Raw genomic sequence first — 54,908 nt, 5'->3', positions numbered from 1 at the left:
TTCTGCTGCGTTTGAAGAAAGCGGTTAAATGTTGAGCAGTTTCCGCTATACTCCGCGCCCCTCTTTTCCTGCCACGTCGGCGCCGCGCTGTTTCCATGAAGCTGATCGTCAAGGTTTTCCCCGAAATCACCATCAAGAGCCCGCCGGTGCGCAAGGGCTTCATTCGTCAATTGGCGAAGAACATCCGCACCGTGCTGCGCGAGCTCGATCCCGACCTGCGGGTCGAGGGCGTGTGGGACAACATCGAGGTGGAAACCGTGCGCAGCGAGCCGAAGCTGCTGCGCGAGATGATCGAGCGCCTGCGCTGCACGCCCGGCATCGCCCATTGCCTGGAAGTGCACGAGTACCCGCTGGGCGATCTCGACGACATCGTCGCCAGATGCAAGGTGCACTACGCCGAGCGCCTGCCGGGCAAGATCTTCGCCGTGCGCTGCAAGCGTGCCGGCAAGCATCCGTTCAGCTCCATGGACGTCGAGCGCCACGTTGGCAGCCAGCTGCGCCAGCAGTGCGGCGCCGCCGGCATTTCGCTGAAAACACCGGAAGTCGAAGTGCGCATGGAGATCCGCGACCAGCGCCTGTTCGTCGTGCACGAGCAGCATGACGGCATCGGCGGCTACCCGCTGGGTGCGCTGGAGCAGACCCTGGTATTGATGTCTGGTGGTTTCGATTCCACCGTCGCCGCCTATCAGATGATGCGCCGCGGGCTGATGACGCATTTCTGCTTCTTCAATCTCGGCGGCCGTGCCCACGAGCTGGGCGTAATGGAAGTTGCCCACTACTTGTGGAAGAAATACGGCAGCTCGCACCGCGTGCTGTTCATCAGCGTGCCGTTCGAGGAGGTGGTCGGCGAGATCCTGCAGAAGGTCGACAACAGCCAGATGGGCGTCGTCCTCAAGCGCATGATGCTGCGCGTCTCGACGCAGATCGCCGAGCGCCTGCACATCGACGCGCTGGTCACCGGCGAGGCGATCTCGCAGGTCTCCAGCCAGACCCTGCCGAACCTCTCGGTAATCGACTCGGCCACCGACATGCTGGTGCTGCGCCCGCTGATCGCCAGCCACAAGCAGGACATCATCGACACCGCCTTCGAGATCGGCACCGCCGAGTTTGCCAAGAACATGCCCGAGTACTGCGGCGTGATCTCGGTGAACCCGACCACCAAGGCCAAGCGCTATCGTATAGAGCACGAAGAAAAGCAGTTCGACATGGCTATCTTGGAGCGTGCGCTGGCGAATGCCCGCCAGGTCGCCATCGATCGCGTGATCGACGAGCTGGGTCAGGATTTGCAGGTGGAAGAAGTCGTCGAGCCGAGCGCTGGCCAGGTCATCCTCGACATTCGTCACCCCGACAGCGCCGAGGACGAACCGCTCGAGCTGCCGGGCATCGAAGTTCAGACGCTGCCGTTCTACGCACTGAACAACCGATTCAAGGAGCTGGATGAAAACCGCCAGTACCTGCTGTATTGCGACAAAGGTGTCATGAGCCGCCTGCATGCTCACCATCTGCTGAGCGAGGGGCATGTCAATGTACGCGTCTATCGTCCGGCCTGACTCATCGGTGAAACAGCCGGGGCTGCTTGGCGGCAGCATCCGCCACCGCCCTCCCGACCGGCACTGATCGCAAGGCCAGGCCGTACAACCCTCGGACAGACTGTCTTCGTCCGGACTACTTCCAGCTTCCAGCCTCAGCTCGAAGCTATCTACAGAGAAAAGAATCAGTGATCGAGAATCTACGCAACATCGCCATCATCGCCCACGTTGACCATGGCAAGACCACCCTCGTCGACAAGCTGCTGCGTCTGTCCGGCACCCTGGATCGCAAGGAGCTGGAAAACGAGCGCGTGATGGACTCCAACGACCAGGAAAAGGAACGCGGCATCACCATCCTGGCCAAGAACACTGCGCTGAAGTGGAAGGACTACAGCATCAATATCGTCGACACCCCCGGCCACGCCGACTTCGGCGGTGAAGTCGAGCGCGTGATGTCGATGGTCGACTCCGTGCTGCTGGTGGTCGACGCTCAGGACGGCCCCATGCCGCAGACCCGCTTCGTGACCCAGAAGGCGTTCAAGGCCGGCCTGCGTCCGATCGTCGTGGTCAACAAGATCGACCGTCCGGGCGCGCGTCCGGACTGGGTAATCGACCAGATCTTCGACCTGTTCGACAACCTCGGCGCCACCGACGAGCAGCTGGACTTCCCGATCGTCTACGCCAGTGCTCTGAACGGCATTGCCGGTATGGACCACGAGAAGATGGATGACGACATGGATGCCCTGTTCCAGGCCATCGTCGACCACGTGCCGGCGCCAGTCGTCGACGCAAGCGGCCCGTTCCAGATGCAGATTTCCCAGCTGGACTACAACAGCTTCCTCGGCGTGATCGGCATCGGCCGCATCGCCCGCGGCACCATCAAGGCCAACACGCCGGTCACCGCCATCGGCGCCGACGGCAAGAAGCGCAACGGTCGTATCCTCAAGATCATGGGCCACTCCGGCCTGCAGCGCGTTGAAGTGCAGGAAGCCGAAGCGGGCGACATCGTCTGCGTATCCGGTATGGACGAGCTCTACATCTCCGACACCCTGTGCGACCAGAACAATGTCGAAGCGCTGCCGCCGCTGACCGTCGACCAGCCGACCGTGAGCATGACCTTCCAGGTCAACGACTCGCCGTTCGCCGGCAAGGAAGGCAAGTTCGTCACCAGCCGCAACATCAAGGACCGTCTGGAGAAGGAGCTGCTGCACAACGTCGCCCTGCGCGTCGAGCCGGGCGACAGCCCTGAGAAGTTCAAGGTTTCCGGTCGTGGCGAGCTGCACCTTTCGGTACTGATCGAAACCATGCGTCGTGAAGGTTTCGAGCTGGCCGTAGGCCGCCCGGAAGTGGTGATCATCGAGAACGAGGCCGGCGACAAGCAGGAGCCGTACGAGAACGTCACCATCGACATCGAGGAGCAGCACCAGGGTCCGGTGATGGAGCAGATGGGTCTGCGCAAGGGCGACCTGAGCAACATGGTTCCGGATGGCAAGGGCCGTGTACGCCTGGAATACACCATCCCGGCGCGCGGCCTGATCGGCTTCCGTAACAACTTCCTGACCATGACCTCGGGTAGCGGCATCCTGACCTCGACCTTCAGTCACTACGGCCCGATCAAGGCCGGCGAAGTGACCAACCGCCAGAACGGCGTGCTGGTCTCGATGGCTACCGGTACCGCACTGACCTACTCGCTGGAAACCCTGCAGGCGCGCGGCAAGCTGTTCCTGGCGCCGGGCGACGAGATCTACGAAGGCCAGCTGTGCGGCATCAACAGCCGTGACAACGACCTGGTGCTCAACCCCACCAAGGGCAAGAAGCTCGACAACATGCGCGCTTCCGGCAAGGACGAAGTCATCGCCCTGGTTCCGCCGATCAAGTTCACCCTCGAGCAGGCGCTGGAATTCATCGCCGACGACGAGCTGGTGGAAGTGACGCCGAAGTCGATCCGCCTGCGTAAGAAGTACCTCAACGAGAACGACCGCAAGCGCTTCGAGCGCAGCAAGGTCTGACACCGTTGCGAGACCACAGAAAGGCGCCTTCGGGCGCCTTTTTGCTGTCTGGCGATTGCCGGGCCCGGTGCTCCGGCGTGGTGATCGGGACAGTTGTCACAGTGGCCGGTGGGCGATTTCAGAAAAATTGTACAAGACCTCTGCAAGCTGCGTACTAGGGCCTGCGATATTTCACTGCGAGCACTGGAGCGCTCTTATTCCGCCGCTTTCGGGCGGCAGTTCGTCGATAAAACTTGTACAAGTAATGTCACGGTGACATTATGTTGTACAAGTTTTGCCCCGCTCCGAGTATCGCTCGGGGCATCAACGACTGACTGAATGGCTGCCTCGCAGTCTGGCTAGAGGAGTGTTCGATGAACAAGCAGATGTCGGTATCCATGCGCCTGGGCCTGGGATTTCTGGTAATCCTGGCGCTGATGGTGACGGTCGCCGTGGTCAGTGCGCTCAAAGTCGACGTCATCGACCGGAGCATGAGCCAGATCAGCTCGCAGGCCGGCCTCAAGCAACGCTATGCGATCAACTTCCGCGGCAGCGTGCATGATCGTGCGATTGCCGTGCGGGACGCCGTCAGTGCGGCCGATCCGGCGTTTGCCCGTGAGCAGGTGGCGGAGATCGAGCGGCTGGCGCAGCTGTACACCGATTCGGCGCAGCCGATGAAGACGATGCTTGCGCAACCCTCCGCCGATGCCGTGGAAAAGCAGCTGATGCTGCAGATCGAGGCCATCGAGGCGAAGACCAACGCGCTGACCCAGCAGGTGGTCGAACTGCGCTTCAGCGAGGGCTCGGAGCGCGCCTACGAATTCCTCCTGGAAAACGTCGCCGGGGCCTATACCGAGTGGCTGCGGCTGATCAACGCGTTCATTGATCACCAGGAATCGAGCATCAATCAGGACGTGACCGTGGTCCGCGAAACCGCCAGCGGCTTCCTCGCGCTGATCGTCGCGGTGACCGGCGTAGCGGTTCTGCTGGGTGTGGCCATCGCCGTGGTGATCATCCGCAAGCTGCGTTCGACCCTCGGTGCCGAACCCGACGAGGTGGCGCGCGTGATCGGCAACCTGGCCAATGGCGATCTGGGTCAGCTGATCGTCACGCCATACCCGGACAGCGTCATGGGTGCGACGGCGAAGATGGCCAGCCGCCTCACCGCGATCATCGCCGAGGTGCGCGCGGCCGCCGATGGCGTCGGCGTCGCCTCGGGTGAATTGCGTACCTCATCGGCGAACAGCAATCAGCAGATCCAGCACCAGTCGGCCGAGGCTGAGCAGGTCGCCACGGCGATCAACCAGATGGCCACGACGGTGAACGAGGTGGCGAGCTTCGCCGCCCGTGCCGCGGCTGCGGCGAAGAGCGCCGACGAGCAGGTCGAGACCGGTACGCGGATCGTCGGCGAGACGGCCATCTCCATCCATAACCTGGCCAAGGTGCTGGAGAGCGCGACCGAAACCGTCAGCCAGGTCTCGGCGCAAAGCGGCGACATCGAGAAGATCCTGCAGGTCATCACCGCTATCGCCGAGCAGACCAACCTGCTCGCGCTCAACGCCGCCATCGAGGCGGCGCGTGCCGGCGAGCATGGCCGTGGTTTCGCAGTGGTAGCCGACGAGGTGCGCTCGCTGGCTAACCGCACGCAGCTGTCGTCCAGCGAGATCAGCGAGATGATCGCCTCGCTGCAGGCCGGCGCTGGCAGGGCGGTGGAGGTAATGCAGTCGAGCAAGCTGCTGGCGCAGCAGACCGTCGAGCAGACGCTGCAGGCGGAAAATGCGCTGACCAAGATTCGTCAGGAAGTGGGCTCGATCAACGAGATGAACGCGCAGATCGCGACGGCTTCCGAGGAGCAGAGCGCGGTGGCGGAAGAGGTCAACCAGAGCGTCACGCGCATCCACGACTCGACTGTCGCCAGTTCCGCTGCATCGAATCAGGTGGCGTCCTCCAGCCAGGACCTGACCATGCTGGCCGAGGAGCTGAATCGGCGGGTCAACTACTTCCGCGGTTGACGCAGCCCGTTCGCCGAACAAAAAAAGCCCCGACCGCAAGGCCGGGGCTTTTTCATTCCAGGGTCACCGTCGCTCAGGTAAAGAACAGCGGTACCACCACGCTGGAGATCAGCAGGATCAGCGCGCCGCCCAGGCGCGAGGAGATCTGTGCGAAGGGCATCAGCGACATGCGGCGCGCGGCGGACAATACCGCGACATCGCCGGTGCCGCCCATGTTGGCCATGCACAGCCCGGCGGTGATCGCCGATTCGATCGGGTAGAAGCCCACCAGCTTGCCCACCAGGCCCGCGCCGAAGGCGGCACCGGCGACCACGGCGAAAACGATCAGCACATAGGTCAGCGAGATGGCGTCGATCACCTGGCCGAGGTCGGTGAAGGCCACGCCGATGCCGAACAGCAGGGCGAAGGTCCAGTTGCGCGCGACGAAGCGGAACCACTGGGAGGCGGCGTCGTTGATCGACTCGGGCACCAGGTTGCTCACCTTGAGCAGCGCGACCAGCACGATCATCAGGGCGTAGGGATGCAGCGGCACGAACTCGCCGAGAATCTGCCCGGCGACGAAGAAGCTCAGCGCCGCGACCAGACCGACGCCCAGCGCCGGCAGGGTGATAGGCCCTTCCTTCTCGTTGACGTCCACGCCGGGCATCATCTGGCCGTTGCCGGTCAGCGATGGATAGCGGTTGCCGAGGCCATTGAGCAGCCCGGCGATGATGATCGCGAAGACGTTGCCCAGCGCCAGGGCCGGTACCAGGATCGAGATGTAGTAGCTGGCCGGCTGGCCGAGCAGCTGCTCGTAGATCTGGCTCATCGGTACCGCGCCGGCGCCCATGCCGCCACCCATGATTGGCATGGCGATGACCACCACCGCATCCTGCGGCGAGAAACCCAGCAGCGCGCCCACTGCCATGGCGAACAGCGCGGCGAACAGCACCGAGCAGAGCAGCGGCAACGCGTAGCGCGAGCCGACCTTGACCAGCACCTTGGCGTCCATGCCGAGGATGCTGCCGGTGATCAGCGCGGCGATATAGAAGTCGAGAAAACCGCCGCCCTTCATGAAGCTGGCGACGTCATCGGCCACGGCTGCCGGCAGCCAGCCGAAATAGACCATCGCCGCGGCGCCGAACAGCGCCAGGATCGCGCCGCCGCCGAGGTAGGTCTTGATGATCGGTAGCCGGTCACCGGCGAAGCCAAGCAGCTCGCCGAGCAGCATCATCACCAGCAGCGCGCCGATCATGCCGCTGGGCAGCGTGTCGGTAGCGATGGCGGCGGCCATGACGAGCAAGGCGATGGCGAACAGAGGCAACGGCAGGTTGAAGATGCGTTGGGACAGCAGGGGAATGTTCGGGCTGCCTTCAGGCACGGCAGCGCTCAGCGTGGTCCGATTCATTGTTGTACTCCTTCGAACGTGGCGGCCAGGCGGCGCACGTACGGGTGATGTTTGCGAATGCGCGGTCGGACAACCACGCCGGGGCTACCTTAAGCAGAGAAGCTTCGCGGCCAATGTTTGGCGAAGTTAAAAAACCATTACGAAACTAAAAAAAGTGGAGCCGAGCTTGACCCTGGAGCCCCGGGCTGGCTCGATCCGGCCCTCTAGCGCGGCGCGTCGAGCGTCCGCTCATGCACTGGAGTGATGGCTGTGCGCTTGCGCCTGAATACGCTGATCTCGCTGCTGGTCGCCGTCATGGTGGTGCTGGCGCTGGCGCTCGCCCTCTGGCTGTTCAACGTGCAGCTGCAGGACACCCTCGAAGAGGGGCAGGCTTCGCGGGTGACCAACCTGGCGCAGAGCGTGGCCGCACGCGCCGACGTGCAGCGAGCGCTGGCCAACCCCGATGCCGAATTCAGTCCCGATAATCCGCTGCAACGGGACATCGATGGCCTGCGCCAGCGCCTGGGCGTGGACTTCATCGTGGTGATGAACTCGCGCGCCCTGCGCCTGACGCACCCGGAGCCGGCCCGCATCGGCCAGGCCTTTCGCGGTGACGACGAAGGTCCGGCGCTGGCCGGTGAGACCTATGCCTCGCGTGCCGATGGCAGCCTGGGCCGCAGTATTCGCGGTTTCGCTCCGGTGCTGAACGACGAGGGAGCGGTGCTCGGTGCCGTCTCGGTGGGGGTCACCCTGGCTTCGCTCGGCGAACTGCTCAAGGCTCATCAGCGCGGCGTGGTGCTTGGTGTACTGGCATTGATGCTGGTCACCGCCCTCGGTGCGCACATGCTGGCACGCTATATCAAGCGCGTGCTGCTGGGGCTGGAACCCTACGAGATCACCTGGCTGGTGGAGGAGCGTCAGGCGATGCTGGCCTCGGTGCGCGAAGGCGTTCTGGCGGTCGACGACCAGGCGCGCATCACCCTGGTCAACCCCGCCGCCGAGCGCCTGCTGGCCAGCACCGGCCTCGGCAAACCACCGCTGGGCCGGCCGATCGCCGAATACCTGCCCAACAGTGGCCTGCCCGAGGTGCTGGCCAGCGCAACCGAGCAGCGGGATCGTGAGTTCAGCCTCAACGGTCGGGCGATCCTCGCCAATCGTGCGCCGATCCGTCATCAGGGCCGGGTGATCGGCGCCATCGCGACCTTCCGCGACAAGAGCGAGGTCAACGCCCTGGCCGAACAGCTGACCGGTGTCAGCCGCTATGCCGAAGCACTGCGGGCGGCGACCCATGAGTTCAAGAACAAGCTGCACGTGCTGCTCGGGCTGGCACAGATGGGTGATCTGGATGCCCTGCGCGCCTATCTGCGCGACCTTGCCGATCACCAGCTGGCGCCGGCGACATCACTGGTCGAGGGGATCGGTGAACCGGTGCTGGCGGGCTTTCTGCTCGGCAAGCAGAGCGAGGCCCGCGAGCGCGGCATCCTCTTTCAGGTGGATGTCGAACATCCGGTGCCGGCCGCCGTGCCCGAGCAGATCCATGGCCTGGTGACCATCCTTGGCAACCTGCTGGAGAACGCCTTCGAAGCGGTGGCCGAAGAGGACGAGCGACGGGTCAACCTGACGCTGGACTACGACGAAGCGCTGCTCTCGCTGCACGTGCAGGACAGCGGTGGCGGAATCGAAGCCGCAGTGCGCGAGCAGATCTTCCAGCGCGGCGTATCCACCAAGGGCGAGCGGCGTGGCATCGGCCTGGCCGCGGTGCAGGAACAGGTCGAGGCCTGGGGCGGCAGCCTGGCGGTGTATTCCGAGGCCGGTCGTGGCAGCCTGTTCGAGGTTGAATTGCCCTATGGGAGCGCCGCGGGAGACGTCGAATCATGAAAGCAGCCATGCGCGTGCTGATCGTCGAGGACGACCCGATGGTCATGCGCCTGAACGTCGATTACCTGGCCCGGCTCGAGGGCGTCGAGCTGGTCGGCCAGTGCGAGAGCGTGCCGGCCGCGCTCGAGGTGCTGGAGCGCGAGGCGGTGGACCTGCTGCTGCTCGACGTCTACCTGCGCAATCGCTCCGGGCTGGAGGTGCTGCGCCATCTGCGCGCGCAGGACCGCAACACCGATGCCGTGCTGATCACCGCCGCTTCGGAGATCGAGACCGTGCGCGCGGCGCAACGCCTCGGCGCGCGGGATTACCTGGTCAAGCCATTCAGCTTCGAGCGCTTCCGCGATGCGGTAGAGGCCTGCCGCCGTGCCCGCGAGGCGCTGTCCCGCCTGCCGGATCAGCTCGGTCAGGGCGATATCGACCGGCTGTTCAGCCAAGCGCCCGCCACCGACCTGCGCCGCCCCGGCGACCTGCCCAAGGGGCTGACACCGGCATCGCTGGCGCAGGTGGCGCAGGCGATCCTGGCGCTGGACGAGGACGGCTTTACCAGCGAAACCCTGCTGCCGGCCACCGGCATGTCGCGCGTGTCGGTGCGCAAGTACCTCAAGCATCTGAGCGATGCACAGCTGCTGGAAGAATCCTTTCACTACGGGCAGATCGGCCGGCCCTCGTTTCGCTATCGCTGTCTGGACCGCGCCGCGTTGCTGCGGCTGGTGCAAGGTTAGGGCCGCGCGCCTGCTGCATGCAGCGCGCCGATGATCTCGCCGAGCAGCCGGTGCAGCGCATCGCGATGCCCCATGGCACCACTGGAGGGTTGTCGGGCGTTGGAGGTCATCACCACCGTCATCTCGAGGCCCGGCACCACGTAGACCATCTGCCCGCCATAGCCCCAGCCATAGCGCACCGCTTCTCCGCCCAGCTCGGTGATGAACCAGCCATAGCCGTAGCCGTGCCCGGTGTAGCGCGAGCGGGTGCGGGGAGTCCAGGACGCGTCAATCCAGTCCTGCGACAGCAATCGGTCGCCGGATGCGCTGAGCCCACCGCGGCGGTAGAGCTCGCCGAAGGCCAGCAGTGAGCGTGGCGGCATCGCCATCTCGTTGCCGCCCAGGTAGATGCCCTGCGGGTCCCGCGTCCAGGCGCTGATCGCGAAGCTGTCGAGTGGCGCCAGCCACTGTCGGGCCAGCTGCAACGTGGATTTGCCAGTGCGGCGGGTAAGGATTGCCGAGAGCAGATGGCTGGAGCCCGTCGAATAGATCATCGCCGTGCCGGGGTCGGCCTCGAACGGGCGTGCCAGCGCGGCGCGAACCCAGTTGCGCCTCGCCACCCAGGCGCCGTAGTTGCGCCCGGAGGTGGAGCCTAGTCCGGCCTGCATGCTCAGCAGGTTGCCAACCGTCACCTGCTGCAGACGTGGATCGGGCTTGCCGGGCAGGTCGGCTGGCAGCAGCTCCGCAATGGGCTGCTCGACGCTCTCGATGACGCCCTTGTCGATGGCGATGCCGACCAGTGCGGAAATCACCGATTTGGACGCGGATTTGATGTTGCTCGGCGTGGTCGTGCGATGGCCGTGGTAACCGCGCTCGGCAAGGATCTCGCCACGCTGGGCGATGATCAGGGTTTGCAGCTGCTCCAGGCGCTCGGCCTGCGCGAGTACGGCAGTCAGCCGGGTATCGGCGACTGCCAGCGGGCAGAGAAGGAACAGCATCGCCAGGCAGAGTGCGCGGCGAGGGCGGGGACTCGATGGGTGCAGGAGGCGCAGGGCAAGTGAGTGCATGCAGGGTTCGACCCTGGCCTGGCGCCACCGTGCAGTCCGGGAGCCGGCCGGCGGTCCGGCTCTCGGATGCCGAGCGAGGTTACTGGCGAATCCAGGTCTGCGTACGGCCCAGCGCCTCGATGCCGATGTAGCCGCGGACCTCCAGCTTGTCGCCGCCTTCGACCAGCCTGGCCTTGGCGCGGTAGGTCTTGCCCTTGGCCGGGTCGAGGATGGTGCCGTCGCTCCAGGCCTGTTCGCCGTCCGGCTTGAGGTCCCAGAGAATGGTCATGCCGGTGATGGGCTGATCCTTGCGCTCGCCGTCGCATTCGCTGCAGACCGGGTTCGGCCCGTGATCCGATTTCAGGATTTCGGCGACCTTGCCGCTCAGCGTGCCGTCAGCGGCCTGCTGGATTTCGACGATGGACTTGGGCTTGCCGGTTTCGTCGTCGATGGTCTGCCAGCGGCCGGCAGGCGATTCGGCGGCAAGGGCCAGTGACGAGAGCGAGAGTGGCAGGGCCAGCAGCAGGGCATTGAAAAGAGGACGCATGGTGTCTCCAGTGTTGGAAAAGGCAGCGCCGACTCTAGCACCGGGCATTTGCCTGCACTTGCCCTGGCCGGCTGACCGGTCGGTTCTCGTCGCTTTCGTCATCCTCAGTCGTCCTGATCGCGGGATGGCTGGCGCCCGATCGCTGCCGCCAACGCCAGTGCCACGACCGAGCTGTGTGCGGCGTTGGTGCCGTGGTTGGCTCCTGGGAACAGCTGAAATTCGCTGTGCAGGCCGCGCCCGGACAGCCGCTGCAGCCGGTCGACCAGATCCCGGGCATTGCCGACCATGCGCCGCTCGGCCATATGGCGCTGGCGCGGGTCGTCCATGGCGGCACCCGCCGCGGGCTGTTCGGCACCGCCGGCGGTGACCAGCAGGCGCGCGTCGACAGGCTGGTCCGCGAGCTGCCGTTCGAACGCTTCGAGCGTGCGTTCGACATAGCCCTGGTACCACCAGATCGACGGGCTGGCGGCCACATAGCCCTGAAATGCCTGCGGCTTGGTGAACAGTGTGTAGAGGGTGAACAAGCCGCCGTAGGAATGACCGAACAGGGTCTGCCGTCGGGCGTCGACCGGGTAGCGCTGGGCGATCTGCGGTTTGAGTTCGTCCTCGATAAAGGCCAGAAAGTCATCGGCACCGCCCGATGGCGGCGGTTCGCGGCCCGGCAGGCGCTGGCGATCGTCAGCTTTGGGCGTGTAATCCTCGGCGCGCGCTTTGAAGTCGTACAGGGCCTCGCCGGGGTAGCCGATGCCAACCACCAGTACCGAATCGCGAAGATTAGGGTCGGGCCGATCCTCCAGGGCCTGTGCCTGGATCGCCAGCCCCGGAAACAGGGCGTTGCCATCCAGCACATAGAGCACCGGATAGCCACCCGGCGGTGGCGCGTGTCGCGGCTCCGAGACGAAGATGCGGTAGTCCTTGCCAGTGCGTTGCGAATGCAGGTCACGCTGGCTGCTGTGCGGCAGCTGAACTGGCTGCCAGCCGGCTTCTTCCCCGGCGTGTGCCTGTACGGCGGCAAGCCCCAGGCCGGCCAGCAGGGCGAGCAGGGCGCCTTTCATGGCTCGACCTGCCTGTGGCCTGGCGGTAGCGGCCCGTCCAACCAGTTCACCTTCAGTGCTTCCTCGCCCGAGAAGCGATGGAGGTGGTCGTCGATGACGAAGCGCAGGCGCTTTTCCGCCTCGCCGGCCGCGGCCTGGCAGTCGATCAGCAGTCGCTCGTCATCGGCGAGCATCCGGCACTGGCCGAAGGCGAATTCGACCTGCGCCTGACGTTCGTCCAGCTGGACTTCGGCCTTGTGCGCGAAGTGCTTGCACAGGCGCGTCATGTTGCGGGACGCGCGGGGTGTCGCCACCTGGGCGTGAAACTGGGGCATGGTGATCTCCGGAAGTCAGCCGCCGACGCCTACGGGCGCAGGCGGCCAGGTGGATCAGAATTCGTAACGGGCGCCCACCGTGAAGCTGCGCGACGGGCCGTAGAAGTTGAAGGTGCCGACGCTGCCAACCCGCGAAACGTATTTGCGGTCGAGCAGGTTGTTCACGTCGAAGGTGCCGGTCAGCTTGTCGGTGATCGGGTAGGACAGCTTGGCATCCACCACTGCATAACCCGGTGCGCTGAGGCGCGGGCTGCCGGCGCGTTCGATGTAGTAGTCGCTCATCGCGGTCACGCCACCACCGATCCCCAGGCCGCGCAGGGCACCGCCGGGCAGGGTGTACTTGGTCCACAGCGAGGCCTGGTGCTGGGGCATCAGCGCGAAGAGCGCGTAGTCGTCACCGGCCAGGTTCTCGGTTTTCATATAGGTGTAGCCGGCCAGCACCTCCCAGTCGGGGGTCAGGTAGCCGCTGACTTCCAATTCGCCACCGCGGATGCGGGTCTTGCCGGTGGCCTCGTAGACGCCGCTGATCGGCGCGCCGCTGTCATCAATGGCGCCGGCCGCGCGGTTCTCGTCGGTGAGCTGGAAGGCGGTGATGCGCGCGTTCAGGTCGCCGCCGAAATAGCTGCCCTTGATACCCGCCTCGTACTGCTCGCCTTCGCGCGGGTCGATGATGCGACCGTCGGCACCAGCCTCGCTCTGCGGCTTGAATACCTGCGAGTAGCTGGCGTAGAGGGAGTGCTGGTCATCCAGATCGAACACCAGGCCGCCGTAGGGCGTGACATAGCCGGATTCGCGCACATCCTGCGTGGCGCTGCTGTTCTCGCCTTCGAAGCTGCTGACCCGCGCGCCGCCGATCAGCGCCAGGCGCTGGATCGGGCGGAAGGTCAGCTTGGCGTAGAGGCCGGCTTCGCGCTCATCGGTTTCGGTCGGTGTGCCGAAGGTGACGTTCGGCTTGCTGGTGTCGCCCGGCTGGTAGCTGGCGACGTCGATGGCGCCGAGATTGCCGCGGGCGTCCGCATACTCGGTCTCGTAGCGTTTGAAATCGCTGCCGATGACGAACTCGCTGACCTGCCCGAGCAGCTCGAACGGCTGGCTGTAGTTGGCATCGACGGCGAGGGTGTCCTGCTCCAGATCGCGGGCGGTGTAGGCCAGGCTGGTCGCGCCGCTGTTGACGTTGCGCGCGGTGAAGGCATAGAGGTAATCGGTCGCGCGCCTGGAGCCGCGCACCGCCACGCGACCGTAGCCGCCATTGTCGAAGCGATGGGTCAGCTCGGCGACGACGTCGGTGCCGCGGCTGTCGAAATCTCCCCAGTCGGCGCCCAGGTAGGTCGAGCGGCTGAAGTCTTCCAGGCTGCCGTCGATGGCGGCCGGATAGCCGTTGTGCGGAAGGATGTCCTTGGTCTGGTGAATCAGCCCGAAAGACATGACGGTGGCGTCGGACAGGTCGATGTCCAGTGCGCCATAGAAGCTCTCGCTGGTGTTGGCGTTGTAGTCGACCTCGCCGTTGGTGTCGGCGCGGGAGATCACCGTACGGCCGCGCACGCGCCCCTGCTCGTCGAGCGGGCCGGACAGGTCGGCTTCCAGGTAATGGGTGTCCCAGCTGCCGTAGCGCCCGGTCAGGCTGCCCTGGAATTCGCGGGTCGGGCGCTTGCGCACCATGTTGACGATGCCGCCCATCTCGCTGGTGCTGTTGAACAGCCCGGACGGCCCGCGCATGACCTCGACCCGATCGAACGGCGACAGCGACGGCAGCGTGCCGTTGATGCTGGCCATCGGCGCGGGCAGGCCATCGATGTTGAATTCGTCGTACTCGTAGCCGCGCGCATAGATCGACGAGCGCCCGCTGTCGTTGCTCAGGGTGCGCAGGCCGGTGGAGTACTTGGCCAGGTCATCCAGGTTCACGAACTGGCGGTCGCGGATGTAATCGCTGGTGTACACGCTGATCGACTGCGGGATGTCGCGCAGTTCGGCCGGCGTCTTGGTGCCGACGGTGGCGGCCGGCACGGTGTAGCCGCCGCTTTGCTCCGAAGACGGCATGTCGTACAGGCGGTTGCCTTCTACGGTGATGCTCTCCAGCTGCACCGGTTCGGCCTGGGCGGCGACACTCTGCGCCAGGGCGCTCAACGGAAACGGGGCGAGCAGGCCGGCGAGCAGCAATGGCCTGAGGCTTGAGGTGCGGAGAATTCTGTCCATGGGCGGCTCCTGTCGCAGCGGCGGCGACGTGTTGGCAAACGTTCGCGCTACTTAATGATAATGATTTGCATCAAAAGATGTCGGCGCGTAGTCTGCCACCCAGCCGCTTCGCGAACCTTTGCGGGGCCGAACATTTGCTTTGCAATCCCGTCAGTTCGAGGCGCAGCGCCGCATGAATCAAGCTGATCACATCATTCGTGGCGATGAGTTGCCGGCCATGAGCAGGCCGGGGCTGCGCCTGCCCAACGAGGATGACGACCGCCTGCTCTACGGCCGGGTGAAGTGGGCGCAGCTGCGGGATGGCCTGTCGCTGCACTGGTCCGATTGCGAAGAGCTGCAGGATTTCGTCACCGAAAACGTGGTTGGTCCGCGGGTATCGTTCGTGCTCTTTCTGCAGGGCCAGAGCCGGGTCAGCTATGGCGATCTGTCGCTGACGCTCGGTCAGTCGGCGTCGCAGCGGGCCCCCGAGGGCGTGGCGGTTTCGATGAACGAGCCCGTGCTGTTCCGCCGCCAGGCGCGCCGCGGCAGTCATATCCGCAAGCTGGTGGTGAGCCTGACGCCGGACTGGTTCGAAGGGCGCGGGGAGGGCGTCGACTCGAGTGATGGCGCGATCCGCCGCTTCATGGACAGTCATCTGACGCCGCGCATCTGGAAGCCCTCGGCCCGGCTGCTGACCCTGGCCGAGCAGATGCTCAACCCGCCCGGCTATGACCCGCTGCTTCAGGGCCTGTACCTGGAAAGCCGCGCACTGGACATCGCCTGCGAAGCATTGATCAGCCTGGGTGATGGCTCGGCGTCGGCGGAACAGGGCCTGCGCCCGCAGGAGTACCGCCGTCTGCAACGCCTCCTCGCGCTCCTCGACAGCGGTGAGGCCGACGACTGGACGCTGGAGCGCATCGCCCGGGAGGTGGGCGTCAATGCCACCACGCTGCAGCGGCAGTTTCGCCTGTTCAAGGGCATGACCGTGTTCGAGTACCAGCGTGCCCGCCGGCTGCAACTGGCGCGGGATGCGTTGGAGCGTGAAGGTGCCAGCGTCAATGAGGCCGCCTGGCGCGCCGGCTACAACAGTCCGGCCAACTTCGCCACGGCGTTCAAACGCCAGTTCGGCATCAGCCCGCGGCAGGTGCGGGCGAGGGTTTGAACTGGCTGGGGCTGAGTCGGGCAGGATTCGTTGCCGCGTCCCTTGCCTGATCGGCTCCGGCCATTCGTCGGTTTGCCGCACCGTTAGCCTGTCGCTGCGGATCAGTGGTTGAAGTTTCCCGGCCGAGCGCCGAAAAAGAAGCATCGCTCGACGAGCAACTGCTGCTCTTCGACGTCACGCTTCGATTCGTTGCCCGGTGCCATGCGCCGTGGGGGACTGCCTCATGAAAACGTCGCTGGCTCGCCTTTGCAGGCTGTTGCCCGCCCTGGTGCTTTGCTGGGCGCCCGGTGCGATGGCGGGGCACGTCATAACCGCGGTCACCGAAGAGCTGCCGCCCTACAACATGACCGTCGATGGCGAGCTGACCGGCATGGGCACCGAGGTGGTGAAGGCGGTACTGGAGGAGGCCGGCGAGGACGTGCGCATCCGTTCGATGCCCTGGGCCCGTGCCTATGACATCGCGTTGAACAACGAGAATGTGCTGATCTATTCCATCGCCCGCACACCGCAGCGCGAACCGTTGTTCAAGTGGGTCGGGGTGATCGCGCCGACCCGCTGGTTCCTGTTCTCGCTGCCCGGCACCGAGTTCGACCTGAAAACCCTGGACGATGCCCGGCAATACCAGATCGCCACGGTCAAGGCGGATGTCGGCGAGCAGTATCTGATCGACAAGGGCTTCGCCGTCGGCCGCAACCTGCAGTCGAGCAACAAGTACGAGCACAACTACCAGAAGCTCAAGGCGGGGCGGGTGGATCTGTGGATATCCAACGAACTCAATGCCCATTACCTGGTGCGTCAGGCCAGTGGTGATCCGAACGAGGCGGCGGTGCCGCAGCTGAGCCTGGACGACCTTGGCGGTGCGGATGGCCTGTGCATGGCGTTCAGTCGCGACACGCCGGATGAAGTCGTCGAGCGCTTCCGCCAGGCGCTGGCTCGCGTGCGGGCCGATGGGCGCTACGACGCGATTGTCGCGAAATGGCTGAAATGAACGACGACTCAACCACCACGATCAGCGAGCCGGTGCCGCGGCCGGTGGGTTCGCTCGGCCGCCGGCTGGTGCTGGCCACACTCGGTTTCTGCCTGCTGTTCACCCTCGCCACCGTCGGGCTGCGGACCTGGACCGCCTGGCAGAACAACCTGGCGGAGATGAACGCCGAGTTGGCGCTGATCGATCAGGTGTTCCGCAGCACCCTGTCCAAGGCGATCTGGGAAATGGACAGTGATTCCCTGCATTCGCAGCTCGACAGCGTGGTGCAGGCCGCACCCATCGGCCGCGTCGAGCTGCGGATCATCCGCGCCGGCCGCGAGCCGGAGCTGGTTCAGCGGCAACGGGGTGAGCAGCCGGCCGAGCACCGCGCGCCGCGCCTGCAGCATCAGTTGAGCTACGAGCCCTACGCCGGTGCCAGCGAGACGGTGGGCGAGCTGGTGCTCGAAGGCAATGAAGAACTGCTCTGGGAGCGCATGCTTGCCGAGGTCTACGACATCGTCATCACCCAGGTCATCCAGTCGCTGTTGCTGGCCGGGCTGATCATGTGGATGTTCAACCGCACGGTCACCCTGCATGTGCGGCGCATTGCCCGTCACCTGACGCGGCTGACGCCGGATAACCTCGATCACAGCCTGCGCCTCGATCGTTCGCCGAAGCGGCACGACGAGCTGAGCCTGCTGGAAGGCGGCGTCAACAGCCTGCAGGCGAAGCTCTCGGCCTATCTCGAGCGCCAGCACCAGGATGAGCTGGCCCTGGCCGCGCACCGGGACCGCCTTGCCGAGCTGGTCGAGGAGCGCACGGCCGAACTGCGCGCCGCCAATGTGCAACTGGAAGAGCTGTCGCGCAGCGATCCGCTTACCGGACTGGCCAACCGGCGCCAGTTCGACGAGATCAAGGAGGTCGAATTCCGCCGTGCCCTGCGTCAGGACCAGCCGCTGGCGGTGCTGATGTGCGACGTGGATTTCTTCAAGCGCTACAACGACCACTACGGCCACGCCCAGGGCGACCAGTGCCTGCGAATGGTCGCCGACACGCTGCAGTCCGTGTTCGCCCGCGCTGGCGAGGTGGTCGCGCGGCTTGGCGGCGAGGAATTCGTCGTGCTGCTGCCCGGCGTCGATGCCGAGGCCGCGCGGCGGGCGGCGGTGCGCCTGCAGCAACGCCTGGCCGAGCGCGAGTTGCCCCACGAGGCTTCCGCCGTTTCACCCTACGTGACCTTCAGCATCGGTCTGGCCGTGCTCGATCCGGACACCATGGACCAATTCGACCAACTGCTGCACCGCGCGGACGAGGCCCTCTATCGGGCCAAGACCCACGGGCGCAACTGCATTTCCGCCTGATCGCATGAGGACTGCATGATGCATCCGTTTGCCTGGACCGCTTTCTTCCTCGCGTTGCTCGGCACCACCACGGCCAACGCCGGTCCGCTGCGCGTGGTGACCGAAGACACCGCCTACAGCTACCTGGAGAACGGCAAGGTAGCCGGCACGGCGAGCCGGGTCGTCGAGGCCACGCTGCAGCGCGCCGGCCTCAACGACTACCAGGTCAGCCTCTACCCGTGGGCGCGGGCGTATGACATGGCCCTGCGCGAGCCCGGCGTACTGATCTACCTGATCGCACGCACCTCCGAACGCGAAGCGCTGTTCCGCTGGGTCGGCGAGATCATGCGCATCGACTACCACTTCTACAAACTCAGCGAGCGGGACGATATCCGGGTGCCGGACCTGGAGGCGGCCAAGGCCTACCGGATCGGCGTCATGCGCGACGACGTCCGGCACCAGTACCTGCAGGCCAACGGCTTCAGCAAGATCGTGGTGAGTGCGCACAACAGCGACAACTTCAAACGCCTGGTCAACGGCCAGGTCGACCTGGTGCCGATGCCCGAGCACGACATGCTCGCCCTGTGCGCCGAGGCCGGCGTCGACCCGGTCACGGTCGAGAAGATCTTCAGCCCGCACACCTCGACGCAGCTCTACATGGCCTACAGCCGCCAGACCGACGACGACACCGTGCTGCGCACCCAGGCCGCCTTCGAGCACCTGCAGGCCGAAGGCGAGGTGGCGCGGATCATGGCGGGGCAGCCGTGAACTGACCTGGTGGCGCGGTCGGGCGGTAACCGTTCCAGGCGCCCGAGAGGGGCTGGGCGAACCTTGGTTCCGTCGCAGTAACGGTGTTTTCCGTGTATGCAGAACCATTGATTCGCCCCCCTTTTCCTCCCAGCAGCGCCCAGCTGACTCGCCGGGCCACCAAGCTGGCCGGCACGGCAAGTCGTCATGCCACACCGGCCCGCTAGACTGGCTTCGTCTCCACGAAAACAAGAAAAACGAATGAGTAGCACCGACGGCATAGCACTGGATACGTGGCGCGCCAGCGCTCGCGAGTTCGATTTTGGCGGCAATCGCATCCGCTACTGGACGGCTGGCGAAGGTAAGCCGCTGCTGCTGATCCATGGATTTCCCACCGCCAGCTGGGACTGGCACAAGGTCTGGCAGCCACTTGCGGGGCGCTATCGGCTGATTGCCTGCGACATGCTCGGCTTCGGCTATTCGGCCAAGCCGCGCGGGCACGCTTACAGTCTGATCGAGCAGGCCGATCTGCAGCAGGCGCTGCTGGCGGAGCTGGGTATAGATGGTGCGATCCATGTGCTGGCGCATGACTATGGCGACAGCGTCGCTCAGGAGCTGCTGGCGCGGCATTGCGAAGGGCGCATCGCGCTGACCAGCTGCGTGTTCCTTAATGGTGGGCTGTTCCCGGAAACCCATCATCCGGTACGGGTGCAGAAACTGCTGCTCGGGCCGTTCGGCTTTCTCTTGGGCAGGCTGTTTTCGCGGCGTTCGCTAGGGGCGACCTTCGGAAAGGTATTCGGTGCGCAGACGCAGCCGAGCGACGCCGAGCTGGACGATTACTGGCGGCTGATCGCGGAGAGCGACGGACCGGCGGTGATGCACCGGCTGATCCGCTACATGCCCGAGCGGATCAGGCAACGCGAGCGCTGGGTTACGGCCATGCAGCGCTGCAATGTGCCGCTGCGAGTGATCGACGGCGCAGCCGATCCGATCTCTGGTGCCCACATGGTTGCCCGCTACCGCGAGCTGATTCCGTCGCCCGACACGGTGCTGCTGGAGGGCATCGGCCACTACCCGCAGGTCGAGGCGCCGGAGCGGGTGCTCGAACACTACTTCGACTTTCGTGCACGTCTTGCTGCTGTAGAGGGTGGCAGTTGAATCGCCGGCGCTTTGTAGCGAAAAGCGCGAATCTATTTTCCCGGCTAGCGAGTGTGGCGCTGGCCAGTTAATAGATCTGGCGTCGTCTTTAAGCGCCGAGTTTCGAGCAAGACATGTTCATCTTGTGTGACGCGGTCGCCGTGGATTCCAAGGTCCAGAAGGCGTTCAGCAGCTCAAGCTACGACGCAGCGCTACAGGCATAGCTGTTAGACGATGACGGCCTGCGCTTCCGGACCGTGCTCGAGCATCTGCAAGCCGAGGGGGAGAGGTGGCGCGAATTATTGCAGGCCCGCCGTGACCTGACGGGCCAGCGAACTCCTTGGTGCCTAACCGTTCTCACGTAGTAAGACTCAATGGAGAACCCGGATGAAAAGACCAATTTTGGCGTTCGCTGCCCTCGCGTCTGCTCTCCCTGCTCTAGCCGACGACCCAATGGTCGTGACTCGTCTGAATGGCATGAATATGGAAATCGAGGAACTTGGCGTGCCTTCGGCATCCTCTGAACAGGTCGATCTTCGTGGTGTACCGGCGATCAAGGTGACCAATCGCAGCGCGGAGATCGCCTCCTGCCAATTCCATGCTCTGCCTGAGGAAACGGCCATGACGGCTACACCCGCTGCTTCGATCAGCCCGAACGAAGAGGTCGTCATGCAAGTGCCCGGTAAATACTCCGCGGGCGGCCCGATTGCTATGCTCGTCTGCAAGCCAGTAGGCGCAGCGAGTAATTGACCTGGCAGAAGCCTCCACCGCCCTGAGCTGGGCTCACCGCCCAGGGGAAGAGGAGAACACCATGAACAGATACTTGCTTGCTTCCATTTCGATGGCCACGCTTTTTCTATCCGTACCGCATGCGGTCGCACAATGGCCGGCGGGTACCCCTCGTGATGACACCGGCTCGCGGGCAAGTCAGATGGGTATTCCGACCCCTCAGGAGAAGCTCGAAACACATCGAAACGAGCAGGGTCAGATCGTCACGAAGGACGGTCGGCCGGTCGAAGGTTTGTCGGACAGCGACTCGGTACCTAATCGCAATCTGCATCGCACCGAACAGGATACGGTGACCGCGGACCCACCTCACCGCTCAGCTACACCAGGTGAGCTTGAGTAGTGGTTCGTCAAGGGGATGCTGCGTCATATGGCGCCGCTACTCTTTGCAAGCCGAGCGCGAAGTTAGGACTCGCGCTCGGGCCGCATGATGCGAAATAGCCCCGCTGGGATTGCCTGAGCGGGGCATTTCCCGTCGCGTAACGTGCCTAACGCAGCGCTACAGCAACGCTTCACTTCATCATCGCGATCACACGGTTGCGCAGTTCCGGGTCGGTCTGCACGGCTTCGTTGATGGCGTTGTACTCGTCGATGCTGATGTCGTTTTCCTCGATCACGCCGAGCATCTTCTCGTTGGCCTGCTGTTGAAGGTCGCGAGCCTTGTCGGCGTCTTCGGTCTTTTGCAGCTTGCCGGTGAATTCCTCGCGGATCTCCATGATCTCGCCAAGTGATTCGGCGAAGCTTTCCAGTTTTTTCTCACCGAACTGCTGGGCCTGTGCACCGGCCGCCGGCTGCGCGGTGGGGGCGGGGTTGGCTGATTGCGCCGATGCAAGGGGGGCGGCCAGGCCGAGGAACAGCGAGAAGATTCCGGCGAAGGCGAGACGAGCGTTGTGCTGGGTCATGTTCATTCCTGCTTCGGTTAAAGACGCCTTCAACAGTGCAGCAGCCGTGCCAGGTCTTCATCTATCGCATAACCGATTGATAAATAACTAATTGTCCATTTCATCGCCACGCGGTGGCCCCTCGTCGCAAGGTCCTGTAGTGTGCCGGTATGACACATGTATCAATCTGGCAGCGCCCGGCGAGCCTGCGTGGCGCGCTTCTGCTCAAGGTCATCGTGCCGCTCATGGCGATCATGTTCGGCTTCAGTTCGGTGGTGCTCTGGACGGTCGAGCGCAGCAGCGAGCGGCGCCTGCAGGCCGAGGTCGAGCTGGTCGCGCGGGCGGTGCGCCTGCCGCTCAGCGCCAGCCTGGAGAAGAACCACGAGCGCACCCTGCAGCAGGTGCTGGAATCGGTGCTCGGCGTCGGTCGCGTGTATGGCGCCTACGTTTACGATCGCGATGGCAAGCTCGCGGCCTATGCCGGTGCAGTGGAACCGGATCAGGACGAGTCGGCGATCCAGCAGCTCACCGCCGGCGGCGAGCTGACTGGCACCTATCAGCGCATCAATGGCCGCCCGGTTTATTCCTACTTTGTTCCGCTGGAGGAAAGTGGCGGGCAGATCAATGGCCTGCTGCAGGTGACCCGGCGCTGGGGCGATTTCGAGCAGGACATCCGCCGCCTGCGCCTGATCGCCGCGGGCCTGGGCGGCTTGCTCGCCGGGGTGGCGCTGGTGGTGATCCTGCTCGGTCACCGCTCCGCGGTGGGCAAGCATCTGCAGCAGCTGGCGCGTAGCATGGAGCGCGTCGCGGCCGGCGAGCGCGAGCATCGTGCACCGCGCAGCGGGCCGCAGGAGATTGTCGTGCTCTCCGGCGCCTTGAATCAGATGCTCGACAGCATCGCCACCGCCGAACGCCAGGTGGCCGAGCAGCAGGCCCGCGAAGAGCAGTTGCAGGCACGCCTGCGCCAGAGTCAGCAACTGGCGGCAGTGGGGCGGCTGGCGGCTGGTGTCGCGCATGAGCTGGGCAGCCCGCTCAGTGTGATCGACGGCAAGGCGCAGCGCGTGTTGCGCGACGACGAGCTGGGCGAAACCCATCGCCGCGCGCTGTTGCAGATTCGCCAGCAGGTGGCGCGGCTCAGTGCCATAGTCCGCCAGTTGCTGGATTTCGGCCGCGCCGCAGGCTCGCCGCTGCGCAAGGTGCCCGCCGAGGTGCTGGCGCATTCGGCAGCCGCGGCGGTGGCCGATGAGCTGGCTGCGCTGCAGGTTCGGCTGGAGCTGCAGGCACCGGCACAAACCCTGTACTGCCGGGTCGACCCGCCGCGTTTCGAGCAGGCGCTGACCAATCTGCTGCGCAATGCCGCCCAGGCCAGCCCTGGCGGATTGGTGCGCCTGCGCTGGTGGCGCGATGCTGCCGAACTGATGTTGCAGGTCGAGGACGACGGTCCCGGCATTGCCGAGTCGAACCGCGCGGCGCTGTTCGAGCCGTTCTTCACCACCAAGCCGGTGGGTGAGGGCAGTGGGCTGGGGCTGGCAGTGGCCCATGGCGTGGTCAGCGAGTGTGGCGGGCGTATCGAATTGGTCGACGGCGGCCTGCCGGGCGCGGCCTTCCGTATCGCATTGCCATTGATCGACGAGGAGGTCGAGCATGACTGAAGTGACGCAGGAGCGGGTCCTGCTGGTCGAGGACGACGACAGCCTGCGCCAGTTGCTGGTCGAGGAGCTGGAAGATCGCGGCCTGCAGGTGCGCGCGCTGGCCAGTGCGGAGGAGGCGGTCGGCTCGCTGGAAAGCTGGGAGCCGGCGCTGGTGGTCAGCGATCTGCGCCTGCCCGGTGCCGATGGCATGGCGTTGCTGCGACGGGTCAAGACGATGCAGGCGGCACCGGCATTTCTGGTGATCACCGCGTTCGGCAGCATCCAGCAGGCCGTGGCGGCGCTCAAGGAAGGCGCCGACGAATTCCTCACCAAGCCGCTGGACCTCGAGCACTTCGCCCTGGCGGTGGCCCGTGCGCTGGAGACGCGACGCCTGCGCGACGAGGTGCGGCGCTTCCAGCAGCTGCTCAGCGACGACCGTTTCCACGGCATGCTCGGCCGCAGCCGGGTTATGCGCGGCTTGTTCGATCAGATCCGCCAGCTTGCCCGCGCCGAGGGGCCGGTGCTGGTGATCGGCGAGAGCGGCACCGGCAAGGAGCTGGTCGCCCGCGCCGTGCATGCGGAAAGCGAACGTGCCAGAGGGCCATTCCTTGCGATCAACTGCGCCGGGCTGCCGGCCGAATTGCTGGAAAGCGAATTCTTCGGCCATGTCTCTGGCGCCTTCACCGGCGCCAACCGCGCGCACAAGGGACTTTTCCAGCAGGCCGACGGTGGCACGCTGTTTCTCGACGAGATCGGCGAGATGCCGCTGCCGCTGCAGGCCAAGCTCCTGCGCGTGCTGCAGGAAGGCACGATCCGCCCGGTGGGTGCCGAGCGTGAGCTGAGCGTGGATGTGCGCATCATCGCGGCGAGCAACCGCCCGCTGGAAACCGAGGCCGGCCGTGAGGCCTTCCGCGAGGACCTGTTCTTCCGCCTGGAAACCTTCATCCTGCAGGTGCCGCCGCTGCGTGATCGCGAGGAGGACCTCGAACTGCTGGCCGCCGGCTTCGTCGCCCACTTTGCCGCGCGCAGCGGGCGGCCGGTGCGCGGCATCGCGCCGGCGGCCCTGGCGCAGCTGCGACGCTATCCGTTCCCGGGCAACGTGCGCGAGCTGCAGAACGCCATCGAGCGTGCGGTGACCTTCTGCCACGGGCGCAGCATCGAGCTGGAGCACCTGCCCAGCCGCATCGCCGACTATCGTGATGACAAGGCGCGCAGTGCCGGCGCCGAACTGCTCACTCAGCTCAGCGATGGCCCGCTGCTACCGACTCTGGAGGAGCTGGAGCTGCGTTATATCGAGCATGTGCTGAAGCTGGTGGACGGCAACAAGCGCCGCGCCGCGGCCCTGCTCGGCATCGGCCGGCGCACGTTGTACCGTCGCCTCGGCGAGCGTGAAGACGGTTGATCGGACTCGCCGCAGGGCGCCCGAAAGCGCACACTGCCGGCCTTTTCTCAGTGAGGAGCGAACATGCTCAATAACGACGTCCTGCGCAGCCTGCGCTACACCCTCAAGGCCAGTGATGCACAGATGGCCGAAATTGCCGCCCTGGGTGGCTGCACGGTGGACGAGGCCGAGGTTCGCGCCTGGCTCAGCCGCGAGGACGAGGACGGCTATCAGGAATGCCCGGACGAAGCGATGGCCCGTTTTCTCGACGGGCTGATCTACTTCAAGCGCGGCAAGGACGAAAGCCGTCCGGCACCGCCGCTGGAGCTGCCGGTCAGCAACAACCAGATCCTGAAAAAACTGCGGGTGGCCTTCGAGCTGCGCGACGAAGACCTGCAGGCGATCCTGCATGCCGCCGACTTGCAGCTGTCGAAATCCGAACTCGGCGCGCTGTTCCGCAAGCCCGGCCACAGCAACTACCGCGCCTGCGGCGATCAGCTGCTGCGCAATTTCCTCAAGGGCCTTTCGCTGCGCCAGGGTTGATCCACACCGCACGGCACCTCAAGTGGTAAATGGCCAGGCGGCCGCTACGCTGAAGCAGGCAGCTAGCCGCATGCCCGGTGCGCAGCTCGTCGCCGGGAACGCCATAACAACAAGATGACCGCCCCACGCGGCGGTGCCCTGAGGTGCGTGCCATGAAGATTCCCTGCCTGACCCTGAGCGCCCTGCTCGCGATGAGCTGTGCCGCTGCGATTGCGGCACCGACCAGTGATGAAGCACTGGAGCGCATGCGCTCGATGAAGACCACCGGCCAGTCGCTGGACATGAAGACCATCCCCCAGGATGGACCCACCGCCGACGCCATCCGCGACAACCTCAAGCGCATCAAGCTGCCGGAGGGTTTTCGCATCGATCTCTACGCCATAGTCCCGGATGCCCGTCATATGGCGGTTGGGCCTTCCAGCGGGGTGGTGTTCGTCGGCACCCGCAAGACCGACCTGTGGACGGTCACCGACCGCACCAAGAACCGCACGGCCGATGAAGTGAAGCGCTTCGCTCCGGCGATTTCCTTCACCCAGCCCGGCCCCTGCTTCAGCCCGGACGGCTTCCTCTTCGTCGCCGAGCACAACCGCGTGCTGGTGTTCCCGGCGGCGGAGTTCTTCTACGAGGGGCCGGACGTGGCGGCGGACATCGTGGTCCCGACCGGCGAGCTGATCCCCAAGGACGAGGAGAGCTACAACCACGGGGCGCGGGTCTGTGCCGTGGGCCCGGACAACAAGCTCACCATCTCCCTCGGCCAGCCACACAACGTGCCACCCAAGGACAAGCTCGACCTGTACGCCAAGCACGGCATCGGCGGCATCGTGCGCATGGAGCGCGACGGCAGCAAACGCGAGGTCTACGCCACCGGTGTGCGCAACTCCGTGGGCATCACCTATAACCCGACCAGCAAGGAGCTGTGGTTTACCGACAACCAGGTCGACGGCATGGGCGACGATACGCCGCCGGGCGAAATCAACCATGCGCCAGAGGCAGGCATGCGCTTCGGCATGCCCTGGTACGGCGGTGGTCAGGTGCGCACCAACGAATATGCCGACGAGACCCCGCCGGATGGCCTGACCCCGCCGGTAGTGGAAACCACCGCTCATGCCGCCGACATGGGCCTGATGTTCTATACCGGCAAGCAGTTTCCCGAGCAGTACCGCGGCGGGCTGTTCAGCGCCCAGCGCGGCAGCTGGAACCGCACCGTGCCGGCTGGTGCGCGGGTGATGTTCACGCCGTTCGAGGCCGATGGCAGCGGTCCGTCCGGCGAGACGGTGCCCTTCGCCGAAGGCTGGCTGGATGAGGAAACCGGCGAGTACTACGGCCGCATCGTCGATGTCGCCCAGCTCAAGGACGGCTCGTTGCTGGTCAGCGACGACACTGCCGGGGCCATCTACCGCATCTCCTACCAGGGCAACTGAGCCGCTGCGCCGGGCTGCCGTTCGCGGTAGCCGGCGCCATTCGAGGATTTCTGCATGTCGATGGATCTCAAGCGGTGGCTGTCCCTGGTGCTGGCATTGCTGGTGGGCAGCGCCTGCCTTCCGGCGCTGGCGGCCGATCTGACCGCGGCCAAGGCCAAGGCCAAGATGTGCGCCGCGTGCCACGGCATCGATGGCATCGCCACGGTCGCCGATGCACCGAACCTGGCCGGCAACGGCGAGCTGTACCTGGCGCGCCAGCTGCAGGCCTTCCGCTCCGGTGAGCGCAAGCATCCGCAGATGAGCGTCATCGCCTCCGGGCTGAGCGACGAGGATATCGCCGCGGTCACGGCCTGGTATTCGGCGATCAAGGTCAGTGTCGAATTGCCCGAGTGAGCCGCCCGCTCTGAACGTTTGCCGCTCGGCCCGGGCCTAAGCCCTGACGAATCCAGAGAGCACGCCCATGACCTTTTCCATCATCGCCCGCTGCCCGCGCACCGGTCAGTTCGGCGTGGCCGCGGCCACGGCGATGCCCGCGGTGGGCAAGTTGCTGACCCACGCGGCGGCCCATGTCGGGGCGGTGGCGACCCAGGCACAGATCAATCCGTACCTCGGTATCGACGGCCTGCGTTTCCTGCGCCAGTTCAGCCCGGCGGCCGAGGTGCTGGAGCGGCTGCGGCGCACCGATCCCTGTATGAGCCAGCGCCAGTGCGCGGTGATCGACAGCAAGGGCCGCACGGCCTGCTGGACCGGGGAGAAGTGCCTGCCCTGGGCCGGCTCGATCGCTGGCGAACAGTTCTGCGTGCAGGGCAACCGGCTAAAGGGCCGCGAGGTGCTGGAGGCCGCCTGCGAAGCCTATGAGCGCAGCGCACACCTGCCGCTGGTGGAGCGTTTGATGGAGGCGATCGCCGCCGGCGATGCCCAGGGCGGTGATCGTCATGGCGAGTCGTCGGCAACGGTGTATGTGGTCGATAACGAGGAATACCCGCTGTGGGATATCCGCGTCGACCATCATCCCGACCCGTTCGCCGAGCTGCGCCGGCTGCACGATGTGTTCGCGCGCGACGTGGTGCCGGAAATCCTCGCCATGTCGACGCGCGCCAATCCTGCCGGCGCTGCCGAGGAAGATTCCATCTAGTAGTCGCTGCTGACTGCGGCCGGGTTGGCTAGCGGGCTAGTCGATGGCGGTAGCGGCTCCAGACGCAGCGCGCCCTGGGCGCGGTTGCGTACCGCCATCCAGTCATCCAGTGCCGCCAGCGAGCGCGGCGGCGAGATCAGGTAACCCTGGAACAGGTCGCAGCCGGCCTGCAGCAGTGCCGACTGTTTTTCCATGTTGTCGACGCCCTCGGCATTCACGCGCTTGCCCTGGGCGTGGCAGAAGGCGATGAGGGCGCTCAGGCTCTGCTGCATCTCCGGGCGGGTCAGCCGGGTGATAATCGCCATGTCCAGCTTGATGGTGTCGGCGGGGTACTCGAGCAGCTGCTGGATCGAGGTATAGCCGACGCCGAAATCGTCGATGGCGACGCGAAAGCCTGCGCGGCGAATCGCCTGGACCACTTCCATGGTGTTCTTGCACAGCTCGGCGGCGTAGGTCTCGGTCAGCTCGATCTCGATTCGGCCCGGCTCTACGCCGTGATGGGCGGCGCGCTCGACGAGGTAGCGGCAGATGCGGTCGTCGTTGAGCTGCGCGGAGGACACGTTGATCGCCAGCAGCACCCCTTCGCCGAACAGCTGCACCAGTTTCGGGTACTCCGCCAGGGCATGATCAATGACCCAGCTGTCGATCTTCGGGAACAGCCCGGCACGCTCGGCGATGGGAATGAATTCGCCGGGCGAAACCGTCCCGAGGATCGGTGAATGCCAGCGCAGCAGCACTTCGCAGCTGACCACTGCGCCTTCGCGATCGAGCGCCGGCATGTAGACCAGCCGCAGCTGGTCGTCGCCGTCGAGCTCGCGCAGCTGGTCTTCGATCAGGCGGATTCGCTCGTTGCGTCGCTCCAGCTCGCCGCTGAAGGCCACCGCGGTGTTCTTGCCCTCGGCCTTGGCCTGGTACATGGCAGTGTCGGCACGGGTGAGCAACTGGGTAATCGAGTCCGCATCTTCCGGGTAGCAGGCGGTGCCGATGCTGACACTGACCGGATACAGGCGATCCTCCAGACGAAACCCGCCGCGGCAGAGGCCGAGCAGCGCGTCGCACAGTTGCTGCAGGCCGCCGTCGCCGGCTTCGCTCAGCAGCAGGATGGCGAACTCGTCGCCGGACAGGCGCGCCAGGGCTGTTTCCGTCTGTGGGTAGTCGGTGCGATGACGTTCGAGCACGCCGCGGGCACGCTGGGCGAAGATTCGCAGTAGAGCGTCGCCGGCCTCGTGGCCGTGTTGATCGTTGACCTGCTTGAAGTTGTCCAGGTCGAGAAACAGCAGCGCCAGCCGCTTGTGCGTGCGCATGCACTGCTCGTACATGGTATTGGCCAGCACGCCGAAGTGCGCCCGGTTGCTGACCTGGGTCAGGCTGTCCTCCCAGGATATTTCGCGGATGCGTTGTAGCGCTTCGGTGTTGCGGTCGTGCAGGGTCTTCATGTTCACCGTCAGCCGGCCTATCTCGCCGCCATCGGTCGGCTCGTCGAGCGCGTCGCGCTTGCACAGCAGCAGGTCGGTGAGCTGGTCGTCCAGCTGGCTGATGGGGCCGGTAATGGAACGGCGGATCAGCCACAGCAGCAGGCCGATGGAGATCAGACAAATAAGCGCACCGCCGGCGATGAAGGCGAGCCCCAGGGTCTGCAGGCGCTCGGCGGTGTAGTGTGGCGCCGGTGTCAGCCGTGCATGCAGAGAGCGCGATAGCGAAACCCTGGCGGACAACCCCGCGACCGCCAGCAACGGCTCGTCGGCGATTTCGACAGGCGCGCCGTATTCGCTTTCCAGGCTGCGTTTGAGCTTGAGGAAGCGCTCCGGGCGCACCGCCAGCTGAATGGCGAAGGCTTCGGCGCGCTGGCTTGGCAGTGGCCGGCTGCTGGAGGCCGGCAGGATGAAGTCGGTGTTCATCAGCAGCGGGTCGTCATCGGCCTGCTCGACGTAAAGGGTGTTGCCGGATGCCGATGACCGTCTGGCTTCGCTGACGATCCGCTGCTGGCTCGCATTCATCGAGGCGAATGGCGACAGGCTGCTTTCGAAGTAGTAGGCCGGCCTGCCGTCGGGCTGCACGACGGCGAGGGAAACGAAAGTCAGCTCGGTATTGGATAGCGAGCGGATGCTCTGCTGGATGCGCAGCCCGAGGGTGTCGTTGCGAAAGTCGGTGTCCGACTCGCGCAGGAACAGCAGCAGCGCCTCGCTATCCATGATCGAGTAGAGCACGCTGCGATTGAACGCCTCATAGTCCAGGTAGGCGGAGGTCAGTGCCGAGAGCTGCTGCTCCAGGCGCGCCTGCTCCAGCCCCAGCAGCGAGGCGCGCTGGGTCAGGTAGGCGGTGGTCGAGGCAACCAGCTGGATGATCAGAATGACCGGGAAGATCACCAGCAGCGTGCGTTTACCTAGCGTCATGGGCATTGATCAGTGCGCTGATGATGCGTCGCCGTGTCTGCGTGCCCTCCAGCGGCCGCATCTGGTAGACCTGGCTACGCTCCAGCACCGCTTCCGGCGGGTAGATGGTCGAATCCTCGCGGATTTCCTCCGGCAACAACGCCCGTGCCGCGGCGTTCGGCGTGGCGACGCCCAGGTCGGCGGCGTTCAGCGCGGCGATCTCTGGCTGGTTTAGGTACTCCAGAAAGCGGTAGGCCAGCGCCTTTTGCCCGGTGCTGGTCGGTATCGAGAGGCAATCGACCCACAGCAGCGTGCCTTCCTCCGGCACCACGTAGCGCCAGGGTTCGCCCTCGACACCCTCGACTTCGTTGAGCACCTGCTGGTCGCCGCTGTAGGCCAGGGCCATATCGGCCTGGTCAAGGTAACGCTGGCTACGCAGGGAGGTGATCACATACTCGTAGGTCAGCACGGCGCTGGCCTGAGCCATGAGCAGTTCGAAGGCGGCCTTGAGTTCGTCGTTGTTCGAGGTGTTGATCGAATGGTTCTGCAGGATCAGCGGACTGGCGAGGATGTCCTCGTGGTCCTCCATCATGATGATGTGTGGCTCGTCGGCGCGAGCCGGTTGCAGCAGGTCCTTCCAGGATAGTGGCGCGCTTTCCAGGCGGTCGCTGCGATAGGCGATGCCGAGCGTGCCCCACAGGTAGGGCACGCCGTAGCGCCCGCAGCTGTTGCGCCAGCGTTGCGGGACATGACGCAGCGTCGGCAGCTGCTTGTCGTCGATCGGGTCCAGCAGGCCGCGGGCGCCGAAGCGCGAGGCGCTGATCAGCTCCGTCAGGGCGATATCGATCTGATGCTCGGGCTTGGCGAGGACTTCGTCGCGCTTGTCGCCGCTATCGAAGTAGATCTGCCTGATCTCGACCCCGGTTTCGGCTTGCCAGCGTTCGATCACCGCTTCGCTGAGGTATTCCTCCCAGGTCAGCAGCGTCAGGTGTTCGGCCGCGTGCACGGGAGTCGAGGGAAACAGCAGGCTGACCGTCATCAGCAGGGTGCTGCGCATACGCCATGGCGCCGGTTTGTTGTTCTTCTCGGTCATTGGTCATCCATCCCAGGCATTGGCCGCCGTCGCAGTGGGCGCACATTCGACGGGTCTGCCCGGGTTATCGGCAACGGGTGATGGCACTTTAATGGCGTCAGAGAGTCGGCGGCAACGAATTTGTAATCTTGCCCACATCCGTTCCGATCGGCGGTGCGCGAAGCCCGGCAGTCAAACGGGTTGTTCGTCGCAGATGGCCTGCCGGCACTCGATTCTTGAGCCAGACTCCAATACAGCCCGTGCCGGAACCAAGGAGCCTGCCATGACCTTCAAGATCCCCTTTTACGATCGAGTCCAGGCAGGTGCGGCGCTGGCCGAGCGCCTGGCGGAGGATGCCGACTGGCGCGATGCGCTGGTCCTGGCACTGCCGCGCGGCGGTGTGCCGGTAGCATTCGAGGTGGCACAGCGGCTGGGCCTCGAGCTGGACATTCTGGTGGTGCGTAAGCTTGGCACGCCGGGCAATCGCGAACTGGCCATGGGCGCCATCGCCAGCGGCGGCGTGCGTGTGATGAACGACGACATCGTGCAGTACATCCACGTCTCCAGGGCCGAGATCGACGGCACCATCGCCCAGGAAACCCACGAGCTGCAGCGGCGCGAACAGGCCTATCGCGGTGAACGACCGCCGCCGGTCATCGCCGGACGTGCCGTGATCCTGGTCGACGACGGGCTGGCGACCGGCGCGACCATGCGCGCCGCGGTGCAGGCGGTGCGCCACCTGGGCGCGACGTGCATCACCGTTGCGGTGCCGGTGGCGGCTGCGCAGAGCATCGCGCAGCTGGAAAAATTGGCGGATCGCGTCGTCTGCCTGCATGTACCCCATGACCTGTATGCCATCGGCCGCTGGTACGAGCATTTCGAGCAGACCCCCGACCGTCAGGTGGTGGAGCTGCTAGAGCGCGCGTGGACCCAGGGAGGGCAGGCGGCATGACCCCGCTTCCGGTGACACCCATGCGCTTCACGCTCGGCAAGGCACGCCTGCACGGCGAGCTGTGCTTGCCGCCCGCGGCCACCGGCCTGGTGGTGTTCGTCCACGGCAGCGGCAGCAGCCGGCACAGCCCGCGCAACCGCAGCGTGGCGCATTGCTTCAACGAAATGGGGCTGGCGACCCTGCTCTTCGATCTGCTCACCAAGCACGAGCAGCCCATTGACGAGATCACCCGGCAGCTGCGCTTCGACATCCCGCTGCTCAGCCAGCGCCTCAGCGGCGTGGTCGACCAGCTGAGCAGCGATGCGCGCTTGCACGATCTGCGCATCGGCCTGTTCGGCAGCAGCACCGGCGCCGCCGCGGCACTGACCACCGCCGCCTCGCGGCCGGCGGACATCGCCGCGGTGGTTTCGCGTGGCGGCCGGGTCGACCTGGCGGATCTATCGCTGGCGCGGGTCAAGGCGGCTTCGCTGTTCCTTGTCGGCAGCGGCGACCTCGAGGTGCTGGAACTCAACCGTGCCGCTGCTGCCCGTCTGCAGTGCGTGCATCAGTTGGTGGTGGTACCGGGGGCGACGCACCTGTTCGAGGAGCACGGCACGCTGGAGGAGGTGGCGCGGCTGGCCGGCGACTGGTTCCTGAGACACCTGTGCTGATCCTGCCGCGGCCCGCAGCTGGGAGAAACAGGCGGTGCAGCGCCGCTGGCCAGGCCGAACGGCAATCTGCTGATACAAGGCTCTTCGCGGTGTTTGGTGGACAGCGGCGAACTCTTGGCCTCGACTTGTAACAAAGATCGGAATGCCAAGGAGGTTGTGATGACACAGGCCGCATGGCGTCGCGGAGCCACCGACGCACTCTTCTGGTCACTGCTCTATACCGCACTCTGGGCGCTGTTCGCTGCCGGACAGGGCTGGGTGCTGGGTGTGCCGACGATCACCCTGGCCGTCGCGCTGAGCCTCTGGCTCGGCCTGCGCCCGATGGCCATGCGCCTGGCGGCGCTGCCGGCGTTTCTCGGCTTCTTTCTCAAGCACATGCTGCTCGGTGGCTGGGATGTGGCGCGGCGTGCGCTGCAACCACGCTGTCCGCTGCAGCCGGCGTGGCATCCCTATCCGCTCACTAGCCAGTCGCCGCGGGTGCGCCTGTTGCTCTCGGCGATGGTCGGGCTGTTGCCCGGGACCCTGGCGTCGCGGGTCGATGCCGACGAGATGCGTGTGCACGTGCTGGATGAGCGACTGCCCTGGCAAGCCACCGTGGCCGAACTGGAACTGCGCCTGGAGCGGCTGCTTGGCGCGGAGGGGCGGCCTTGATGGCAGTGTTCTGCGCACTTCTGCTGCTGACCCTGATCATCGGTCTGTGGCGCGTACTGCTCGGCCCGCGACGGGTCGACCGGCTGCTTGCCGTGCAGCTGTTCGGCACCACCGGCGCGGCGCTTCTGCTGGTGCTGGCGCAGTGGCAGGGCGCGCCGGCACTGCGCGATGCGGCGCTGGTGCTGGCGCTGCTGGCGGCGATGATCAGCGCCGCGCTGGTACAGCTGCTGCGACGTAGCCGCCATGAGTGAACTGCTCGACTTCTTCAGCTGGCTGCTGCTGGCCGGTGGGCTGGGGTTCTTCGCCGCCGGGAGCATCGGTCTGCTGCGCTTTCCCGATACCCTGAGTCGCCTGCACGCGCTGACCAAGGCCGACACCCTCGGCCTCGGCCTGGTGGTCGCCGGCCTTTCGCTGCGCGCTGGCGGGGTGCTGGAAGTCGCGCAGATGCTACTGATCTGGCTGCTGGTTCTGGCCTCCGGCGCCACCGCCTGTCAGCTGCTGGCACGTCAATCCGACGAGGAGGACGGCGATGACTGACTGGCTGCTGGACGCGGTCCTCGGCCTGTTGCTGCTCGGTCTGGCCGGTGGCGCGCTGCATGTGCGCCAGCTGTATGCCGGCGTGTTGCTGTTCATCGCCTTCGGCCTGGTGCTGGCGCTGGTCTGGGCGCGACTGGGCGCGGCCGATCTGGCGCTGGCCGAGGCCGCCATCGGCGCCGGGCTGACCGGTGTGCTGCTGTTCGCCGCGCTGGCGCGCCAGCCACGGGCCGGCAGCGAGCCGCAGCTGTCGCGCCGCCAGCGCCTGGCCGCGGTGGCGGTGCTGCTGCCGCTCTTGCTGATGGTTTTGCCGCAGCTAGCGCCGCTGGCCGAACTGCAACCGAGCGTGCCGACGCAGATCGATGCCGCGCTGGCGCAGAGCGGCGTCGAGCATCCGGTCACGGCGGTGCTGCTCAATTTCCGTGCCTGGGACACCTTGCTCGAGCTGGCCGTCCTGCTGCTGGCCCTGCTCGGCGCACGGCAGCTCGGCGCGCCGCAGCCGCAGCTGAGCGAGCCCTGGCCACTGCTGCGCGCTTGGGGCCGAACCCTCGCGCCGCTGCTGGTGCTGGCCGGCGGCTATGTACTCTGGCGCGGTGCCGCCTCGCCCGGCGGTGCCTTCCAGGCCGGCGCGCTGCTGGCCTCCGGCATCGTCCTGCTGCGTCTGGCCGGTGCGTTGCCGGCGTTGCGCTGGGGCTTCTGGCCGCTGCGCCTGCTGGTGCTGGTCGGCCTGCTGCTGTTCGTCGCGGTGGCGGCAGCCTGCGCCTGGTTTGGCGATGGCTGGCTGCAGTACCCGACCGGCTGGGCCAAGCCGCTGATCGTCGTCATCGAGGCCGCGGCGACACTCTCCATCGCCGCCAGCCTGAGCCTGCTGGTGATCGGCGACGACCCGGAGCCGCAGCCATGAGCGCCACGCTGTTCTGGATCGCCGTCGGCTTCGCCCTCTGGCTGCTCGGCCTGCACGGGTTGCTCACATTGCGCCATGCGCTGCGGCGGATCATCGCCATCAACCTGATGGGCAGCGGTGTGTTTCTGGTGATGATCGCCCTGGCGGCGCGTCACGCCCCGAGCGATCCGCTGCTGGTGGCGCTGGTGGTTACCGGACTGGTGGTGGCGGTGAGTGCGACCGCGCTGGCGTTGCGCCTGAGCAGTGCGCTGGCCGCGTCGAAGGAGCACGAGCGATGAACGCCGCCCTGGTCAGCCTGCTGCTGCCCCTGGCCGGCGCCTTGCTGCTGATCCTGCTGCGCCCGGCGCGCAGCGGCCGCTGGGTGATCGCGCTGAGCCTGGGCGCGCTCCTGGCGGCGATCATGGCGCTGCAGGTGGTGCTCGATCATGGCGAGCGCAGCCTGCTGGTCGGTGGCTGGGAGGCGGGGCTGGCGATCCGTTTCCGCCTGACCCCACTGGCCGCGCTGCTGCTGGTGTTCACGTCCGGGCTGCACCTGCTGGTGGCGCTGTACGCGGCGCGCATCGCCCATGCCGCCGGAAATCAGGATTACTGGCCATTGTCCTGCCTGCTGCACGCGGCACTGGCCGCGCTGTGGCTGTCGGCAGACTTGTTCAACCTCTACGTGACGCTGGAGTTGCTCAGCCTGGTCGCGGTGGCGCTGGTGTCGCTGGCCGGGCGCAAGGCCTGGAAGCCGGCGCTGAACTACCTGCTGCTGTCGCTGGCCGGCTCGCTGGCCTACCTGCTCGGTGTGGCGCTGATCTACGGGCGCTACGGCGTGCTCGATCTGGCCGTGCTGGCGCAACTGACCGAAGCTGATGGCGTGACCCATCTGGCGCTGCTGCTGATGACACTCGGGCTGATGCTCAAGGCCGCGCTGTGGCCGCTGCACCTGTGGTTGCCGCCGGCCCACGCCGCGGCACCGACTGCGGTCAGCGCGCTGCTCTCGGCGCTGGTGGTCAAGGGGCCGCTGTACATCCTCTGGCTGATCTGGAGCGAGACCGCCCCGGCTGAATTCGGCCGCGACGCCGGCCTGCTGTTCGGCACCGCCGGGGTGCTGGCGCTGATCGCTGGCGGCTGGTCGGCTCTGCGCGCGCCGCGGCTGAAGACGCTGGTGGCCTACTCGACGGTCGCCCAGCTGGGCTACGCGCTCCTGGCGCTGGGGCTGCTGCTGCATCTGGACGAACCGCGCCTGCATGCGGCCCTGTGGCTGTTCGTGCTGGCCCACGGGCTGGCCAAGGTTTCGATGTTCCTCGCGGCCGGCGAGTTGCAGAGCATCCTCGGCAGCAAGCGGGTGACGGGCATGAAAGGCGCCAGCCAGAACGTGCCGATCGCCCTGGCGGCGTTCGCCGTGGCCGGCGGCAGCCTGATCGGCCTGCCGCCCAGTGGCGGTTTCCTGGCCAAGTGGCTGTTGTTGCAGCCGCTGTTCGAACGGCCGCAGCACTGGCCCTGGGCCCTGGGCGCATTGCTCGGCACGCTGATGTCGGCGGCCTACGTGTTCCGCGTCGTCGCCCATGGCTTCGACCGTGCCCGGCCCAATCCGCCGAGCATTCATGCCGACCGTCTGGCGCAGTGGCTGGCGTTGCTGCCGGCGCTGCTGGTCTGGGGGCTGGCGCTGATCAGCGAGCCGCTGCTGCTCTGGCTGGGAGGGCTCGGGCGATGAGCTGGCATGCGTTTCTGCCATTGGGCATCGTGCTCAGCTCGCTGCTGCCGGGCCTGGTGATCTTCGGTCTGCGCGAGGACCAGCAGCGCCTGCGTGTGACGCTCAACCTGCTCGGCGTGACGCTCAAGCTGGTGCTGGTCGGCAGCATGCTCTATGGCGTCAGCCAGGGCAGCGAGTACCGCTTCAGCGTGCCACTGTTGCCGGGCGTGCCGCTGGTACTGCAGGCCGATGCGCTGGCCTTGCTATTCGTCGCGTTGTCATCCCTGCTGTGGGCGGTGACGACGATCTATGCCATCGGCTACCTGGAAAACTCGCCGCTGCGCTCGCGCTTCTTCGGCTACTTCAGCCTTTGCGTAAGCGCCACGGTGGGCCTGGCGCTGGCGGGCAATCTGGTCAGCTTCCTGCTGTTCTACGAACTGCTGACCCTGGCCACCTTTCCGCTGGTGGTGCATCGCGGCACGCCGGAGTCGCTCGCCGCGGGGCGCGTCTATCTGGCCTACACCGTCGGTGGTGGGTCGCTGGTGCTGATGGGCGTGGCCTTGCTGCACAGCCTGGCCGGCACGCCGGATTTCCAGGCCGCCGGCTACCTGCTGGACGCAGTCGGCGAGCATGACGTCGGGCTGCGCGTGGCCTTCGCCCTGCTGATTCTCGGCCTTGGCGTGAAGGCGGCGCTGATTCCGCTGCACGGCTGGCTGCCGCAGGCGATGGTCGCCCCGGCACCAGTCAGTGCGCTGCTGCATGCGGTGGCGGTAGTGAAGGCCGGGGCCTTCGGCATCGTGCGGGTGGTCTACGACGTCTTCGGCGCCGAGGCGCTGACCCAGCTGGATCTCACCACGCCGCTGCTCTGGCTGGCGGCGGCGACCATTCTCTACGGCTCGCTGCGTGCCTTGCAGCAGCAGGAGCTGAAGAAGCGCCTGGCCTATTCGACCATCAGCCAGGTGTCCTACGTGACCCTCGGGGTGGCGCTGCTCGGGCCTATCGCGGCGGTGGGCGGCCTGGTCCATCTGGTCCATCAGGGGCTGATGAAGGTCACGCTGTTCTATTGCGCGGGCAATTTCGCCGAGACCCTGGGCATTCACCGCATCCGCGAGATGGACGGCGTCGGCCGGCGCATGCCCTGGACCATGACGGCGTTCTCCATCGGTGCATTGGGCATGATCGGTATTCCGCCGATTGCCGGCTTCATCAGCAAATGGACGCTCGGCCTCGGCGCTCTGGAGGTCGGTCAGGACTGGGTGCTGCTGGTGCTGCTCGGTTCGGCGCTGCTGAACGCTGCCTACTTCCTGCCGCTGCTGTGGCGGGGCTGGTTCGCCGAGCCAGCGGACTGGCACCAGAACCGCTGGGCCGATGAGCGTTTCGAAACCCATTGGATGCTGTTGCTGCCGCCGCTGCTCACGGCGCTGCTGTCGCTGCTGGTCGGCCTGCTGGCGGCCACCGCGCTCAGCCCGCTGGGCTGGAGCCAGTTGATCGTCGAGCGGGAGTTCGCCATATGAACGCCTGGCTCTGGTTGCTGGTGCCCTTCGCACCGCTACTCGGCGGCATTCTGCTGTTGTGGCTGCGCGAACGCAGCCTGCCGTGGCTGTGGCTGGCCTGTGCGCCGGCGCTGATGGCTGCGCTGCAACCGCCTCCAGCGTTGGAGTTGCCGTGGCTCTGGGAGGGTGTGCGCTGGGGCGCCAGCGATACGCTGACCCGCGCCTGGCTGGGCTTTACCGCCATGCTCTGGAGTTGCGCGGCGATCTTTGCCAACAGCAGCCTGGCCACCGATCGGAAGCGGCTGCGCTTCTGGGCGTTCTGGCAACTGGCGCTGGCCGGCAATCTGCTGCTGATCATCGCCACCGACGCATTGAGCTTCTACCTTGGCTTCAGCGCCATGAGCCTCGCGGCCTACGGGTTGATCGTGCAGCGCGTTGGACCGGGACCGCGGCGGGCCGGACGTCTCTATCTGCAACTGGCGGTCTGCGGCGAAATGCTGCTGCTCGCCGGGCTGTTGCTGCGCAGTCACAGCACCGAACAGGCCTTCGACTTCGCCACCTGGCAGGCGCAGCCGATCGACCACCTGACCCTGGCCCTGCTGGTGCTCGGGCTCGGCCTGAAGGCTGGGTTCTGGCCGCTGCACGTCTGGCTGCCGCTGGCCCATCCGCAGGCCCCAGCGCCGGCCAGCGCGGTACTCTCCGGGGCGATGCTCAAGGCCGGCATTCTCGGCATCTGGCGCTGCCTGCCGGAGAGCGATCCGACGCTGGCGGCCTGGAGCACGCCGCTGCTGATCGCCGGCCTGTTCGGCGCGCTCTATGCGGCTGCGCTGGGGCTGTGCGCGGCCAAGTCCAAGGCGGTGCTGGCCTGGTCCTCGGTGAGCCAGATGGGCTGGATGCTGATGATCCTGGCACTGGCCTGGAGCCCGGAGGCGTCGTCTGCGGCGCTGCTGACGATGCTGGTGCTGTTCGGCGTGCATCACGGGCTGGCCAAGGGCGCGTTGTTCCTCGCCGCCGGGATGGTCCACGAAGGGCGGCTGTCGCGTCTGGGCTGGGTGCTGCTGATGCTGCCGGCGCTGGCGATCATGGGCGCGCCGTACACCAGCGGCGCGGCAGTGAAGTACCTGCTGAAGGAGGCCTGGCATGAAAGCGCCTTCGTCGCCTGGTTGCCCTGGCTGACCCTGGCCAGCTTCGCCACCGCGTTGCTGCTCTGGCGCGCGCTCTGGCTGATGTGGCGCGACCAGCAGCACGCCAGTGCACGCGCGCCGCTCGGCCAGTGGTTGCCGTGGGCACTGCTCAGCATGGCGTCGCTATCCGTGCCCTGGTTCTGGCCGACCATGCGCGAAGCGCTGCTGGCTGGAGTGTATCCCGCGGGCCTGTGGTCGGCACTCTGGCCGCTGCTGGCAGCTCTGGGTCTGACGCTGCTGGCGCTGCGCCGTGGCTGGAGGGTGCCGTCGCGGCTGGCGCAGTTGCCCAATCCGGCACTGTGGGCATCGCTGTATCTCACCCGCCTGCTGCGCCAGCCGCCACTGCCAGTACCCGGGATGCAGCTCGAGCGGAACCGCTGGCGGGCGCGCGAACGGCGCTGGAATCGGCAGTGGGAACGCGGCGCCCTGACGCTCAGTGCCTGGCTGCTGGTGGCGCTGTTGTGGCTGGGCTGGCTGTGGTGAGCGATCGGATCAGGGCAGGGCTTTTTCGGCGTAGGGCCGGGTATCCAGCCCCAGCTGGGCGCGAAAGCTTTCCATGTCGAACATCGTGCAGATTTCCTGCACCTGCTGCGTCGGGGTGATGGTCCAGAAGGCCATGGCGGAAATGCTGAGCACCTTGTCGCTGGGCGGATAGCCGAACGCCGGCTGCTCGATGGTGCCGATCAGCGTGCTCCAGGTGACCACCCGGTTGCCTTCGGCGATGCACTCCTCGACCACCACTTCCAGTTCCGGCATGGCGTGGCGGATCTGCCGGACCATGTCGAGAAACTCGGCGCTGGCGAGCGGCCGGCCGATGAAGGAACTCTTGTAGAGAAAATCCTTGCTGTGCAGGTGCTCGGCCAGCGCCAGGCGCCCGCGGTTCCAGGTCAGGTCGATGTGCTGACGGACGAGTTTCTTGCGGTCATCCAGTGACATGCGCCCTCCAATGGGCTGCAGATAGCTCGGCAGCGAACTCTAGCAGCGGCCAGGGCCGTGCGGGAGTGCCGTTCGGTCAGTCGGCCTGAACCCCAGCTGAACCTGCGCTGAACGAGCGCCACCTGGTGCGCCGTCGGTCCGCTTTCGGCCTTCACGCGATCTGTTCCGGCTCGCTTTCGTCGCCCACATCGGCGTCGTCGTCCGGGTAGCTGCGCAGAATCGGCGGCTGCTCGGCATCGTCGATCCACCACTGCAGCTCGGCCTCGACACGGGTGTCGTCAGCGATGCCGAGGCGGTTGTTCAGCGGGCATTGCTGCGTCGGGGTGGCGATCAGCGTGCCGCTCTGCGCGGTCTGGGCATTGCCGGCCCTGCCGCTGGAGCGCACCTTCAGACGAAAGCGGACCTGCTGCCCGCTGCCCTTGAAGCACAGGGCGAGCGAAAGCCGGCTTTGCTCGGCCGGTTGCAGCTCGAAACTGACGGCTACCGGTGCATCGGCAGGGGCGGGGGTGGCTGCGAGCAGCCAGGTGGTGAGGGTCATGGTCAGCATCCGTTCTGTTTCCGTTGAAGCCGGTCCGTGGCTGGAGGGTGGTTGCGCTACTGCTGGACGATGGTGGCGCTGTTGCCGGTGCCGCTCTGGTGGATCGTCGCGGCGCCGGGCAGGCGAGTGAAGTCATTGGCCGGCAGGCTCTGGCGGATCATCGCCTCGTTGGCGCTGCCCAGTTGCGTGATGGTGGCCTGATGACCGTAGTTGCCCTGTTCGATGCTCGCCAGGTTGTCGTTGCCGTTCTGGATCACCGTGGCCTGGTTGGACATGAAGCTCTGGGCGATGTCGACGCTGTTACCGCTGCCGGTCGACGAGCCACTGATGCGGCCGCCGAAGCCGTTCTGGTCGACCGTCAGCCGGTTGCTGTCGCCGCTCTGAGTGAAGTCGAGTTCGTTGTGGTAGTCGTTCTGCTGAATCTCGGCGATGTTGTAGGTGCCGGCCTGGGCGATGTTCATGCGATTGCCGTCGCCCTGGTAAATGTCGGCCAGGTTGCCCAGACCGTCCTGGGACACGTTCATCCGCGACCCTTCGAAGTAGCCCTGCTGGTCGAAGGTCAGCACGTTGGCGTCGCCGCGCTGCTCGATCTGTGCGGTGACGAAGGCGGTCTGGCTGCCGGTGATCTGGTTGCCGTTGCCGATGCTGCTGGCATCGACCGTGCTGGTACGTCCGGTCTGTTCGATGGTGGCGACGTTGGCGTTACCGATCTGCTGCAGGTTGGCGACCTTGAAGTAGGCCTCGCCAATCTGCGTGATGCTGGCGGTGTTGAGGTTGCCGATCTGGCTGACATCCATGGTGCTGGACTCGACCAGGCCGGTCTGTTGCAGTTCGGCGACATTGTCCATGCCGACCTGCTCCAGTTCGATGCTGTTCTGCGCCATGGCCTGAGTGGCGGCGAGGGTGAGCAGGGTGGCAATTGCCGTAGGCTTGAACATGAACTCTCCTGATCGCTAGCGACCCTGCACGATATTGATCTGCTGGCCGACGCCGTATTGCGTCACCGCGCTGCGCAGGCCCTGGCCGGTCTGCTCGATGCGCGCATCGTTATAGGCGCCGTACTGGCTGATGCTGGCCTGGTTGTCGCTGCCGGTCTGGCGGATTTCGGCGTAGTTGCCCTGGCCGACCTGCTCGATGACCGCCATCAGGTTTTCGCCGTGCTGCAGGATAAAGGCTTCCTGGTCGCCGCCCTGCTGCAGCATCTGCGCGCTCAACGCCTGGCCGTTCTGAGTCAGCTCGGCGAGATTGCCCTGGCCCAGCTGCTGGATGTAGGCGGCCTTGGCGTCGGTCAGCTGAACCGCAAGCTGGGTGGCGGTGGTGCCAAGGGGTGAAAGATCGCCGTTGTCCATCAGGTCGGCGGCCATCAGCGGCGCGCAGGCCAGGCAGGCAACCAGGGCGGACAGTGATGTGGCGCGGGGCAGGGCGTAACGGGCCATTGGCGTTTACCGGATGACAGTGGTCGCGATTCTTGAACGCGGCGGACACCCTTGAACATCCATCGGATGATGTAAAAGGCGTAGCGCAAGCAATTCGCTCGGAATTAATGCCTGGCACGGCGTGACGCTTTCGCACCGTGCCAGAGCGTCTCGGTGACGTCCCGCTCCGCTAGGCCGCCCGTCGCTGCGGGACGCTACTCAAGCGCTACAGGACTTGTCCCAGTCGAGATGACTGCGCAGCAGGTACGCCGCCTCGGCCCGATTGGAGGCGCCGATCTTGCGCAACAGATTGTGGATATGACTCTTGATCGTGTGCGGGCTGAGGCACAGCTGCTCGGCGATTTCCGCATTCGACAGCCCCTTGCCGGCGAGGCTCAGGATCTCGCGCTCGCGCAGCGTCAGGCTGGACTTGGTTTCAGCGAGCTGGCGCATGCGCCGCCACTGGCCCAGCAGCCTCTCGGTGAGGACCCGTGGCAGCCAGTCGCCACCCTTGAGCAGCACGCGGATGCCCTCGAGCAGGTGCTCGCGGGTGGCGTGGCTGTAGAACACCCCGCGAATCACCGGGTGTCTTTCGACCAGCTGCTCGGCCTGCTCGGGGACGATATTCACCAGCGCCACCGGTGTGTGCTCGTCGAGCTGGTCGATCAGGCTGGATATCTGTTCGGCTTCGCTATGGCCGGCGTCGACCAGAAACAGGTCGGCTCCGCGATTGTCCGGTGATTGCAGTCCGGTCAGCGCAACTTCGACTTGCGCCTGTTCGCCTAGAAAGTGGCGAAAGAACAACCCAAGCAGTTCATTGCCGGTTAACAGCGTGACAGTTGGGGAGGATGTGTCCCGTGTAAGCTCCGCGTCCATGTTCGGTACCTAGTCAGTCGGGCGTGATTGATTAAAAAGTTACTAAACGACCAGCACCTTGCAGCGAAGTTCAGCCGAGAGATGGCGAACGGGCATTATCCAGCCAGCACGTGCACAACTCCGCCAGGGCGAACGCGAGGCATCGAAAAGGGCGCGCGTTTTTGCACCGGGCGGCTGCTAAGGTAGGGGAATGATCGCGACCACCTCTGCCGTTTCGTCTCGTGAACTGACCCTACGTGCCTTGCTCACCGGTCTGCTGCTGGGTGCGCTGCTGGCACCGTCGAATGTCTACTCGGGCCTCAAGATCGGCTGGTCGTTCAATATGTCGATCATCGCGCTGCTGATCGGCTTCGCGTTCTGGCAGAGCATTGCCGTCGCGTTCGGCCGCCCGCGCTGGTCGCTGCTGGAAAGCAACATCAACCAGACCACCGCCTCGTCCTGCGCCTCGATCATCTCCGGCGGGCTGGTGGCACCGATTCCCGCCTATACCCTGCTCACCGGTCAGCAGCTGGACAGCCTGCCGCTGATGGCCTGGGTGTTCTCGGTGAGCTTTCTCGGGGTCTGGGTGGCCTGGTACCTGCGACCCTCGCTGATCGTCGAGTCGGGGCTGCGCTTTCCCGAGGGCATGGCGACCCTGGCGACGTTGCAGCAGATCTACAGTCATGGCGCCGAGGCCGGGCGCCGGCTCTGGGTACTGGGCGGTGCCGCCGTGCTGGCCGCCGGGAGCAAACTGGTCGATATCTTTTTCTGGACGCTGCCGCGCTGGGCCCCTTCGGCGCAGCTGGAACGCCTGACGTTCAGCTTCGAACCCTCGCTGCTGTTGCTCGGCTTCGGCGGCATCATCGGGTTGCGCGTCGGCCTGTCGCTGCTGCTCGGCGCCGTGCTGGCCTGGGGCCTGATCGCGCCCTGGCTGCTGGTCGAGGGACTGGTGCGCTTGCCCGCTGCCGCCCAGGGGCCGCAGTTCGCTGCGCTGATCGAATGGCTGTTGTGGCCGGGCGTGAGCCTGATGGTCTGCGCGACGCTGACCTCGCTGGGCCTGCGCCTGCTACGCTCACGCTCGCCAATGACACGCCGGCGGCCGGTGCTGCGGCGCCCGCACGGCTGGCCAGCGGCCGGTTTTGCGCTGTCGGTAGGACTGGTGCTGGCGCTGCAGGTCAGCCTGTTCGGCATCGACCCCTGGCTGGCGGCGCTGTCGATTCCGCTGGCGCTGCTGCTGGCGATGGTTGCCGCGCGGGTGGTCGGCGCGACCGGGATTCCGCCGATCGGCGCCATCGGCCAGCTGTCGCAGCTGAGCTTCGGCGTGTTCGCCCCGGGCCAGGTGCCGGTCAATCTGATGAGCGCCAACACCGCCGGTGGCGCGGCGGGGCAGTGCACCGATCTGCTCAACGACTTCAAGGTCGGGCATGCCATCGGCGCTGCGCCGGGGCGTCAGGCGCTGGCGCAGTGCTTCGGCATTCTGCTCGGTAGCGTGGTCGGCGTACTGGCCTATCAGCTGCTGATTCCCGATCCGCAGAGCATGCTGATCACACCCGAATGGCCGGCTCCGGCGGTCGCTACCTGGAAAGCGGTGGCAGAAGCCTTGACCGGCGGTCTCGGCGCGCTCGCTGCCGATATTCGCTGGGCGATGCTGGCTGGTGCGCTCTGTGGGGTGCTGCTCGGGACGCTGGAAGGGCTGCTGCCCGAACGCCGGCTGCGCTGGTTGCCGAGCTCCGCGGCGCTCGGCCTGGCATTCATCATTCCGGCGTCGATTTCGCTGATGATGACCTTCGGTGCCGTGCTCGCCTGGGCCTTCGCGTCACGCTGGCGCAGCCTCGGCGAGCGCTTCGTGATCGTCGCCGCGGCCGGCCTGGTGGCGGGCGAGAGCATGGCCGGCGTCGGCGCCTCGCTCTGGCAGCTGCTGCGCTGATTGGCGGTAACAGCTGAATTAATGCGCGGCGCGGTCTGTCCTACCTCTTGTACTCATCAGGGGGAGCGCCATGTCCACGACGACACCGCAGAACGATGCCAAGAAGGTCGCCAATCGCACGATTGTGCAGGCCGCAGTTCTGGCCTTCGTAGTGCTGCTGAGCATCGTCGCCTGGTTGGCGTTCGATTTCATCCTGCTGCTGTTCGCCTCGATTCTCTTCGGTGTGCTGATCCATGGCGTGAGCCGCTGGCTCTGCAGCAAGACGGCGCTGTCCTACAAGCTGTCCATGGGGGTGTTCTTCGTGCTCTTGCTGCTTGGTCTGGGCGGCGGCGGCTGGCTGGTCGCGCCGAGTATCGCCGAGCAGGCCGATGCGCTCTCCGATTCGCTACCCGAGGCCGTCGAGCGCCTGCGTGAGCGCGCCGAGCAGCTGCCCTGGGCGAATGAGCTGCTGCAGCAGCGTGAGCGCCTGGAGGACTCGCTGCCCGATGGTTCCAGCGCGTTCAGCGTGGTGACCAAGGTGATGGGCTCGATCGTCGGGGCGCTGAGCAGCTTCGCCATCGCCTTCGCCATCGGCATCTGCCTCGCCATCAACCCGCAGGTCTATGTGCGCGGGCTGCTGAAGCTGATGCCGCTGGGCTATCGTCCGCGCGCTGCGGAGGTGCTCGACGAAAGCGGCTCGACATTACGCGCCTGGCTGCTGGCCAAGTTGCTGGAAATGCTGCTGATCGGCGTACTGACCACGCTTGGTCTGTGGCTGCTGGGCATCGAGCTGGCGTTGGTGCTCGGCCTGATCGCCGGTCTGCTGTCGTTCATTCCCAATATCGGTCCGGTGCTGGCGGTGATCCCGGCGCTCCTGCTGGCTTCGCTGGAGGGCGGGCGCACGGTGCTCTACGTCGCCGCGCTCTATCTGTTCATCCAGACCCTGGAAAGCTATGTGTTCACGCCGTGGATGCAGCAGCGCATCGTCTCGGTTCCGCCGGCGCTAACCATCGCCGTGCAACTTCTGTTCGGCCTGCTGGCCGGCACCCTCGGCCTGCTGCTGGCGACACCGCTGGCAGCAGTCGGCATGGTGCTGGTGCGCATGCTCTACGTGGAGGATCTGCTCGGTGACCGGCCGCAGGCGACCGACGGTCCGAGCGACTAGCCGCTCTGGCAGGGCGCTCCACAGGGCTGTCACGTTTTGTAAAGGCTGACGACGAAACCCCTGGCGCGTCCCGCTGCCGGATTACATGAACCCCCTGAAATATGCAGGAGTCAATCATGAACATGCACAAGATTGCGGCATTCACCCTGGCGGGACTGCTTTCCAGCGCGGCATTCGCGGCCAACACCGGCACTGGTACCGATGCCGGCGCCGATACCGGCCACCGCGACTCGATGGGGCACAGCACCGAGCAGCCGGGGACCATGGGCGGCACTGGCGCTGACTCCGGAATGGATTCGACCTCCGATACCGGCAAGATGCCGGACGAGACCGAGCGCCCGGCGACCACACACGGTAGCGATCACGGCACCGGCGTCGATGCTGGCGGCGATGGTGCGGCTGGTAAGCAGGGTACGACCGGTACAGGCGGCGAGGGCGGCGAACGCGGCGCCTACTGATCCATCGGTTGCACCTGAACGGCCCGGCAGGCTCAGCTTGCCGGGCCGTTCTGCGTTCAGCCTGACCGCTCGGCCGTTGCCGGCAGCCGTGCGGAAACCTTTGTCGGTGCCGGCGTGCCGAACCTGCAAGAGCAATGATCGGGAGGTGCGCGATGGGCATGCTGCGTTTGAGCATTCTGCTGGTTTCACTGGCGGGCGCGACGAGCGCCCTGGCCGAGACTACCGGGCCGACCAATCCGGAAAAGGCGCGTCAGCATCCGCTGGACAACCGCGAGCCGCGGCCGCAGTCGGATCAGCAATCGGACGAGATGGAACAGATCGAAGCACCGGTGCTGCAGCCGCGCCAGGCACCGATCGAGACCGATGTGCCGCCGACGCCCGAGCCGCGTGACGAGCAGCCAGGGGCGGATGTCGATGCTGCGGGTAATCGGGTGCTGCGCAGCTAGCGGAGAGCGCTCGGATTTAGACAGTGCGCATGAACGAAAAAGGGAGGCCGAAGCCTCCCTTTCAACGCACCGCGTCAGCGAATCAGAACAGCACGCGGCTGCGGATGGTGCCGTTGACGTGCTGCAGCTTCTCCAGCGCCAGGTCGGAGTACTCCTTGTCCACGTCGATGACGACGTAGCCGACCTTCTCGTTGGTCTGCAGGAACTGGCCGCAGATGTTGATGCCGTTGTCGGCGAAGACCTTGTTGATCTCGCTCATCACACCCGGAATGTTCTGGTGGATGTGCAGCAGACGGTGCTTGCCCGGGTGCGACGGCAGGGCCACTTCCGGGAAGTTGACCGAGGACACCGAGGTGCCGTTGTCGCTGTACTTGACCAGCTTCTCGGCGACTTCCAGACCGATGTTGGCCTGCGCTTCGGCGGTGGAACCACCGATGTGCGGCGTCAGGATCACGCGATCCAGGCCACGCAGCGGGCTTTCGAATTCCTCGTCGTTGGACTTCGGCTCGACCGGGAACACGTCGATGGCGGCGCCGATCAGGTGCTCGTCCTTGATCGCGGCGGCCAGGTGATCCAGCTCGACCACGGTGCCGCGGGCGGCGTTGATCAGGATCGCGCCCTTCTTCATGGCGCGGATTTCCTTCTCGCCAATCATCCACTGGGTGGACGGCAGCTCGGGAACGTGCAGGGAGACGATGTCGCACATGCCCAGCAGCTCGTACAGCGAGCCGATCTGGGCAGCGTTGCCCAGCGGCAGCTTGGTCACCACGTCGTAGAAGTAGACCTGCATGCCCAGCGCTTCGGCCAGTACGGAGAGCTGGGTGCCGATGGAGCCGTAGCCGATGATGCCGAGCTTCTTGCCGCGGATCTCGAAGGAGTTGGCCGCCGACTTGATCCAGCCGCCGCGATGGCAGGAGGCGTTCTTCTCCGGAATGCCGCGCAAGAGCAGGATGGCTTCGGCCAGTACCAGTTCGGCCACCGAACGGGTATTGGAGTAGGGCGCGTTGAATACCGCGATACCGCGCTCGCGGGCGGCGTTCAGGTTGACCTGGTTGGTGCCGATGCAGAAGCAGCCGACGGCGATCAGCTTCTTGGCCGCGTCGAAGACCTCTTCGGTGAGCTGGGTGCGCGAGCGGATGCCGATGAAGTGGACGTCGGCGATCTTTTCCTTCAGCTCCTCGCTGGACAGCGCGCCCTTGAGGTACTCAATGTTGGTGTAGCCGGCCGCCTTGAGGGTGTCGACGGCGTTCTGGTGCACGCCTTCGAGAAGAAGAAACTTGATCTTGCTCTTGTCGAGAGAGGTCTGGCTCATCTGCATTAAAACCTTAAGGCCGAAGGATAGGACTGAAGTGTCCAGCGAAGGCTGGCCGACCCGTCATTAGCGGTGTCGGGAGTCTGCCGAGGCACGTTTCAAAGGGGTGCGTATGCTAGCATACGAGCCCCGCGAAACACCCCCACCCCTGTGCTGAAGCGTGCTCAGGGTGACCATGAATCGTATGAGAGTTCCCGTGATGACCGACCCCGCCCTGATCGATGAGCTGAAAACCCTGGTCGAGCCCGGCAAAGTACTGACCGACGCCGATTCGCTGAACGCCTACGGCAAGGACTGGACCAAGCATTTCGCTCCGGCACCCTCGGCCATCGTCTTCCCCAAGAGCATCGAGCAGGTCCAGGCCATCGTGCGTTGGGCCAACGAGCGCAAGGTCGCGCTGGTGCCTTCGGGCGGTCGCACCGGTCTGTCCGCAGCGGCCGTGGCGGCCAATGGCGAGGTGGTGGTGTCGTTCGACTACATGAACCAGATTCTCGAATTCAACGAGATGGATCGCACCGCCGTCTGCCAGCCCGGCGTGGTCACCGCCCAGCTGCAGCAGTTCGCCGAGGACAAGGGGCTGTACTACCCGGTGGACTTCGCCTCCGCCGGCTCCAGCCAGATCGGCGGCAACATCGGCACCAACGCCGGTGGCATCAAGGTGATTCGCTACGGCATGACCCGCAACTGGGTCGCCGGCATGAAGGTGGTGACCGGCAAGGGCGATGTGCTCGAGCTGAACAAAGACCTGATCAAGAACGCCACCGGCTACGACCTGCGTCAGCTGTTCATCGGCGCCGAAGGCACGCTGGGCTTCGTCGTCGAGGCGACCATGCGCCTGGAGCGCCAGCCGACCAACCTCACTGCGCTGGTGTTGGGCACCCCCGATTTCGATTCGATCATGCCGGTGCTGCACGCCTTCCAGGACAAGCTTGACCTCACTGCCTTCGAGTTCTTCTCCGACAAGGCGCTGGTCAAGGTGCTCGGCCGTGGTGACGTGCCGGCGCCGTTCGAAACCGACTGCCCGTTCTACGCGCTGCTGGAATTCGAGGCCACCACCGAGGAGCGCGCCGATCAGGCGCTGGCGACGTTCGAGCATTGCGTCGAACAGGGTTGGGTGCTCGACGGCGTGATGAGTCAGAGCGAGCAGCAGCTGCAGAATCTGTGGAAGCTGCGCGAGTACATCTCCGAGACCATCAGCCACTGGACGCCGTACAAGAACGACATCTCGGTGACCATCGCCAAGGTGCCGGCCTTCCTCAAGGAGATCGACGCCATCGTCGGCGAGCACTATCCGGACTTCGAAATCGTCTGGTTCGGCCACATCGGCGACGGCAACCTGCACCTGAACATCCTCAAGCCGGATGCGATGGGCAAGGACGAGTTCTTCGGCAAGTGCGCCACGGTGAACAAGTGGGTGTTCGAAACCGTGCAGAAGTACAACGGCTCGATCTCCGCCGAACACGGCGTCGGCATGACCAAGCGCGACTACCTCGAGTACAGCCGTTCGCCGGCGGAAATCGAGTACATGAAAGCGGTCAAGGCGGTGTTCGACCCCAACGGGATCATGAACCCGGGCAAGATTTTCGCGGCCTGAACGGGCCCACGGATTACCAGGAGTCTTCGATGAGCTACCAGCACCACTACACCGATGGCACGCCGATCCACTACCCGTTGGGCAAGGTGGTCTGCATCGGCCGCAACTATGCCGAGCACGCCAAGGAACTGAACAACCCGGTGCCGACCGAGCCGCTGCTGTTCATCAAGGCCGGCAGCTGCACCGTGCCGCTGGACGACGGCTTCAGCATCCCCAGCGACCGCGGCGCCGTGCATTACGAAGCGGAAATCGCCGTGCTGATCGGCAAGCCGCTGTCGCGCAAGCCGAACGAGGAAGAGGTGCGCGATGCCATTTCCGGCTTCGCCCCGGCGCTGGACCTGACCCTGCGCGACGTGCAGGCGAAGCTGAAGGAAAAGGGCCATCCGTGGGAAATCGCCAAGAGCTTTGACGGCGCCTGCGTGATGGCGCCGTTCGTGCCAGGCGATGCGGTCGAGGATCTGGGCGACATCGGCATCCGCCTGACCATCAACGGCGAAGTCCGCCAGGACGGCAACAGCAGCCAGATGCTCAATGCCATCCTGCCGCTGCTGCAGCACATTGCCGGGCATTTCAGCTTGCAGCCGGGCGACGTGGTACTGACCGGCACGCCGGCTGGCGTCGGACCGCTCAAGCAGGGCGACCAGCTGGTGCTGGAGCTGGTCGGGCTGTCGCGTTTCGAAAGCCGCGTGATCTGACCTGCACGCGGCGGGGCAAGCCCGCCGCGTCTGCTGCTTCTTTGCGAACCGCTCTCGTGTTGTAATCCGGCACCTCCCGCCGGAACGTTTTTCATGCCCGTTCGTTATTCCCGCTGGCGTCTGATCGTCGCCGCCATCCTGCTGCTGCTTTTTATTGCGCTGCTCGTCGCCACACGCCTGCTGCACTGGGACGATCAGCTGCAGCTGTATTGGGGCGAGCGTTCGGTCAGCGCTGAACAGCGCGCAGCCAGCATCTGGCTGCCGGATTACGAGCTGACCCTGGAAACCACCCTGGCCGGCTTGGAAGACGAGGAAACCTCGGGACTGACCTGGAATCCCCTGACCGGCACGTTGTTCACCGTAACCGGCGAACAGCTGGTCGAGTTCACGCCGTCCGGCGTCGTGCTGCGGCGCGTCGCGCTGACCGGTTTCGCCGATCCCGAGGCGGTGGAGGCCCTGGGTGACGGACGCCTGGCGATCGTCGATGAGCGCCGTCGGCTGGTGGCGGTGTTCCGTCTGGAGCCCGGCGTGGAAAGCCTCGATCTCGATGATCTGGCCAGCTATGACCTGGGCTTCGCCGATGCCGGCAACAAGGGCTTCGAGGGACTGGCCTGGAACCCGCGTACGCAGCGCCTGCTGCTGGCCAAGGAGCGTGACCCGCAGGGCTTGTTCGAGCTGCCATTCCCGGGTGAGGACGGCGCCGCCGGGGCGCTGCAGGCCGTGCCCGGGCAACGGCTGCTGGTTCGTGACATTTCCTCCGTCGCCATCGACCCGCGCAGCGGCCACACGCTGATGCTTTCCGACGAGTCGCGGCTGCTGGTGGAGCTGGACCTGCAGGGCAAGCCGCGCAGCTTCATCAGCCTGTTCGGCGGACTCAATGGGTTGGTACACGGGATCGAGCAGGCCGAAGGTGTGGCGATGGATGGCGAAGGCAACATCTACGTGGTCGGCGAGCCCAACCGCTTCTACGTATTCAGCCGCAGGCGCTGAACGGCCGCATTAAGCTTGGTGTAAGCCTCACTGAAGACAATCGCTGCCCCAATCCAGGTGAAAGTGGGCCTTATGCGTGCGTTGAAAAGGATCTTGGCGGGGTTGCTGACCGTGGCCCTGCTGCTGGTGCTTGCCGCCGGCGTTCATTACCGGTTGTTCGAGCGTGGCTGGTTCCATCTCAACCAGTGGCATCGCGGCGAACCGGCGGAGGACGCCTCATTGTGGCTGCCGGATTACCAGGCGACGATCCAGTGCAAGGTGGTCCGTGGCATTGAGGACGATCTCTCGGCGCTGACTTTCGACCCGGATCGCAACAGTCTGATCGCCGTCACCAATGGCAGTCCACACCTGCTCGAACTCGGCCTGGAGGGCGATCTGCTGCGCGCGATCCCGCTCGTTGGCTTCGGCGACCCGGAGGCTGTCGAGTACATCTCTGCCGGCGTGTATGTGATCAGCGACGAGCGCCGGCAGCGCCTGTTTCGGGTCGAGGTCGATGAGCGAACGACGGTCATCGATGCCGCGCACGCGTCGCAGCTCTCTCTGGGCATCGACCGTAACGGCAACAAGGGCTTCGAGGGCCTGGCCTACGATAAGGTCGGCGAGCGGCTGTTCGTCGCCAAGGAGCGCAACCCGGTCAGAATCTACGAGATCGCCGGCTTTCCCTATGTCGCCGAAGCACCTGCCGTGCATATCAACCAGCACCAGGCGCGGCTTTTCGTGCGCGACCTGTCCAGCCTGCAGTTCGATGAGCGGAGCGGGCATCTGCTGGCGCTGTCGGATGAGTCGCGGCTTGTGGTCGAACTGGATGGCAGCGGGCAGCCGCTCAGCAGCCTGGCGCTGGATGCCGGCAAGCATGGGCTGGAACAGGATGTGCCGCAGGCGGAAGGCATTGCGATGGGGCCGGACGGCACGCTGTATGTCGTCAGCGAGCCGAACCTGTTCTACGTCTTCAGCAAACAGGCCAGGTGATCGGTTACCGCCTCGATCACCGGCTTTGAAGGCGGTCAGGCGGTCGACGCGCTTTCGTCCTGCAGGGCGGCATTCGGTGCGTGGCGTAGTACCGAGTCGCAACCCTGCTCGGCACTGTGCAGGCTGGCGTACATCTGACTCTGGCCGATGACCTGCCCGTTGGTTGCCTTGAGCACGAAAAAGTACTTGCCGTTGCTCGACTCCTTGACCTCGAACGCACCTTCGCGCACCGCGTTCTTGCGCACCGAATCGATGCCGTTGAGCGCCGAGGCATGGGCCTTGTATTGCTCGCTGGACAGTACGACCTGGCCATTGCTGGCCAGAAGATTGAAGTGGAACTGGCCGTTGCTGGATTTCTTCAACTGGAATTTGCCGGACATGGCGACACCTCCTGTGATGAGCTGCGGCGGACTCGTCGCAGCGCACCTAAAGCGTAGTCGCCAGTTCGGCGTCGCGCCGTTGCGCTTCGCCGCGGCGGATCAGCGCTTGAGTGTCTGCACGCCGTCCTTGGTGCCGAGCAGTAGCAGATCCGCCGGGCGCATGGCGAACAGGCCGTTGCAGACCACGCCGACGATGTCGTTGATCTTGCCTTCCAGTTCCGGCGCGAAGCCGATCATCAGGTTGTGCACGTCGAGAATGACGTTGCCGTTGTCGGTGACCACGCCGTCGCGGTAGACCGGGTCGCCGCCGAGCTTGACCAGCTCGCGGGCGACATGACTGCGCGCCATCGGGATGACTTCCACCGGCAGCGGGAAGGCGCCCAGCCGCTCGACCAGCTTGCTGCCGTCGGCGATGCAGATGAAGGTCTTGGCTACCGCGGCGACGATCTTCTCGCGGGTCAGGGCGGCGCCACCGCCCTTGATCAGCTCCAGGTGCTTGTTCGCCTCGTCGGCGCCGTCGACATAGAACTCCAGTTCGCTCACCGAGTTCAGGTCGTAGACCGGGATGCCATGCTGTTTCAGGCGCTCGGCGGTGGCTTCGGAGCTGGCTACGGCGCCGTCGAAGAAGCCCTTGTGCTTGGCCAGCAGGTCGATGAAGAAGTTGGCGGTGGAGCCGGTGCCCACGCCAATGATGCTGCGATCGCTGAGGTGCGGGACGATATGGTCGACGGCGGCCTGGGCGACGGCCTGCTTGAGCTGATCCTGGGTCATGGCGGGAATCCGGGCGGGAAAGACGAAGGCTCGGATTATAGCCCTCTGCCGGCGGCGGGTCTTGTCATGCCGAAGCCGTGGTGGATTGCCGGTGGTCGCCGGGGGCGTGCGGGGGGTAGACTCCTCGTTCCCTCGCAATGCCTGCCAAGACAGCCAGAATGCTCGAACATTACGTCAAGAAGATCCTCACTTCCCGCGTCTACGACGTCGCCATCGAAACTCCGCTGCAGCCCGCCCGCCAGCTTTCCGAGAGAATCGGCAACCAGATTCTGCTCAAGCGCGAGGATCTGCAGCCGGTGTTCTCCTTCAAGGTCCGCGGCGCCTACAACAAGCTGGCGCAGCTGTCCGCCGAGGAGCTGGCACGTGGCGTGGTCACGGCATCGGCTGGCAATCACGCCCAGGGCGTTGCGCTGGCGGCCAAGCAGCTGGGGATCAAGGCCACCATCGTCATGCCGCGCACCACGCCGGAGCTGAAGGTCCAAGGCGTACGTGCCCGCGGCGGCAAGGTGGTGCTGCATGGCGATGCCTTCCCCGAGGCGCTGGCCTACTCGCTGAAGCTGGTGGAAGAGAAAGGCTACGTCTATATCCACCCCTATGACGATCCCGATGTGATCGCCGGGCAGGGTACCGTGGCGATGGAGATCCTCCGTCAGCACCAAGGGCCGATCGACGCGATCTTCGTTCCGGTGGGCGGCGGCGGCCTGGTGGCTGGCATCGCCGCCTACGTGAAGTATCTCTACCCAGAGACCAAGGTGATCGGCGTCGAACCGGACGATTCCAACTGCTTGCAGGCCGCCATGGCCGCCGGCGAGCGCGTGGTGCTGGAGCAGGTCGGGCTGTTCGCCGACGGCGTGGCGGTGGCGCAGATCGGGCAGCACACCTTCGAGCTCTGCAAGGATCATGTCGACGAGGTGATCACCGTCAGTACCGACGAGATATGCGCGGCGATCAAGGATATCTACGATGACACCCGCTCGATCACCGAGCCGGCAGGTGCGCTGGCCGTGGCCGGGATCAAGAAATACGTCGAGCGCGAAGGCATCAGCGGCCAGGTGCTGGTGGGTATCGACTCGGGCGCCAACGTCAATTTCGACCGCCTGCGCCATGTCGCCGAGCGCGCCGAGCTGGGCGAGAAGCGCGAGGCGATCATCGCCGTCACCATCCCCGAGCAGCCGGGCAGCTTCAAGGCCTTCTGCGAGGCGATCGGCAAACGCCAGATCACCGAGTTCAACTACCGTTTCCACACCGACCG

The 54,908-nt window shown here is 65.6% G+C and carries 54 protein-coding genes (1 of these 54 running past the window's edge); 37 read left to right on the top strand and 17 right to left on the bottom strand.

The window, feature by feature from the left end:
• The first annotated feature begins 95 nt into the window (after positions 1–95).
• The 3 genes from thiI to LLJ08_RS18835 all read left to right on the top strand — a co-directional run bounded on the left by thiI (position 96) and on the right by LLJ08_RS18835 (position 5,529).
• Positions 96–1,550 (top strand): tRNA uracil 4-sulfurtransferase ThiI, encoded by a 1,455-nt coding sequence (gene thiI, locus LLJ08_RS18845; protein WP_228207673.1) that lies wholly within the window; start codon positions 96–98, stop codon positions 1,548–1,550.
• Between the two features lie 167 nt (positions 1,551–1,717).
• Positions 1,718–3,538, top strand: coding sequence for a translational GTPase TypA (gene typA, locus LLJ08_RS18840; RefSeq protein ID WP_023447093.1), 1,821 nt, complete (start codon positions 1,718–1,720; stop codon positions 3,536–3,538).
• A gap of 353 nt (positions 3,539–3,891) precedes the next feature.
• A complete protein-coding gene (locus LLJ08_RS18835) occupies positions 3,892–5,529 on the top strand; it encodes a methyl-accepting chemotaxis protein (RefSeq protein WP_228207672.1) in 1,638 nt (545 codons plus the stop codon).
• Between the two features lie 73 nt (positions 5,530–5,602).
• On the opposite strand, the gene LLJ08_RS18830 is transcribed toward LLJ08_RS18835, so the two are convergent.
• Positions 5,603–6,916 (bottom strand): 2-hydroxycarboxylate transporter family protein, encoded by a 1,314-nt coding sequence (locus LLJ08_RS18830; RefSeq protein ID WP_014821899.1) that lies wholly within the window; start codon positions 6,914–6,916, stop codon positions 5,603–5,605.
• Between the two features lie 249 nt (positions 6,917–7,165).
• Here LLJ08_RS18830 and dcuS point away from each other — a divergent pair, with 249 nt between their 5' ends.
• Together dcuS and LLJ08_RS18820 are read left to right on the top strand one after the other, a co-directional pair.
• The gene (gene dcuS, locus LLJ08_RS18825) at positions 7,166–8,773 is read left to right on the top strand and encodes a DcuS/MalK family sensor histidine kinase (RefSeq protein WP_336512820.1); all 1,608 of its coding nucleotides are present in this window, start codon (positions 7,166–7,168) and stop codon (positions 8,771–8,773) included.
• Positions 8,770–9,495: a response regulator gene (locus LLJ08_RS18820; protein WP_228207670.1), complete on the top strand. Its 726-nt coding sequence runs from the start codon at positions 8,770–8,772 to the stop codon at positions 9,493–9,495. Before dcuS ends, LLJ08_RS18820 begins: the two co-directional genes overlap by 4 nt.
• Here the strand turns inward: LLJ08_RS18820 and LLJ08_RS18815 are convergent.
• The 5 genes from LLJ08_RS18815 to LLJ08_RS18795 all read right to left on the bottom strand — a co-directional run bounded on the left by LLJ08_RS18815 (position 9,492) and on the right by LLJ08_RS18795 (position 14,629).
• On the bottom strand, positions 9,492–10,541 hold the full coding sequence (locus LLJ08_RS18815) for a serine hydrolase domain-containing protein (RefSeq protein WP_228207669.1): 1,050 nt from the start codon (positions 10,539–10,541) through the stop codon (positions 9,492–9,494). The two genes, LLJ08_RS18820 and LLJ08_RS18815, sit on opposite strands and share 4 nt — an antisense overlap.
• Before the next feature lie 79 nt (positions 10,542–10,620).
• A complete protein-coding gene (locus LLJ08_RS18810) occupies positions 10,621–11,067 on the bottom strand; it encodes a DUF2147 domain-containing protein (protein ID WP_221104201.1) in 447 nt (148 codons plus the stop codon).
• Between the two features lie 104 nt (positions 11,068–11,171).
• Positions 11,172–12,122: an alpha/beta hydrolase gene (locus LLJ08_RS18805; RefSeq protein ID WP_228207668.1), complete on the bottom strand. Its 951-nt coding sequence runs from the start codon at positions 12,120–12,122 to the stop codon at positions 11,172–11,174.
• A complete protein-coding gene (locus tag LLJ08_RS18800; RefSeq protein WP_228207667.1) occupies positions 12,119–12,436 on the bottom strand; it encodes a DUF2218 domain-containing protein in 318 nt (105 codons plus the stop codon). Before LLJ08_RS18800 ends, LLJ08_RS18805 begins: the two co-directional genes overlap by 4 nt.
• A 54-nt stretch (positions 12,437–12,490) precedes the next feature.
• Positions 12,491–14,629, bottom strand: a complete 2,139-nt coding sequence (locus LLJ08_RS18795) for a TonB-dependent siderophore receptor (protein WP_228207666.1) — start codon at positions 14,627–14,629, stop codon at positions 12,491–12,493.
• Positions 14,630–14,801: 172 nt separating this feature from the next.
• Between LLJ08_RS18795 and LLJ08_RS18790 the strand changes: the two genes are divergently transcribed.
• The 7 genes from LLJ08_RS18790 to LLJ08_RS18760 all read left to right on the top strand — a co-directional run bounded on the left by LLJ08_RS18790 (position 14,802) and on the right by LLJ08_RS18760 (position 21,087).
• Positions 14,802–15,770, top strand: coding sequence for a helix-turn-helix transcriptional regulator (locus LLJ08_RS18790; protein WP_228207665.1), 969 nt, complete (start codon positions 14,802–14,804; stop codon positions 15,768–15,770).
• A gap of 223 nt (positions 15,771–15,993) precedes the next feature.
• Entirely contained in the window at positions 15,994–16,758 is a 765-nt protein-coding gene (locus LLJ08_RS18785) for a substrate-binding periplasmic protein (protein WP_101276261.1), read from the top strand.
• Positions 16,755–18,095, top strand: coding sequence for a GGDEF domain-containing protein (locus LLJ08_RS18780; RefSeq protein WP_228207664.1), 1,341 nt, complete (start codon positions 16,755–16,757; stop codon positions 18,093–18,095). The genes LLJ08_RS18785 and LLJ08_RS18780 overlap by 4 nt, the downstream gene beginning before the upstream one ends.
• 15 nt (positions 18,096–18,110) lie before the next feature.
• Positions 18,111–18,842, top strand: a complete 732-nt coding sequence (locus tag LLJ08_RS18775) for a substrate-binding periplasmic protein (protein WP_191121576.1) — start codon at positions 18,111–18,113, stop codon at positions 18,840–18,842.
• Between the two features lie 240 nt (positions 18,843–19,082).
• Positions 19,083–19,979, top strand: a complete 897-nt coding sequence (locus LLJ08_RS18770; RefSeq protein WP_228207663.1) for an alpha/beta fold hydrolase — start codon at positions 19,083–19,085, stop codon at positions 19,977–19,979.
• A gap of 366 nt (positions 19,980–20,345) precedes the next feature.
• A complete protein-coding gene (locus tag LLJ08_RS18765; RefSeq protein ID WP_110778328.1) occupies positions 20,346–20,708 on the top strand; it encodes a hypothetical protein in 363 nt (120 codons plus the stop codon).
• Positions 20,709–20,769: 61 nt separating this feature from the next.
• Complete coding sequence (locus LLJ08_RS18760; RefSeq protein ID WP_228207662.1) at positions 20,770–21,087, top strand: hypothetical protein; 318 nt, start codon at positions 20,770–20,772, stop codon at positions 21,085–21,087.
• A gap of 169 nt (positions 21,088–21,256) precedes the next feature.
• Here LLJ08_RS18760 and LLJ08_RS18755 read toward each other — a convergent pair whose 3' ends face one another.
• On the bottom strand, positions 21,257–21,646 hold the full coding sequence (locus LLJ08_RS18755; protein WP_125896642.1) for a DUF4168 domain-containing protein: 390 nt from the start codon (positions 21,644–21,646) through the stop codon (positions 21,257–21,259).
• Positions 21,647–21,795: 149 nt separating this feature from the next.
• Between LLJ08_RS18755 and LLJ08_RS18750 the strand changes: the two genes are divergently transcribed.
• The 6 genes from LLJ08_RS18750 to LLJ08_RS18725 all read left to right on the top strand — a co-directional run bounded on the left by LLJ08_RS18750 (position 21,796) and on the right by LLJ08_RS18725 (position 27,736).
• Positions 21,796–23,277: an ATP-binding protein gene (locus LLJ08_RS18750; RefSeq protein ID WP_014821884.1), complete on the top strand. Its 1,482-nt coding sequence runs from the start codon at positions 21,796–21,798 to the stop codon at positions 23,275–23,277.
• A complete protein-coding gene (locus LLJ08_RS18745; protein WP_228207661.1) occupies positions 23,270–24,658 on the top strand; it encodes a sigma-54-dependent transcriptional regulator in 1,389 nt (462 codons plus the stop codon). Before LLJ08_RS18750 ends, LLJ08_RS18745 begins: the two co-directional genes overlap by 8 nt.
• 63 nt (positions 24,659–24,721) lie before the next feature.
• Positions 24,722–25,180 carry a YehS family protein gene (locus LLJ08_RS18740; RefSeq protein ID WP_014821882.1) on the top strand — a complete coding sequence of 153 codons (459 nt, stop codon included), beginning with the start codon at positions 24,722–24,724 and terminating at the stop codon, positions 25,178–25,180.
• A 152-nt stretch (positions 25,181–25,332) separates the two neighbouring features.
• Positions 25,333–26,601: a PQQ-dependent sugar dehydrogenase gene (locus LLJ08_RS18735; protein ID WP_228207660.1), complete on the top strand. Its 1,269-nt coding sequence runs from the start codon at positions 25,333–25,335 to the stop codon at positions 26,599–26,601.
• Between the two features lie 54 nt (positions 26,602–26,655).
• Positions 26,656–26,994 (top strand): c-type cytochrome, encoded by a 339-nt coding sequence (locus tag LLJ08_RS18730; protein WP_023444509.1) that lies wholly within the window; start codon positions 26,656–26,658, stop codon positions 26,992–26,994.
• 67 nt (positions 26,995–27,061) lie between these two features.
• Entirely contained in the window at positions 27,062–27,736 is a 675-nt protein-coding gene (locus LLJ08_RS18725) for a DUF1028 domain-containing protein (protein WP_041015262.1), read from the top strand.
• Here LLJ08_RS18725 and LLJ08_RS18720 read toward each other — a convergent pair.
• Complete coding sequence (locus LLJ08_RS18720; RefSeq protein ID WP_228207659.1) at positions 27,733–30,129, bottom strand: putative bifunctional diguanylate cyclase/phosphodiesterase; 2,397 nt, start codon at positions 30,127–30,129, stop codon at positions 27,733–27,735. The genes LLJ08_RS18725 and LLJ08_RS18720 overlap by 4 nt on opposite strands.
• Entirely contained in the window at positions 30,116–31,201 is a 1,086-nt protein-coding gene (locus LLJ08_RS18715; protein WP_228207658.1) for a polyamine ABC transporter substrate-binding protein, read from the bottom strand. The genes LLJ08_RS18720 and LLJ08_RS18715 overlap by 14 nt, the downstream gene beginning before the upstream one ends.
• Positions 31,202–31,463: 262 nt before the next feature.
• Between LLJ08_RS18715 and LLJ08_RS18710 the strand changes: the two genes are divergently transcribed.
• From LLJ08_RS18710 to LLJ08_RS18665, 10 genes are all read left to right on the top strand, one after another.
• Positions 31,464–32,132 carry a phosphoribosyltransferase gene (locus tag LLJ08_RS18710; protein WP_228207657.1) on the top strand — a complete coding sequence of 223 codons (669 nt, stop codon included), beginning with the start codon at positions 31,464–31,466 and terminating at the stop codon, positions 32,130–32,132.
• Complete coding sequence (locus LLJ08_RS18705; RefSeq protein WP_192871767.1) at positions 32,129–32,782, top strand: dienelactone hydrolase family protein; 654 nt, start codon at positions 32,129–32,131, stop codon at positions 32,780–32,782. Before LLJ08_RS18710 ends, LLJ08_RS18705 begins: the two co-directional genes overlap by 4 nt.
• Positions 32,783–32,941: 159 nt before the next feature.
• Positions 32,942–33,433 carry a Na+/H+ antiporter subunit E gene (locus tag LLJ08_RS18700; protein WP_014821874.1) on the top strand — a complete coding sequence of 164 codons (492 nt, stop codon included), beginning with the start codon at positions 32,942–32,944 and terminating at the stop codon, positions 33,431–33,433.
• Positions 33,433–33,684 (top strand): monovalent cation/H+ antiporter complex subunit F, encoded by a 252-nt coding sequence (locus LLJ08_RS18695; protein WP_044314691.1) that lies wholly within the window; start codon positions 33,433–33,435, stop codon positions 33,682–33,684. Before LLJ08_RS18700 ends, LLJ08_RS18695 begins: the two co-directional genes overlap by 1 nt.
• Positions 33,677–33,970, top strand: coding sequence for a cation:proton antiporter (locus LLJ08_RS18690; protein ID WP_014821872.1), 294 nt, complete (start codon positions 33,677–33,679; stop codon positions 33,968–33,970). The genes LLJ08_RS18695 and LLJ08_RS18690 overlap by 8 nt, the downstream gene beginning before the upstream one ends.
• Positions 33,963–34,871 carry a hydrogenase subunit MbhD domain-containing protein gene (locus LLJ08_RS18685; protein WP_228207656.1) on the top strand — a complete coding sequence of 303 codons (909 nt, stop codon included), beginning with the start codon at positions 33,963–33,965 and terminating at the stop codon, positions 34,869–34,871. The genes LLJ08_RS18690 and LLJ08_RS18685 overlap by 8 nt, the downstream gene beginning before the upstream one ends.
• Entirely contained in the window at positions 34,868–35,149 is a 282-nt protein-coding gene (locus LLJ08_RS18680) for an NADH-quinone oxidoreductase subunit K (RefSeq protein ID WP_042925405.1), read from the top strand. The genes LLJ08_RS18685 and LLJ08_RS18680 overlap by 4 nt, the downstream gene beginning before the upstream one ends.
• Positions 35,146–36,570 carry a complex I subunit 5 family protein gene (locus tag LLJ08_RS18675; protein ID WP_101276241.1) on the top strand — a complete coding sequence of 475 codons (1,425 nt, stop codon included), beginning with the start codon at positions 35,146–35,148 and terminating at the stop codon, positions 36,568–36,570. The genes LLJ08_RS18680 and LLJ08_RS18675 overlap by 4 nt, the downstream gene beginning before the upstream one ends.
• The gene (locus LLJ08_RS18670; RefSeq protein ID WP_101276239.1) at positions 36,567–38,063 is read left to right on the top strand and encodes a complex I subunit 5 family protein; all 1,497 of its coding nucleotides are present in this window, start codon (positions 36,567–36,569) and stop codon (positions 38,061–38,063) included. Before LLJ08_RS18675 ends, LLJ08_RS18670 begins: the two co-directional genes overlap by 4 nt.
• Positions 38,060–39,709 carry a complex I subunit 5 family protein gene (locus LLJ08_RS18665; RefSeq protein ID WP_228207655.1) on the top strand — a complete coding sequence of 550 codons (1,650 nt, stop codon included), beginning with the start codon at positions 38,060–38,062 and terminating at the stop codon, positions 39,707–39,709. Before LLJ08_RS18670 ends, LLJ08_RS18665 begins: the two co-directional genes overlap by 4 nt.
• A gap of 9 nt (positions 39,710–39,718) precedes the next feature.
• On the opposite strand, the gene LLJ08_RS18660 is transcribed toward LLJ08_RS18665, so the two are convergent.
• The 5 genes from LLJ08_RS18660 to LLJ08_RS18640 all read right to left on the bottom strand — a co-directional run bounded on the left by LLJ08_RS18660 (position 39,719) and on the right by LLJ08_RS18640 (position 42,919).
• A complete protein-coding gene (locus LLJ08_RS18660; protein ID WP_221104187.1) occupies positions 39,719–40,162 on the bottom strand; it encodes a ketosteroid isomerase-related protein in 444 nt (147 codons plus the stop codon).
• 151 nt (positions 40,163–40,313) lie between these two features.
• On the bottom strand, positions 40,314–40,709 hold the full coding sequence (locus LLJ08_RS18655) for a hypothetical protein (RefSeq protein ID WP_041015250.1): 396 nt from the start codon (positions 40,707–40,709) through the stop codon (positions 40,314–40,316).
• Positions 40,710–40,756: 47 nt separating this feature from the next.
• Complete coding sequence (locus tag LLJ08_RS18650) at positions 40,757–41,638, bottom strand: hypothetical protein (RefSeq protein ID WP_101276229.1); 882 nt, start codon at positions 41,636–41,638, stop codon at positions 40,757–40,759.
• Between the two features lie 15 nt (positions 41,639–41,653).
• Complete coding sequence (locus tag LLJ08_RS18645; RefSeq protein WP_044315839.1) at positions 41,654–42,136, bottom strand: curli production assembly protein CsgB; 483 nt, start codon at positions 42,134–42,136, stop codon at positions 41,654–41,656.
• 198 nt (positions 42,137–42,334) lie between these two features.
• Complete coding sequence (locus tag LLJ08_RS18640; protein WP_041015247.1) at positions 42,335–42,919, bottom strand: helix-turn-helix transcriptional regulator; 585 nt, start codon at positions 42,917–42,919, stop codon at positions 42,335–42,337.
• 262 nt (positions 42,920–43,181) lie between these two features.
• Between LLJ08_RS18640 and LLJ08_RS18635 the strand changes: the two genes are divergently transcribed.
• From LLJ08_RS18635 to LLJ08_RS18620, 4 genes are all read left to right on the top strand, one after another.
• Entirely contained in the window at positions 43,182–44,897 is a 1,716-nt protein-coding gene (locus LLJ08_RS18635; RefSeq protein WP_228207654.1) for an OPT family oligopeptide transporter, read from the top strand.
• A gap of 70 nt (positions 44,898–44,967) precedes the next feature.
• Complete coding sequence (locus LLJ08_RS18630; protein WP_041015245.1) at positions 44,968–46,041, top strand: AI-2E family transporter; 1,074 nt, start codon at positions 44,968–44,970, stop codon at positions 46,039–46,041.
• Positions 46,042–46,157: 116 nt separating this feature from the next.
• Positions 46,158–46,499 carry a hypothetical protein gene (locus LLJ08_RS18625; protein WP_023444528.1) on the top strand — a complete coding sequence of 114 codons (342 nt, stop codon included), beginning with the start codon at positions 46,158–46,160 and terminating at the stop codon, positions 46,497–46,499.
• A 152-nt stretch (positions 46,500–46,651) separates the two neighbouring features.
• Complete coding sequence (locus tag LLJ08_RS18620) at positions 46,652–46,945, top strand: hypothetical protein (RefSeq protein WP_045666806.1); 294 nt, start codon at positions 46,652–46,654, stop codon at positions 46,943–46,945.
• An 82-nt stretch (positions 46,946–47,027) separates the two neighbouring features.
• On the opposite strand, the gene serA is transcribed toward LLJ08_RS18620, so the two are convergent.
• Entirely contained in the window at positions 47,028–48,257 is a 1,230-nt protein-coding gene (gene serA / locus LLJ08_RS18615) for a phosphoglycerate dehydrogenase (RefSeq protein WP_045666807.1), read from the bottom strand.
• Between the two features lie 199 nt (positions 48,258–48,456).
• Here serA and LLJ08_RS18610 point away from each other — a divergent pair, with 199 nt between their 5' ends.
• The 4 genes from LLJ08_RS18610 (at position 48,457) to LLJ08_RS18595 (ending at position 52,505) form a co-directional block, all read left to right on the top strand.
• Complete coding sequence (locus LLJ08_RS18610) at positions 48,457–49,851, top strand: FAD-binding oxidoreductase (protein ID WP_228207653.1); 1,395 nt, start codon at positions 48,457–48,459, stop codon at positions 49,849–49,851.
• 29 nt (positions 49,852–49,880) lie between these two features.
• Positions 49,881–50,546 (top strand): fumarylacetoacetate hydrolase family protein, encoded by a 666-nt coding sequence (locus LLJ08_RS18605; protein WP_228207652.1) that lies wholly within the window; start codon positions 49,881–49,883, stop codon positions 50,544–50,546.
• A 93-nt stretch (positions 50,547–50,639) separates the two neighbouring features.
• A complete protein-coding gene (locus LLJ08_RS18600) occupies positions 50,640–51,536 on the top strand; it encodes an SdiA-regulated domain-containing protein (RefSeq protein ID WP_228207651.1) in 897 nt (298 codons plus the stop codon).
• 72 nt (positions 51,537–51,608) lie between these two features.
• Complete coding sequence (locus tag LLJ08_RS18595; protein WP_041015241.1) at positions 51,609–52,505, top strand: SdiA-regulated domain-containing protein; 897 nt, start codon at positions 51,609–51,611, stop codon at positions 52,503–52,505.
• Between the two features lie 35 nt (positions 52,506–52,540).
• Here the strand turns inward: LLJ08_RS18595 and LLJ08_RS18590 are convergent, their stop codons facing one another.
• Together LLJ08_RS18590 and rpiA are read right to left on the bottom strand one after the other, a co-directional pair.
• Positions 52,541–52,885, bottom strand: coding sequence for a YegP family protein (locus LLJ08_RS18590; protein WP_041015240.1), 345 nt, complete (start codon positions 52,883–52,885; stop codon positions 52,541–52,543).
• A gap of 99 nt (positions 52,886–52,984) precedes the next feature.
• Positions 52,985–53,656, bottom strand: a complete 672-nt coding sequence (gene rpiA, locus LLJ08_RS18585) for a ribose-5-phosphate isomerase RpiA (RefSeq protein ID WP_042927872.1) — start codon at positions 53,654–53,656, stop codon at positions 52,985–52,987.
• A gap of 158 nt (positions 53,657–53,814) precedes the next feature.
• On the opposite strand from rpiA, the gene ilvA reads away from it, so the two are divergent.
• Positions 53,815–54,908: the 5' portion of a threonine ammonia-lyase, biosynthetic gene (gene ilvA, locus LLJ08_RS18580; protein ID WP_256445881.1), read on the top strand. 421 nt of this gene lie beyond the right edge of the window; 1,094 of the gene's 1,515 nt are visible here — the first part of the coding sequence; the start codon lies at positions 53,815–53,817; the stop codon falls past the right edge of the window.

This window comes from Stutzerimonas chloritidismutans, from assembly GCF_020783375.1.
Taxonomy (GTDB): domain Bacteria; phylum Pseudomonadota; class Gammaproteobacteria; order Pseudomonadales; family Pseudomonadaceae; genus Stutzerimonas; species Stutzerimonas kunmingensis.
Note: the sequence above shows the minus strand (reverse complement) of the source record. Positions and strands in the feature narration are given on the sequence as shown.

Bases quoted from the DNA above. Each gene is read 5' to 3' on its own strand.
- thiI (WP_228207673.1), top strand. From the start codon at position 96: ATGAAGCTGATCGTCAAGGTTTTCCCCGAAATCACCATCAAGAGCCCG.
- LLJ08_RS18835 (WP_228207672.1), top strand. From the start codon at position 3,892: ATGAACAAGCAGATGTCGGTATCCATGCGCCTGGGCCTGGGATTTCTG.
- LLJ08_RS18830 (WP_014821899.1), bottom strand. From the start codon at position 6,916: ATGAATCGGACCACGCTGAGCGCTGCCGTGCCTGAAGGCAGCCCGAAC.
- LLJ08_RS18820 (WP_228207670.1), top strand. From the start codon at position 8,770: ATGAAAGCAGCCATGCGCGTGCTGATCGTCGAGGACGACCCGATGGTC.
- LLJ08_RS18815 (WP_228207669.1), bottom strand. From the start codon at position 10,541: ATGCACTCACTTGCCCTGCGCCTCCTGCACCCATCGAGTCCCCGCCCT.
- LLJ08_RS18810 (WP_221104201.1), bottom strand. From the start codon at position 11,067: ATGCGTCCTCTTTTCAATGCCCTGCTGCTGGCCCTGCCACTCTCGCTC.
- LLJ08_RS18805 (WP_228207668.1), bottom strand. From the start codon at position 12,122: ATGAAAGGCGCCCTGCTCGCCCTGCTGGCCGGCCTGGGGCTTGCCGCC.
- LLJ08_RS18800 (WP_228207667.1), bottom strand. From the start codon at position 12,436: ATGCCCCAGTTTCACGCCCAGGTGGCGACACCCCGCGCGTCCCGCAAC.
- LLJ08_RS18795 (WP_228207666.1), bottom strand. From the start codon at position 14,629: ATGGACAGAATTCTCCGCACCTCAAGCCTCAGGCCATTGCTGCTCGCC.
- LLJ08_RS18790 (WP_228207665.1), top strand. From the start codon at position 14,802: ATGAATCAAGCTGATCACATCATTCGTGGCGATGAGTTGCCGGCCATG.
- LLJ08_RS18785 (WP_101276261.1), top strand. From the start codon at position 15,994: ATGAAAACGTCGCTGGCTCGCCTTTGCAGGCTGTTGCCCGCCCTGGTG.
- LLJ08_RS18780 (WP_228207664.1), top strand. From the start codon at position 16,755: ATGAACGACGACTCAACCACCACGATCAGCGAGCCGGTGCCGCGGCCG.
- LLJ08_RS18775 (WP_191121576.1), top strand. From the start codon at position 18,111: ATGATGCATCCGTTTGCCTGGACCGCTTTCTTCCTCGCGTTGCTCGGC.
- LLJ08_RS18770 (WP_228207663.1), top strand. From the start codon at position 19,083: ATGAGTAGCACCGACGGCATAGCACTGGATACGTGGCGCGCCAGCGCT.
- LLJ08_RS18765 (WP_110778328.1), top strand. From the start codon at position 20,346: ATGAAAAGACCAATTTTGGCGTTCGCTGCCCTCGCGTCTGCTCTCCCT.
- LLJ08_RS18760 (WP_228207662.1), top strand. From the start codon at position 20,770: ATGAACAGATACTTGCTTGCTTCCATTTCGATGGCCACGCTTTTTCTA.
- LLJ08_RS18755 (WP_125896642.1), bottom strand. From the start codon at position 21,646: ATGACCCAGCACAACGCTCGTCTCGCCTTCGCCGGAATCTTCTCGCTG.
- LLJ08_RS18750 (WP_014821884.1), top strand. From the start codon at position 21,796: ATGACACATGTATCAATCTGGCAGCGCCCGGCGAGCCTGCGTGGCGCG.
- LLJ08_RS18745 (WP_228207661.1), top strand. From the start codon at position 23,270: ATGACTGAAGTGACGCAGGAGCGGGTCCTGCTGGTCGAGGACGACGAC.
- LLJ08_RS18740 (WP_014821882.1), top strand. From the start codon at position 24,722: ATGCTCAATAACGACGTCCTGCGCAGCCTGCGCTACACCCTCAAGGCC.
- LLJ08_RS18735 (WP_228207660.1), top strand. From the start codon at position 25,333: ATGAAGATTCCCTGCCTGACCCTGAGCGCCCTGCTCGCGATGAGCTGT.
- LLJ08_RS18730 (WP_023444509.1), top strand. From the start codon at position 26,656: ATGTCGATGGATCTCAAGCGGTGGCTGTCCCTGGTGCTGGCATTGCTG.
- LLJ08_RS18725 (WP_041015262.1), top strand. From the start codon at position 27,062: ATGACCTTTTCCATCATCGCCCGCTGCCCGCGCACCGGTCAGTTCGGC.
- LLJ08_RS18720 (WP_228207659.1), bottom strand. From the start codon at position 30,129: ATGACGCTAGGTAAACGCACGCTGCTGGTGATCTTCCCGGTCATTCTG.
- LLJ08_RS18715 (WP_228207658.1), bottom strand. From the start codon at position 31,201: ATGACCGAGAAGAACAACAAACCGGCGCCATGGCGTATGCGCAGCACC.
- LLJ08_RS18710 (WP_228207657.1), top strand. From the start codon at position 31,464: ATGACCTTCAAGATCCCCTTTTACGATCGAGTCCAGGCAGGTGCGGCG.
- LLJ08_RS18705 (WP_192871767.1), top strand. From the start codon at position 32,129: ATGACCCCGCTTCCGGTGACACCCATGCGCTTCACGCTCGGCAAGGCA.
- LLJ08_RS18700 (WP_014821874.1), top strand. From the start codon at position 32,942: ATGACACAGGCCGCATGGCGTCGCGGAGCCACCGACGCACTCTTCTGG.
- LLJ08_RS18695 (WP_044314691.1), top strand. From the start codon at position 33,433: ATGGCAGTGTTCTGCGCACTTCTGCTGCTGACCCTGATCATCGGTCTG.
- LLJ08_RS18690 (WP_014821872.1), top strand. From the start codon at position 33,677: ATGAGTGAACTGCTCGACTTCTTCAGCTGGCTGCTGCTGGCCGGTGGG.
- LLJ08_RS18685 (WP_228207656.1), top strand. From the start codon at position 33,963: ATGACTGACTGGCTGCTGGACGCGGTCCTCGGCCTGTTGCTGCTCGGT.
- LLJ08_RS18680 (WP_042925405.1), top strand. From the start codon at position 34,868: ATGAGCGCCACGCTGTTCTGGATCGCCGTCGGCTTCGCCCTCTGGCTG.
- LLJ08_RS18675 (WP_101276241.1), top strand. From the start codon at position 35,146: ATGAACGCCGCCCTGGTCAGCCTGCTGCTGCCCCTGGCCGGCGCCTTG.
- LLJ08_RS18670 (WP_101276239.1), top strand. From the start codon at position 36,567: ATGAGCTGGCATGCGTTTCTGCCATTGGGCATCGTGCTCAGCTCGCTG.
- LLJ08_RS18665 (WP_228207655.1), top strand. From the start codon at position 38,060: ATGAACGCCTGGCTCTGGTTGCTGGTGCCCTTCGCACCGCTACTCGGC.
- LLJ08_RS18660 (WP_221104187.1), bottom strand. From the start codon at position 40,162: ATGTCACTGGATGACCGCAAGAAACTCGTCCGTCAGCACATCGACCTG.
- LLJ08_RS18655 (WP_041015250.1), bottom strand. From the start codon at position 40,709: ATGCTGACCATGACCCTCACCACCTGGCTGCTCGCAGCCACCCCCGCC.
- LLJ08_RS18650 (WP_101276229.1), bottom strand. From the start codon at position 41,638: ATGTTCAAGCCTACGGCAATTGCCACCCTGCTCACCCTCGCCGCCACT.
- LLJ08_RS18645 (WP_044315839.1), bottom strand. From the start codon at position 42,136: ATGGCCCGTTACGCCCTGCCCCGCGCCACATCACTGTCCGCCCTGGTT.
- LLJ08_RS18635 (WP_228207654.1), top strand. From the start codon at position 43,182: ATGATCGCGACCACCTCTGCCGTTTCGTCTCGTGAACTGACCCTACGT.
- LLJ08_RS18630 (WP_041015245.1), top strand. From the start codon at position 44,968: ATGTCCACGACGACACCGCAGAACGATGCCAAGAAGGTCGCCAATCGC.
- LLJ08_RS18625 (WP_023444528.1), top strand. From the start codon at position 46,158: ATGAACATGCACAAGATTGCGGCATTCACCCTGGCGGGACTGCTTTCC.
- LLJ08_RS18620 (WP_045666806.1), top strand. From the start codon at position 46,652: ATGGGCATGCTGCGTTTGAGCATTCTGCTGGTTTCACTGGCGGGCGCG.
- serA (WP_045666807.1), bottom strand. From the start codon at position 48,257: ATGAGCCAGACCTCTCTCGACAAGAGCAAGATCAAGTTTCTTCTTCTC.
- LLJ08_RS18610 (WP_228207653.1), top strand. From the start codon at position 48,457: ATGACCGACCCCGCCCTGATCGATGAGCTGAAAACCCTGGTCGAGCCC.
- LLJ08_RS18605 (WP_228207652.1), top strand. From the start codon at position 49,881: ATGAGCTACCAGCACCACTACACCGATGGCACGCCGATCCACTACCCG.
- LLJ08_RS18600 (WP_228207651.1), top strand. From the start codon at position 50,640: ATGCCCGTTCGTTATTCCCGCTGGCGTCTGATCGTCGCCGCCATCCTG.
- LLJ08_RS18595 (WP_041015241.1), top strand. From the start codon at position 51,609: ATGCGTGCGTTGAAAAGGATCTTGGCGGGGTTGCTGACCGTGGCCCTG.
- LLJ08_RS18590 (WP_041015240.1), bottom strand. From the start codon at position 52,885: ATGTCCGGCAAATTCCAGTTGAAGAAATCCAGCAACGGCCAGTTCCAC.
- rpiA (WP_042927872.1), bottom strand. From the start codon at position 53,656: ATGACCCAGGATCAGCTCAAGCAGGCCGTCGCCCAGGCCGCCGTCGAC.